Source organism: Embleya sp. NPDC008237 (genome assembly GCF_042956465.1).
Classification (GTDB): domain Bacteria; phylum Actinomycetota; class Actinomycetes; order Streptomycetales; family Streptomycetaceae; genus Embleya.
This window is the reverse complement of record NZ_JBIBGL010000003.1, coordinates 112,877-170,547: the sequence shown is the minus strand read 5'-3', so window position 1 is coordinate 170,547 and position 57,671 is coordinate 112,877. Positions and strand designations below refer to the sequence as shown.

The 57,671-nt window shown below is 69.8% G+C and carries 50 protein-coding genes and 1 tRNA gene (2 of these 51 running past the window's edge); 42 read left to right on the top strand and 9 right to left on the bottom strand.

Translation table 11 applies throughout. The features are described 5' to 3' along the window. Window positions 1-801, top strand: the 3' portion of a protein-coding gene (gene pyk, locus ACFZBU_RS07715) for a pyruvate kinase (protein ID WP_391583064.1). 624 nt of this gene lie to the left of the window's left edge; the window shows 801 of its 1,425 coding nt (coding positions 625-1,425); its start codon lies off the left edge, out of view; its stop codon occupies window positions 799-801. 51 nt (window positions 802-852) lie between these two features. Here the strand turns inward: pyk and ACFZBU_RS07710 are convergent, their stop codons facing one another. Further along, entirely contained in the window at window positions 853-1,617 is a 765-nt protein-coding gene (locus tag ACFZBU_RS07710; protein WP_391582585.1) for a helix-turn-helix domain-containing protein, read from the bottom strand. A 69-nt stretch (window positions 1,618-1,686) separates the two neighbouring features. Next, window positions 1,687-1,764: transfer RNA gene (locus ACFZBU_RS07705), tRNA-Leu, on the bottom strand. A 112-nt stretch (window positions 1,765-1,876) separates the two neighbouring features. On the opposite strand from ACFZBU_RS07705, the gene ACFZBU_RS07700 reads away from it, so the two are divergent. From ACFZBU_RS07700 to ACFZBU_RS07675, 6 genes are all read left to right on the top strand, one after another. Continuing rightward, window positions 1,877-2,497, top strand: a complete 621-nt coding sequence (locus ACFZBU_RS07700; protein ID WP_391582584.1) for an ANTAR domain-containing response regulator — start codon at window positions 1,877-1,879, stop codon at window positions 2,495-2,497. A gap of 87 nt (window positions 2,498-2,584) precedes the next feature. Further along, entirely contained in the window at window positions 2,585-4,000 is a 1,416-nt protein-coding gene (locus tag ACFZBU_RS07695) for a branched-chain amino acid ABC transporter substrate-binding protein (RefSeq protein WP_391582583.1), read from the top strand. A 101-nt stretch (window positions 4,001-4,101) separates the two neighbouring features. After that, window positions 4,102-5,025, top strand: a complete 924-nt coding sequence (locus ACFZBU_RS07690; protein ID WP_391582582.1) for a branched-chain amino acid ABC transporter permease — start codon at window positions 4,102-4,104, stop codon at window positions 5,023-5,025. Beyond that, on the top strand, window positions 5,022-6,443 hold the full coding sequence (locus ACFZBU_RS07685; RefSeq protein ID WP_391582581.1) for a branched-chain amino acid ABC transporter permease: 1,422 nt from the start codon (window positions 5,022-5,024) through the stop codon (window positions 6,441-6,443). The genes ACFZBU_RS07690 and ACFZBU_RS07685 overlap by 4 nt, the downstream gene beginning before the upstream one ends. After that, the gene (locus ACFZBU_RS07680) at window positions 6,440-7,360 is read left to right on the top strand and encodes an ABC transporter ATP-binding protein (protein WP_391582580.1); all 921 of its coding nucleotides are present in this window, start codon (window positions 6,440-6,442) and stop codon (window positions 7,358-7,360) included. The genes ACFZBU_RS07685 and ACFZBU_RS07680 overlap by 4 nt, the downstream gene beginning before the upstream one ends. Window positions 7,361-7,437: 77 nt before the next feature. Then, on the top strand, window positions 7,438-8,142 hold the full coding sequence (locus ACFZBU_RS07675) for an ABC transporter ATP-binding protein (protein WP_391583063.1): 705 nt from the start codon (window positions 7,438-7,440) through the stop codon (window positions 8,140-8,142). A gap of 64 nt (window positions 8,143-8,206) precedes the next feature. Here the strand turns inward: ACFZBU_RS07675 and ACFZBU_RS07670 are convergent, their stop codons facing one another. Next, the gene (locus tag ACFZBU_RS07670) at window positions 8,207-8,635 is read right to left on the bottom strand and encodes a hotdog fold thioesterase (protein WP_391582579.1); all 429 of its coding nucleotides are present in this window, start codon (window positions 8,633-8,635) and stop codon (window positions 8,207-8,209) included. Window positions 8,636-8,690: 55 nt separating this feature from the next. Between ACFZBU_RS07670 and polA the strand changes: the two genes are divergently transcribed. From polA to ACFZBU_RS07650, 4 genes are all read left to right on the top strand, one after another. Beyond that, window positions 8,691-11,429, top strand: coding sequence for a DNA polymerase I (polA, locus tag ACFZBU_RS07665; protein ID WP_391582578.1), 2,739 nt, complete (start codon window positions 8,691-8,693; stop codon window positions 11,427-11,429). A 119-nt stretch (window positions 11,430-11,548) separates the two neighbouring features. Continuing rightward, window positions 11,549-12,763, top strand: coding sequence for a lytic transglycosylase domain-containing protein (locus tag ACFZBU_RS07660; protein WP_391582577.1), 1,215 nt, complete (start codon window positions 11,549-11,551; stop codon window positions 12,761-12,763). A 126-nt stretch (window positions 12,764-12,889) separates the two neighbouring features. Next, window positions 12,890-13,027 (top strand): hypothetical protein, encoded by a 138-nt coding sequence (locus tag ACFZBU_RS07655; RefSeq protein WP_391582576.1) that lies wholly within the window; start codon window positions 12,890-12,892, stop codon window positions 13,025-13,027. A gap of 69 nt (window positions 13,028-13,096) precedes the next feature. Next, the gene (locus ACFZBU_RS07650; protein WP_391582575.1) at window positions 13,097-14,125 is read left to right on the top strand and encodes a DUF3068 domain-containing protein; all 1,029 of its coding nucleotides are present in this window, start codon (window positions 13,097-13,099) and stop codon (window positions 14,123-14,125) included. A 3-nt stretch (window positions 14,126-14,128) separates the two neighbouring features. On the opposite strand, the gene ACFZBU_RS07645 is transcribed toward ACFZBU_RS07650, so the two are convergent. Next, the gene (locus tag ACFZBU_RS07645) at window positions 14,129-14,995 is read right to left on the bottom strand and encodes a class I SAM-dependent methyltransferase (RefSeq protein ID WP_391582574.1); all 867 of its coding nucleotides are present in this window, start codon (window positions 14,993-14,995) and stop codon (window positions 14,129-14,131) included. 279 nt (window positions 14,996-15,274) lie between these two features. On the opposite strand from ACFZBU_RS07645, the gene rpsA reads away from it, so the two are divergent. The 13 genes from rpsA (at window position 15,275) to ACFZBU_RS07580 (ending at window position 31,477) form a co-directional block, all read left to right on the top strand. Continuing rightward, window positions 15,275-16,762 (top strand): 30S ribosomal protein S1, encoded by a 1,488-nt coding sequence (rpsA, locus tag ACFZBU_RS07640; protein WP_391582573.1) that lies wholly within the window; start codon window positions 15,275-15,277, stop codon window positions 16,760-16,762. 232 nt (window positions 16,763-16,994) lie between these two features. Next, window positions 16,995-18,275, top strand: coding sequence for an MFS transporter (locus tag ACFZBU_RS07635; protein ID WP_391582572.1), 1,281 nt, complete (start codon window positions 16,995-16,997; stop codon window positions 18,273-18,275). Further along, entirely contained in the window at window positions 18,265-19,314 is a 1,050-nt protein-coding gene (locus ACFZBU_RS07630) for a hypothetical protein (protein ID WP_391582571.1), read from the top strand. Before ACFZBU_RS07635 ends, ACFZBU_RS07630 begins: the two co-directional genes overlap by 11 nt. A gap of 376 nt (window positions 19,315-19,690) precedes the next feature. After that, complete coding sequence (locus ACFZBU_RS07625) at window positions 19,691-20,254, top strand: phosphatase PAP2 family protein (protein WP_391582570.1); 564 nt, start codon at window positions 19,691-19,693, stop codon at window positions 20,252-20,254. Between the two features lie 3 nt (window positions 20,255-20,257). Next, complete coding sequence (locus ACFZBU_RS07620; protein ID WP_391582569.1) at window positions 20,258-21,232, top strand: decaprenyl-phosphate phosphoribosyltransferase; 975 nt, start codon at window positions 20,258-20,260, stop codon at window positions 21,230-21,232. Further along, window positions 21,225-22,610, top strand: a complete 1,386-nt coding sequence (locus tag ACFZBU_RS07615; protein ID WP_391582568.1) for an FAD-binding protein — start codon at window positions 21,225-21,227, stop codon at window positions 22,608-22,610. The genes ACFZBU_RS07620 and ACFZBU_RS07615 overlap by 8 nt, the downstream gene beginning before the upstream one ends. A gap of 47 nt (window positions 22,611-22,657) precedes the next feature. Further along, entirely contained in the window at window positions 22,658-23,413 is a 756-nt protein-coding gene (locus tag ACFZBU_RS07610; protein WP_391582567.1) for a decaprenylphospho-beta-D-erythro-pentofuranosid-2-ulose 2-reductase, read from the top strand. A gap of 163 nt (window positions 23,414-23,576) precedes the next feature. Continuing rightward, window positions 23,577-24,176: a dephospho-CoA kinase gene (gene coaE / locus ACFZBU_RS07605; protein WP_391582566.1), complete on the top strand. Its 600-nt coding sequence runs from the start codon at window positions 23,577-23,579 to the stop codon at window positions 24,174-24,176. 218 nt (window positions 24,177-24,394) lie between these two features. Then, a complete protein-coding gene (uvrB, locus tag ACFZBU_RS07600) occupies window positions 24,395-26,473 on the top strand; it encodes an excinuclease ABC subunit UvrB (RefSeq protein WP_391582565.1) in 2,079 nt (692 codons plus the stop codon). A gap of 213 nt (window positions 26,474-26,686) precedes the next feature. Further along, window positions 26,687-27,259: a TerD family protein gene (locus ACFZBU_RS07595; RefSeq protein ID WP_391582564.1), complete on the top strand. Its 573-nt coding sequence runs from the start codon at window positions 26,687-26,689 to the stop codon at window positions 27,257-27,259. Window positions 27,260-27,363: 104 nt separating this feature from the next. Further along, window positions 27,364-29,118 (top strand): TerD family protein, encoded by a 1,755-nt coding sequence (locus ACFZBU_RS07590; RefSeq protein WP_391582563.1) that lies wholly within the window; start codon window positions 27,364-27,366, stop codon window positions 29,116-29,118. A gap of 536 nt (window positions 29,119-29,654) precedes the next feature. Then, entirely contained in the window at window positions 29,655-30,311 is a 657-nt protein-coding gene (locus ACFZBU_RS07585; RefSeq protein WP_391582562.1) for an exonuclease domain-containing protein, read from the top strand. Between the two features lie 176 nt (window positions 30,312-30,487). Beyond that, on the top strand, window positions 30,488-31,477 hold the full coding sequence (locus tag ACFZBU_RS07580) for a TerC family protein (RefSeq protein WP_391582561.1): 990 nt from the start codon (window positions 30,488-30,490) through the stop codon (window positions 31,475-31,477). On the opposite strand, the gene ACFZBU_RS07575 is transcribed toward ACFZBU_RS07580, so the two are convergent. Next, entirely contained in the window at window positions 31,474-31,635 is a 162-nt protein-coding gene (locus ACFZBU_RS07575) for a hypothetical protein (protein WP_391582560.1), read from the bottom strand. The two genes, ACFZBU_RS07580 and ACFZBU_RS07575, sit on opposite strands and share 4 nt — an antisense overlap. 125 nt (window positions 31,636-31,760) lie before the next feature. On the opposite strand from ACFZBU_RS07575, the gene ACFZBU_RS07570 reads away from it, so the two are divergent. Then, window positions 31,761-32,318 carry a CGNR zinc finger domain-containing protein gene (locus tag ACFZBU_RS07570; RefSeq protein ID WP_391582559.1) on the top strand — a complete coding sequence of 186 codons (558 nt, stop codon included), beginning with the start codon at window positions 31,761-31,763 and terminating at the stop codon, window positions 32,316-32,318. A 31-nt stretch (window positions 32,319-32,349) separates the two neighbouring features. Here ACFZBU_RS07570 and ACFZBU_RS07565 read toward each other — a convergent pair whose 3' ends face one another. Together ACFZBU_RS07565 and ACFZBU_RS07560 are read right to left on the bottom strand one after the other, a co-directional pair. Next, a complete protein-coding gene (locus ACFZBU_RS07565; RefSeq protein WP_391582558.1) occupies window positions 32,350-33,006 on the bottom strand; it encodes an MBL fold metallo-hydrolase in 657 nt (218 codons plus the stop codon). Window positions 33,007-33,076: 70 nt separating this feature from the next. Continuing rightward, window positions 33,077-33,811 (bottom strand): maleylpyruvate isomerase family mycothiol-dependent enzyme, encoded by a 735-nt coding sequence (locus ACFZBU_RS07560; protein ID WP_391582557.1) that lies wholly within the window; start codon window positions 33,809-33,811, stop codon window positions 33,077-33,079. Between the two features lie 355 nt (window positions 33,812-34,166). Here ACFZBU_RS07560 and uvrA point away from each other — a divergent pair, with 355 nt between their 5' ends. The 16 genes from uvrA (at window position 34,167) to ACFZBU_RS07480 (ending at window position 54,503) form a co-directional block, all read left to right on the top strand. Beyond that, window positions 34,167-37,013 (top strand): excinuclease ABC subunit UvrA, encoded by a 2,847-nt coding sequence (uvrA, locus tag ACFZBU_RS07555; RefSeq protein WP_391582556.1) that lies wholly within the window; start codon window positions 34,167-34,169, stop codon window positions 37,011-37,013. Window positions 37,014-37,115: 102 nt separating this feature from the next. Then, on the top strand, window positions 37,116-37,592 hold the full coding sequence (locus ACFZBU_RS07550) for a Rieske (2Fe-2S) protein (protein ID WP_391582555.1): 477 nt from the start codon (window positions 37,116-37,118) through the stop codon (window positions 37,590-37,592). A 39-nt stretch (window positions 37,593-37,631) separates the two neighbouring features. Continuing rightward, a complete protein-coding gene (gene uvrC, locus ACFZBU_RS07545; RefSeq protein ID WP_391582554.1) occupies window positions 37,632-39,728 on the top strand; it encodes an excinuclease ABC subunit UvrC in 2,097 nt (698 codons plus the stop codon). A gap of 24 nt (window positions 39,729-39,752) precedes the next feature. Beyond that, the gene (rapZ, locus tag ACFZBU_RS07540) at window positions 39,753-40,646 is read left to right on the top strand and encodes an RNase adapter RapZ (RefSeq protein ID WP_391582553.1); all 894 of its coding nucleotides are present in this window, start codon (window positions 39,753-39,755) and stop codon (window positions 40,644-40,646) included. Next, window positions 40,643-41,608 carry a uridine diphosphate-N-acetylglucosamine-binding protein YvcK gene (gene yvcK, locus ACFZBU_RS07535; protein WP_391582552.1) on the top strand — a complete coding sequence of 322 codons (966 nt, stop codon included), beginning with the start codon at window positions 40,643-40,645 and terminating at the stop codon, window positions 41,606-41,608. The genes rapZ and yvcK overlap by 4 nt, the downstream gene beginning before the upstream one ends. Next, the gene (gene whiA, locus ACFZBU_RS07530) at window positions 41,599-42,579 is read left to right on the top strand and encodes a DNA-binding protein WhiA (protein WP_020553580.1); all 981 of its coding nucleotides are present in this window, start codon (window positions 41,599-41,601) and stop codon (window positions 42,577-42,579) included. Before yvcK ends, whiA begins: the two co-directional genes overlap by 10 nt. A 131-nt stretch (window positions 42,580-42,710) precedes the next feature. Further along, entirely contained in the window at window positions 42,711-43,955 is a 1,245-nt protein-coding gene (locus ACFZBU_RS07525; protein WP_391582551.1) for a GNAT family N-acetyltransferase, read from the top strand. A 179-nt stretch (window positions 43,956-44,134) separates the two neighbouring features. Next, complete coding sequence (locus tag ACFZBU_RS07520; RefSeq protein ID WP_391582550.1) at window positions 44,135-47,359, top strand: M14 family zinc carboxypeptidase; 3,225 nt, start codon at window positions 44,135-44,137, stop codon at window positions 47,357-47,359. Window positions 47,360-47,503: 144 nt separating this feature from the next. After that, entirely contained in the window at window positions 47,504-48,049 is a 546-nt protein-coding gene (locus ACFZBU_RS07515; protein ID WP_391582549.1) for a hypothetical protein, read from the top strand. Window positions 48,050-48,247: 198 nt separating this feature from the next. Next, the gene (gene gap, locus ACFZBU_RS07510; protein WP_020553576.1) at window positions 48,248-49,252 is read left to right on the top strand and encodes a type I glyceraldehyde-3-phosphate dehydrogenase; all 1,005 of its coding nucleotides are present in this window, start codon (window positions 48,248-48,250) and stop codon (window positions 49,250-49,252) included. A gap of 123 nt (window positions 49,253-49,375) precedes the next feature. After that, window positions 49,376-50,563 (top strand): phosphoglycerate kinase, encoded by a 1,188-nt coding sequence (locus ACFZBU_RS07505; protein WP_391582548.1) that lies wholly within the window; start codon window positions 49,376-49,378, stop codon window positions 50,561-50,563. A 5-nt stretch (window positions 50,564-50,568) separates the two neighbouring features. Then, window positions 50,569-51,369, top strand: coding sequence for a triose-phosphate isomerase (gene tpiA / locus ACFZBU_RS07500; protein WP_391582547.1), 801 nt, complete (start codon window positions 50,569-50,571; stop codon window positions 51,367-51,369). A 265-nt stretch (window positions 51,370-51,634) separates the two neighbouring features. Then, complete coding sequence (locus tag ACFZBU_RS07495) at window positions 51,635-53,299, top strand: hypothetical protein (protein ID WP_391582546.1); 1,665 nt, start codon at window positions 51,635-51,637, stop codon at window positions 53,297-53,299. Next, window positions 53,296-53,643 carry a hypothetical protein gene (locus tag ACFZBU_RS07490; RefSeq protein WP_391582545.1) on the top strand — a complete coding sequence of 116 codons (348 nt, stop codon included), beginning with the start codon at window positions 53,296-53,298 and terminating at the stop codon, window positions 53,641-53,643. Before ACFZBU_RS07495 ends, ACFZBU_RS07490 begins: the two co-directional genes overlap by 4 nt. 126 nt (window positions 53,644-53,769) lie before the next feature. Next, window positions 53,770-54,006, top strand: a complete 237-nt coding sequence (secG, locus tag ACFZBU_RS07485; RefSeq protein WP_026218871.1) for a preprotein translocase subunit SecG — start codon at window positions 53,770-53,772, stop codon at window positions 54,004-54,006. Window positions 54,007-54,215: 209 nt separating this feature from the next. Continuing rightward, entirely contained in the window at window positions 54,216-54,503 is a 288-nt protein-coding gene (locus ACFZBU_RS07480; protein WP_020553570.1) for an RNA polymerase-binding protein RbpA, read from the top strand. Window positions 54,504-54,670: 167 nt separating this feature from the next. Here the strand turns inward: ACFZBU_RS07480 and ACFZBU_RS07475 are convergent, their stop codons facing one another. Next, window positions 54,671-56,032: a hypothetical protein gene (locus ACFZBU_RS07475; protein WP_391582544.1), complete on the bottom strand. Its 1,362-nt coding sequence runs from the start codon at window positions 56,030-56,032 to the stop codon at window positions 54,671-54,673. Window positions 56,033-56,307: 275 nt separating this feature from the next. On the opposite strand from ACFZBU_RS07475, the gene ACFZBU_RS07470 reads away from it, so the two are divergent. Next, window positions 56,308-56,916 (top strand): hypothetical protein, encoded by a 609-nt coding sequence (locus ACFZBU_RS07470; RefSeq protein WP_391582543.1) that lies wholly within the window; start codon window positions 56,308-56,310, stop codon window positions 56,914-56,916. A gap of 98 nt (window positions 56,917-57,014) precedes the next feature. Here ACFZBU_RS07470 and pgl read toward each other — a convergent pair whose 3' ends face one another. Further along, window positions 57,015-57,671, bottom strand: partial view of a 6-phosphogluconolactonase gene (gene pgl, locus ACFZBU_RS07465; RefSeq protein ID WP_391582542.1) — the 3' portion only. The gene runs 99 nt beyond the window's last position; 657 of the gene's 756 nt are visible here — the last part of the coding sequence; the start codon falls outside the window, past its right edge; the stop codon is at window positions 57,015-57,017.

The following is a 57,671-nucleotide window of genomic DNA, read 5'->3' as shown; positions in this document are numbered from 1 at the left end:
GGCGTCCGACTCCCGGTGATCGCGAAGATCGAGAAGCCGCAGGCGGTGGACAACCTCGAGGAGATCGTCCACGCCTTCGACGCCATCATGGTCGCCCGCGGCGACCTGGGCGTCGAGATGCCGCTGGAGGCCGTGCCGATCGTGCAGAAGCGCGCGATCACACTGGCCCGGGCCAACGCCAAGCCCGTCATCGTCGCCACCCAGATGCTCGACTCGATGATCAGCGCCTCGCGCCCCACCCGGGCGGAGGCGTCCGACGTCGCCAACGCCGTCCTGGACGGCGCGGACGCGGTCATGTTGTCGGGCGAGACCTCGGTCGGCAAGTACCCGATCGAGACCGTCAAGACCATGGCACGGATCGTGGTCGCGGCGGAGGACTCCACCGCGATGCGGGAGGAGATCCGCAGCATCGCCGGCCCGCGCACGCAGGGCGGGGTGATCGCGAAGGCCGCGATCGAGATCGCCGAGCGCCTGGACGCCAAATATCTGGTCGCGTTCACCCAGAGCGGTGACACGGGCCGCCGGTTGTCCCGGTACCGCTCGATGATCCCGATGCTGGCCTTCACCCCCGAACCCGCCGTGCGCAGCCGCCTGGCGCTCACGTGGGGCCTGGAGACCTTCCTCGGCCCGCTGTGCAGCCACACCGACGAGATGGTTCGTCAGGTCGACGCGGCGCTCCTGGCCATCGGCCGCTGCAAGAAGGGCGACCTGGTCGTGATCACGGCCGGCTCCCCGCCCGGTGTTCCCGGCTCCACCAACCTGATCCGCCTGCACCACATAGGGGATCTGCCGACCGAGTGACACTCGGCCGCGACACCGACGGCCCGTCACCCTTCCGAGGGCGGCGGGCCGTCAGTATTTGGGGCCGATATGCCGGTCCATGAGGGCGACGGAGGCCCGGCGGGCGACCGAGAGGTTGTTGCGGCGGGCGAATTTCCACTCCACACCGAGTTCGTCCAGCGTGGTCGTGAGGATCCGCATGATGTCCATGGACTCGTTGGTGAACAGGTAGCGCGGGTATTCGTAGCGCCTGCGCTCACCCGCGACCATGCGGGTGGTCCGGTTCGTGATCCGGCATCCGTCGGAGTGGATCAGCCCGCGTACGAGGGCCCAGGGCTCGGCCCGGACGATGTCCTGTTGCCAGGATTCGAGGACGATCGACCGCTCGTGCTTACGGCCGGGGCTGTGTTGGGGAAACAGACATGGCCAGTGTTGCGAGTAGCGCTTGACGTCTGTACACCCTTGGCGGGATACGAAGTTCGACGCGGAGCCCGGGAGGACGCGTGTGATGGCATCGGCGCATCCTTGCATCAGTCCCGGCCACGCATTGGCGCAGGAGATGCTGAGACTGTAGGCGCGGGGGTGCGCCACGATATGGCCGTCGCCGAGATAGAGGCCGAGCAGGTAGGCGTATGCCTCACGATCGACGTCGAGACCCAGACAACGGAAACAGGGGGCACGCTGTCGTCCGGGGAGGTCACCGCGACGGAAACGTTCCTTGTGTAGCCAAGAGCCCACGGTCCCTGGAGGGATGCGCAGTCTGCGAGCCACATCGGCGTTGGAGATGCCTGCTTGCAGCAGAGTGATTGCCTGGCGGCGAAGATCGGGATCGTGCATGGATCCACGATGCGCCGCGAGCACCCACTGATTCAGGTGTTCGAGTCCGACTCACTCGATCGGACTAGTTGGTGCCCCGGGTCGGACTCGAACCGACACTGTATGGGTTTTGAATCCATTGCCTCATGCCAATTGGGCTACCGGGGCGGCTGAGCTGGGTACTTCGCCTGTTTGCGGGAGACCCAACACCTGCACGACGAACACCATACCGTGTCTCGGTACCCTCGTGTCCGCACCATTTCCCTGATCGAGGAGCGACGTGACCGCCGCCACGCAGCCGCCCGCCGCATCGCAGGACAGCCGCCGCGCCCGTGTCGTCATTGCCGAGGACGAGGCGCTGATCCGGCTCGATCTGAAAGAGATGTTGGAGGAAGAGGGGTATCACGTCGTCGGGGAGGCCGGGGACGGGCAGCGCGCCGTGGAGTTGGTCCACGAGTGTCGGCCCGACCTGGTCATCCTCGATGTGAAGATGCCGATACTGGACGGGATTTCGGCCGCCGAGCAGATTGCCCAGGCGCGACTGGCGCCGGTGTTGATGCTGACCGCCTTCTCCCAGCGCGAGTTGGTCGAGCGGGCCCGGGACGCCGGTGCGATGGCGTATCTGGTGAAGCCGTTCACCAAGGGTGATCTCGTCCCGGCGATCGAGATGGCCGTCTCGCGGTACACCGAATTGGCCGCCCTGGAGCGTGAGGTCGGCGACCTCACCCAGCGGCTGGAGACACGCAAGCTGGTGGACCGGGCCAAGAGCGTGCTCCAGGAGAAGTACGGAATGTCCGAGCCCGAGGCGTTCCGCTGGATCCAGAAGGCCTCGATGGATCGCCGGATGTCGATGCGCACCGTGGCCGAGGTCGTCGTGTCCGGAGGCGACGTCGCCGACTGACCCAGCCGTACCCATACCCCAACGAACCCGTCCGGTTGCTGGCAAACCGGACGGGTTCGTTGTTTTTCCGGCACCCGATGATCATATTTGATCACTTTGGACCGTAAGAATTCGTTCACTGTTTCTTTTGGATTACATCTGGTTACGGGCGCATCACATCTCAGTCGGCGGACTGCCGCTGCCCTTCCGGCCGGACTACATTCCGGGCACCGCATGTTCATCGCGGTTTGTGAAGGCGCCCCGATGCGGGCTCCGAACTTTTTCTACAAGGGGTTGGGGTTTGCTGTGCTCAAGCGACGCGTGATCAAAATCGCGCTGCCCATCGCGGCAGCGGCACTCGTGCTTTCCGCGTGCGGCAGTGACGATGACGACGACAAGAAGAAGGACGGTGGCAGCACCGCTCCCGGCAACAGCGGCGGCGGTAACAAGCCGACCTGGACGATAGGTTTCCAAGCGGGGCTCTCGGGGGAGAATGCCCAGCTTGGCATCAACGAAGAGAACGGCGCTCGGCTTGCCGTCGAGCAGGCCAACGCGAAGGGCGATCTTCCCTTCACGCTCAAGTTCAAGACCTCGGACGACGAGGCGTCGGAGACCAAATCGGTCTCCGCGGCGCAGAAGCTGATCGACGACAACAACGTTGTTGCCGTCATCGGCCCCGCCTTCTCCGGCCCCACCAAGGCCGCGTCGCCGAACTACGCCAAGGCGAAGCTCGCCACGGTGTCTCCGTCGGCGACCAACCCTTCCCTGACGAACGCGGAGAACAATTTCACCGCGTTCCTGCGCGGCGCGCCGAACGACAACGCGCAGGGCGGCGGGATGGCGAAGTACCTGTCGAAGAAGCTTCAGGTCAAGAAGGTCTTCGTCGTCGACGACAAGACCGAGTACGGCGTGGGTCTGTCGAAGGTCGCCAAGGACGAGCTGACCAAGGCCGGTGTCCAGGTCGTCTCGGACAGCGTGCCGAAGGCGACCCCGGACTACGGTCCGATCTCCACGAAGATCAAGAACTCCGGCGCGGACGCCATGATCTACGCGGGCTACTACCAGGACGGCGCGCCGTTCGCGAAGAAGCTCAAGGAGGCCGGGTTCACCGGTCCCAAGTTCTCCGGTGACGGCACCAACGACTCGCAGTTCGTCTCGCTCGCCGGGGACGCCGCGAACGACTGGTTCCTGACCTGCCCGTGCGCCGACGCGAACGTCGAGGCGGCCACGAAGCAGTTCACCGAGGACTACAAGAAGCGCTTCAACACGAACCCGAGCACCTACTCGGCGGAGTCGTTCGACATCGCCAACCTGGTGATCGACCAGATGAAGTCGTTCGGCGCGGAGAAGATCACCCGCGAGGCGATGCTCACCAAGCTCAAGGGTGCGTCGTACAAGGGTCTGACCAAGACCTTCAAGTTCAAGCCGAACGGTGAATTCGACGGCGCGACCACCTTCATCTACCAGGTGAAGGGCGGCAAGATCGGCTACATGGGCGACATCGACCAGCTCGTGGGCGGCTGACCCGTCAATCGGGGCGGCGCTACCTGACGATCGGGCCCGGGTCTTCCCGGAGTTTTCGGGAAGACCCGGGCCCGTCCGGTTTTCTTGAGGAAGCTTTCCTTATGCAACCTGATGAAATCCTGGATTACCTTATTCCAGGGATCATGCTCGGTGCGTTGTACGCGGTGATCGCCATCGGCTATACCCTGGTCTATGGCGTTCTGCAACTCATCAACTTCGCGCACAGCGAAGTCTTCATGGTGGGCGCCTATTCGGCGTTGCTCGCCTTGACCTGGATCGACCCGAGCAGCAATCCGACGACGTTCATGTCGGTGTTGTTGGTCGCGGCCGGTCTGGCCGTTTCCGGTACCGCCGGCGCGGCCACGGCCTTTACGCTCGAAAAAGTCGCGTACAGACCACTCAGACGCAGGAACGCGCCTCGTCTTGCGTTCCTGATCAGTGCGATCGGGGCGTCCTACTTCCTGCAGAACCTGGCAGGGAAGTTGTTCGGTCGCGACTCGCGCGCACTGCCGACGGTGTTCGAGAACAAGAAGGTCTTCTCGGTCTTCGGCACCCAGGTCACCATCCTGCAGCTGCTCATCGTTTGTGCGGCCGTGCTGATGATGGTCGGCCTGGACTACCTGGTGAACCGCACCAAGCTGGGCTCGGGTATCCGGGCGGTGGCGCAGGACGCCGAGACGGCGGGCCTGATGGGTGTGGACATCGACAAGGTGATCTCGCGGACGTTCATCATCGGCGGGTTCATGGGCGGTATCGCCGGCTTCCTGTTCGGCCTGCATCTGCAGCTGTCGTTCACGATGGGCTTCCTGCCCGGCATCACCGCGTTCGCGGCGGCCGTGGTCGGCGGGGTCGGCAACATTCGCGGCGCGATGATGGGCGGCATGCTGCTCGGCATCGTCGAGAGCTTCTCGTCGCCCATCTTCGGTGAGTCGTGGCGGTACGTCAGTGCCTTCGCGGTGCTGGTCCTGGTGCTGATGTTCCGGCCGACCGGCATCCTGGGCGAGCGCTTGGGGAGGTCGGCGTGACCACGACGACGAAGGAACGCGATCTCGCGCCGACCGGGTCGGCGCTGGCCAAGCTGCGGCGCAAGCGTTGGTATCAGCAGCCGATGTTCGGCCGACTGGTCGGGACCGTCGCCGCGGCCGTGCTGCTGGACGTGATGAGCGGTCCGCAGGGCAGCCGCGAGGACGTGTTCTTCTCGCTGGACAAGACCCTCGGGTCGATGCGTCTGGTGTGGTGGGTCCTCGGCGCGGTGGTGTTGTGGGCGGTCCTGGAGTTCGCCAAGCCGCTGTACAACCGTCATCTGGCGACGAGCGTGGGCCCGCTGGAGCGTTTCCACGCGCCGGTGACCGGTCCGGTGAAGGGGCTGATCGCGCAGACCCGGGCGACCTCGGCGAATCTGCGTCGGATCATCTGGGTCCGGATCGGCTTCTCGGTCGTGGTGATCGGCCTGCTGATCCTGCTGCCGAACGTGCTGTCCACCTTCTGGAACCAGGTTCTGGTCAACGAGGTGGCGATCTACGTCCTGCTCGCGATCGGTCTGAACGTGGTGATCGGCTGGGCGGGTCTGCTGGACCTGGGCTTCATCGCGTTCTTCGCGATCGGCGCGTACAGCACGGCGTACTGGACCGGCGCGATGCCGGTGGATCCGCCGTTCACGCTGAACGCGTTCCTGGTGATCCCGGTCGCGGTGGCCACGTGTCTGCTGGCCGGGCTGTTGCTCGGCGCGCCGACGCTGCGGCTGCGCGGTGACTACCTGGCGATCGTGACGCTGGGCTTCCACGAGATCATCTACCTGATCGCCAAGAACGCGGACGGGTTCACCAACGGTCCGCGTGGGGTCCAGGGCATCTCGAACTTCGGGGTGCACGTCGGTCCGATCGACTACGACTGGGAACTGGATCCGGTGCCTTACTGGTACCTGCTGATCGGTATTGCGACGGTCCTGATCATTGCGTTCCTGCGGTTGGAGCACTCCCGGGTCGGTCGGGCCTGGACCGCGATCCGTGAGGACGAGGTGGCCGCGTCGGCCACCGGTGTGCCGACGGTGAAGTTCAAGTTGATGGCGTTCGCGATCGGCGCGTCCACGTCCGGCATCGCCGGTGTGGCGTACGCGAGCAAGGCCCGGTTCATCAGTCCGGAGAGCTTCCTGCTGCTGTTCTCGGTGCTGGTGGTGGCGTACGTCATCTTCGGCGGCATGGGTTCGCTGTGGGGCGTCATCATCGGCACGGCGTTCCTGGCCTGGCTGCCGCAGTACATGAAGGACTGGGTCAACCCGAACGACCGATTCATGTACCTGGGCGCGTTGTTGATCATCATGATGATCTACCGCCCGCAGGGCCTGATTCCCTCGGTTCGGCGCAAGCGCGAGTTGAGCATGGCCAAGGCGGGTCTCGGCGACGCGGATGCGATGTCGGAGCCGGCCGGCGGGAGGATGACGTGAGCATCACCACGACGAAGGCGGACGACCGGCCGCGGGTGGACCCCGAGGACCAGGTCATGCGGGTGCGCGGGGTCACGCTGCGCTTCGGCGGCCTGGTGGGTCTGTCCGACGTGGCGTTGGACCTGCACCGGGGCGAGATCCTCGCGGTGATCGGCCCCAACGGTGCGGGCAAGACGTCGTTGTTCAACTCGTTGACCGGGATGTACGTCCCGCAGGAAGGCAGCATCGTGCTGCGCGACCGGGCGGGTGGCGAGCATTCGCTCAAGGGCCGCAAGCCGCACCTGGTGAACCGGCTGGGCGTGGCCCGTACGTTCCAGAACATTCGCCTGTTCGGCGCGCTCACCGCGCTGGAGAACGTGAAGATCGCGGCGGAGACCCGGCAGAAGGCCGGGCCGGTGTCGATCATGTTGGGCCTGCCGAACGCGCGTCGCGAGGATCGCGAGAGCGACCAGCGGGCGCTGGAGCTGCTGCACTTCGTGGGCCTGGACGGGCTGCTCAACGAGTTGGCCGCGTCGCTGTCGTACGGCCAGCAGCGCAGCCTGGAGATCGCCCGCGCGCTGGCCACCGATCCGCAGGTGCTGCTCCTGGACGAGCCGGCGGCGGGCACCAACCCGACCGAGAAGCTCGACCTGGAGGTGTTGATCCGTCGGATCAACCGCGAGCTGGGCATCAGCGTGCTGCTGATCGAGCACGACATGCGTTTGGTGATGTCGGTTGCGGACCGGGTCACGGTGCTCAACTTCGGCAAGGTGATCGCGTCCGGCTCGCCGGCCGAGGTGCAGCGCAATCCCGAGGTCGTCGCGGCCTATCTGGGGGCCGAGATGGCCGCCGAGATGGTCGCGGCCTCGGACGCCGAGGCGGCGAACGGGTCGGACGGTACGGTCCCCGCGCAGCGGGACGGGGAGGAGCAGCGATGAGCGCCGCCGAGTCCAAGGGCGCGGATGCGGTCGGGCTGACCAAGCCGGCCGCGAGCGCGACGACGCCGCGGAAGAAGATGCTGGAGCTGGACGATCTGCACGTGTTCTACGGCGCCATCCAGGCGTTGAAGGGCGTGCACATCGAGGTGAACGAGGGCGAGATCGTGGCTCTGCTCGGTGCCAACGGCGCGGGTAAGACCACGACGCTGCGCACCATCTCGGGGTTGCTGACGCCGCGCGAGGGCGAGGTGCGCTGGCGGGGCGAGCGGATCGACGGGGTGCCCGCCCACCATGTGGTGGGGCTGGGCATCGGGCACTCTCCGGAGGGTCGTCGGGTGTTCCCGGCGATGACCGTCACGGAGAACCTGAACATGGGTGCCTACCGGTTCAAGTCGGTGCCCAGGGCCGAGCTGGATCGGGTGTTCGAGTTGTTCCCGCGGTTGGCCGAGCGGCGTACCCAGCTCGCGGGCACGCTGTCGGGTGGCGAGCAGCAGATGCTGGCGATCGGGCGGGCGTTGATGGGGCAGCCGAAGCTGCTGCTCCTGGACGAGCCGTCGATGGGTCTGGCGCCGCTGATCGTGGCGCAGATCTTCGACATCATCCGGGAGATCAACGAGCAGGGCACCACGGTGTTGCTGGTCGAGCAGAACGCGGCGCAGGCGTTGCGCCTGGCCCATCGCGGCTATGCGCTGGAGACCGGTTCGGTGGTGTTGTCCGGTCCGGCCGATCAGCTGTTGTCGGATCCGAAGGTGCGCGAGGCGTATCTGGGCGAGGGCGCTTAGCCCGGTGCCGCGCGGCGGAGGGGTCGGCCCCTTCGCCGCGCGGTGTCGCGCGCGGGGTGGGGATTCAGGCGCGCTTGATCATGCAGCTCAGTCGTGCGGTGCAGACCCGCTTGTCGTCCTCGTCGGTGATCACGATCTCGTAGGTGGCCAGCGACCGGCCCAGGTGTACGGGGGTTGCCACGCCGGTGACCAGGCCGGACTTGGCCGAGCGGTGGTGGGTGGCGTTGATCTCGATGCCCAGGGTGATCGCGTCCTTGCCGGCGTGCAGCGCGGAGCCCACCGAACCGAGGGTCTCGGCCAGGACGCAGGATGCGCCGCCGTGCAGCAGGCCGTAGGGCTGGGTGTTGCCCTTGACCGGCATGGTGGCGACCAGCCGCTGGGCGGAGGCTTCGACGAATTCGATCCCCATGCGGTCGGAGAGGGTCTCCCGGGTGCCGATGTTCATGAACGCCAGGACCTCGTCGAGGTTGGGCTGCGGGGTCTGGTCGGGCATGGGGTGCTCCTCCGGATACATGGTTGTGTCGGCCTGACAGCCTAGGATCGCGGTCGTGGCAGCGACTCAGACCCCCCAGACCTCCGTTCCCGCCGGTTCCCGGCCGCGACTTCTGCTCCTCGACGGGCATTCGTTGGCATACCGGGCGTTCTATGCGCTCAAGGAAGCGTCGATGAGTACCGCGACGGGCCAGCCGACCCAGGCGGTCTACGGGTTCACGTCGATGCTGGTGAACGTGCTGCGCGACGAGGCGCCGACCCACCTGGGTGTGGCGTTCGACGTGTCCCGGCAGTCGTTTCGCACCGAGGAGTTCCCGGACTACAAGGCGAACCGGTCGGAGACTCCGGAGGAGTTCAAGGGCCAGGTCGAGCTGATCGTCGAGGAGCTGCACGCGATGGGCGTGCCCACCTTGCGGGTGGCGGGCTTCGAGGCGGACGACGTGATCGCCACGCTGGCGACCCGGGCCGCGGCCGAGGGCTTCGAGGTGTTGATCCTCACCGGTGACCGGGACGCGTTGCAGTTGGTCACGCCGGATGTCACGGTGCTGTATCCGATGATGGGTGTGAGCAAGCTGCACCGGTTCACCCCGGAGGCGGTCGAGGAGAAGTACGGGTTGACCCCGGCGCAGTATCCCGACTTCGCGGCGCTGCGCGGCGACCCGAGCGACAACCTGCCGGGTATTCCGGGGGTGGGTGAGAAGACGGCCGCGAAGTGGATTCGCGAGTTCGGTTCGTTCGCCGATCTGATGGAGCGCGCGGACGAGGTCAAGGGCAAGGCCGGGCAGAACCTGCGCGACCACCTGGACAACGTGAAGTTGAACCGGCGGCTGACCGAGCTGGTGCGCGAGGTGGAGCTGGAGGTGACGCCGGCCGATCTGGAGCGCAAGCCGTTCGACCGGGCGGCGATCGAGGTGGTGTTGGACACGCTGGAGTTCCGCAACGCCAACTTCCGGGATCGGCTGTGGGCGGTGGATCCGGGTCTGGTGCCCGAGGTGATCGAGGCGGAGCCGGGTTTCGAGCTGGACACCACGGTGGTCGAGCCGGGCGGGCTGACCGCGTGGCTGGAGGAGCACGCGTCGGGTGCGGGGCGGACCGGGCTCGCGGTGGAGGGTTCGTGGGGGCGCGGGACGGGCGAGGTCAAGGGCTTGGCGTTCGCGGCGGCGGACGGCGCGGCGGCGTTCATGGACCCGCTGGGCATGGACGAGAACGACGACGCGGCGTTGGCGGCCTGGTTGGCGGATCCGCAGCGGACCAAGGCGGTGCACGACGCGAAGGGTCCGATCCTGGCGTTGGCCGCGCACGGCTGGGCGCTGTGGGGGGTGACCAGCGACACCGCGCTGGGCGCGTATCTGGTGTTGCCCGGTCAGCGCTCGTTCGCCCTGGAGACGCTGGTCGAGCGGTTCCTGGGCCGTGAGTTGAAGCTGGATCAGAGCGGCTCGGGGGACGGGCAGCTCGCGCTGGACATGTCGGATCAGGAGGACGCGGAGCCGGGTGCGGCGCTGATGTTGGCCGCGCGGGCCGTGGTGGATTTGGCCGCGGCGTTGGACGTCGAACTGGCCGCCAAGGGTGGCCTGGAACTGCTCCAGGACATGGAGTTGCCGCTGCTGCCGGTGCTCGCGCAGATGGAGCAGTTCGGCATCGCGGCCGATCTGCCCTACCTGGAGTCGCTCCAGGAGCAGTTCGCGGCGGCGGTGAAGCAGGCGACCGAAGAGGCGCATGCGGCGGTGGGCCACGAGTTCAATCTGGGTTCGCCCAAGCAGTTGCAGGAGATCCTGTTCAACGAGCTGGGCCTGCCCAAGACGAAGAAGATCAAGACCGGTTTCACCACCGACGCGGACGCGTTGACCTGGCTGGCCGCCCAGACCGACAACGAACTCCCGGTGATCCTGCTGCGGCACCGCGACCAGACGCGGCTGCGCACCACGGTCGAGGGTCTGATCAAGACGGTCGCGGACGACGCGCGCATCCACACCACGTTCAACCAGACGGTGGCGGCCACGGGCCGGTTGTCGTCGCAGGATCCGAACCTGCAGAACATTCCGATCCGGACCGAGGAGGGGCGGCTGATTCGGCGCTCGTTCGTGGTCGGCGCGGGCTTCGAGGGGCTGTTGACCGCGGACTACAGCCAGATCGAGCTGCGGATCATGGCCCACCTGTCCCAGGACGCGGCGCTGATCGAGGCGTTCACCTCGGGTGAGGACCTGCACTCGACGATGGCCGCGCAGGTGTTCTCGGTGGCCCCGGAGGCGGTGGACCACGCGCTGCGCAGCAAGATCAAGGCGATGTCGTACGGACTGGCGTACGGGCTCTCCGCGTTCGGCCTGTCCCAGCAGTTGGACATCGAACCGGCCGAGGCGCGCGGCCTGATGGAGACCTACTTCGAGCGTTTCGGCGGGGTGCGCGACTACCTGCACAAGGTGGTCGAGGAGGCCCGGCAGACCGGTTACACCGAGACCGTGTTCGGCCGCCGGCGTTACCTGCCGGACCTGACGAGCGACAACCGGCAGCGCCGCGAGATGGCCGAGCGGATGGCGCTGAACGCGCCGATCCAGGGTTCGGCGGCGGACATCGTCAAGGTCGCGATGCTCAAGGTGGATCGGGCCATGCGGGAGGAGAAGCTGGCCTCGCGGATACTGCTCCAGGTCCACGACGAACTGGTCCTGGAGGTGGCGCCGGGCGAGCGGGAGCGGTTGGAGGCGCTGGTGCGTCGGGAGATGGCCGGCGCGTATCCGCTGCGCACTCCGCTGGACGTCTCGGTCGGTTTCGGGCCGAACTGGGAGGACGCGGGTCACTGATCGTGAACCGGTGCGCCGTGGGGGTGGAGAGCCGGCCGAAGCCGGCATAGGTTCGCACGGGTCACCGGTGTACGACGCCGGCCGGCAGAGTCGAACTTGCGCACAGAGGGGGGAGCTTCGTGGAAGAGGCCGAGTCGGGGCCCGATCCGCAGAAGCCGGGCACGCCGGACGAGGTCGCGGTCGAGTCGGCGGCGGAGTCGATATCCGCCGCCGCTCCCGCGCCGAAGCCGGCGTCCGAGGTGCCGGCGACGGCAGGCGCGGCACAGGTGCCGGAGCGGCGCAGACGGATCCTGAATCCGTGGCTGGGCAGTGCGGCGGCGATCCTGGTGGTGCTGGCCTGCGGTGCGGCGGTGCAGTCCCCGTTCACCATGGTCACCGCGCACCGGGTGCCCACGTCGGACCTGCCGCGGTTGTCCGATCCGGCGCCGGCCGACGGCACGTCGGCGAACGGCGGCGGGCCGAGCCACTTCGAACTGCCGCCGCCGGTCGTGCCGGCCGCGTTGCCGGGCGCGCCGGCCACGTCCGCGCCGGCCACCGCTTCCGCTTCCGCTTCCGGGACGCCGACCGCGTCGGCGGGCACGCGGGGCACCTCCGCGACCGGCACCGGCGGCATCCCGCAGACGGTGCTGCTGGCCTATCAGCAGGCGGCCTCCAACCTGGCCCGGATGGATCCGGGCTGCAAGCTGCCGTGGACGCTGCTCGCGGGCATCGGCCGGGTCGAGTCGGAGCACGCGTACGGCGGCAACGTGACCGTGGACGGCACGGCGGTCACCCCGATCCTGGGCCCGCGGCTGGACGGCGGCCCGTGGGCGCGGATCACCGACACCGACGGCGGTCGCTACGACTTCGACACCGAGTTCGACCGCGCGGTGGGCCCGATGCAGTTCATTCCGTCCACGTGGAAGAGCTGGGGCATGGACGGCAACCGGGACGGCCAGATCAACCCGCAGAACGTTTTCGACGCGACCCTGACCGCGGGCCGCTACCTGTGCGCGGGCACCCGGGACCTGTCCACCGGCGCGGGACTGAACGCGGCGATCCTCTCGTACAACCATTCCACCGAGTACGTGCGCAACGTGATGTCCTGGATGACGTACTACGCGACCGGCGCGCGGTCCGTCCCGGACGCGCGGCAGCCCCCGGCGAAGCAGACTCCGACGCCGAAGCAGACCACCACCAAGCCGACGCCGAACAAGCCGGCGAGCAGCCCGGCGACGAGCCGGTCGGTGAGCGCGTCCGGTTCGGTGTCGCCCTCGACGTCGGCCGCGACACCCGACCCGGGGGATTCGGCGAACGCGTCGGCCACGACGTCGGAGACCGCTCCCGCGCGGTAGCCGCGCCCGGTGGTCGGAATCCATCGGGCAGGAAACGGGAACCTGTTCTCGTTATTTGCTACCGTGCCCCATCGTCGACCGTCCGGTGCGACGGCCGAGGCAGCAGCAGGAAGGTGGGACCGCCACATGCGTTCCTTCGCAGCGGTCGTGGTCGGGCTGCTCCTGGCGGTGGGAGCCGCGTTCGCGTTGAACGCGTGCGCCGTGGGTGATCCCGCGCCGGTGCACGAGCCGCTCCAGGTCACCAGCCCGCCCGCGCACCCCTGACCCGGATGCGGCGTTCCCGAGCGGCGGCGCGAATCCGTACCCGGTTCCATCGTCAAGGGGTCCACCTCGATGCGTCGTAAGTCCGGATTGATCCTGCTGGTCGCGGCAGTGTTCTGCGTGGCCATGGCGCCGCTGCTGCGCGAGTTCGTCTTCCCGAAACTGGTCGCCGAGGCGCTGGCGGGCGAGGACGCCTACCGGGTCGTGGTACTGGACGCGAACAACGCCACCCTCCTGGGCGCGCCCGAGGGGCCGGGCAAGGCCAAGGTCACCGCGATCCAGACGATCCGACCGGACGCGAAGGCGGCCGAGGGCGGCACCGTGGTGTGGGACCTGAACCTGGCCGTCCTGGACAGCACCGGCAAGGTGGTCACCCAACTTCCCGAACGCTACGCGTTCGAGGCGGCCGGCCAGATTCCGCGGAACTGCTGCGGCGAATCGGTCGACGGCGCCCCCGCCGCGCACACCGGGCTCGCCTACAAGTGGCCGTTCTTCACCGGCAAGCGCGACTACAACTACTACGACTCACAGGCGCACAGCGCGAACGTGATCTCGTACAAGGGCACCGAGAAGCGCAGTGGGCTGCGGACCTACCGCTTCGAGCAGGAGGTGCCGTGGATGAAGATCCCGATGCCCAAGCAGCTCCCGGGCGGCCTGGACCCGGTCGCGATCGAGAAGGAGGGCATGCAGCTCTGGTACACCGCGACCCGCAAGATGTGGGTCGAGCCGGTCACCGGCATCCCGGTGTACGTGGAGGAGACCCGCAAGGAGGAACTGCGTACCTCCCCGCCCGCCGACGACCCGAACGCCAAGCCGGTGGTCACCAAGGTCTTCGAGGGCACCTTCATCCCCCGCCCGGCGTGGTCGCAGAAGCTGATCGCCGACGCCAAGAGCCACAGCGAGAAGCTCCGCGCCATCCACGACACCATCCCCCTGGCCCTGCTGGTGCTCGGCGTCGTCCTCTTCCTGCTCGCCGTGGCGCTGCAATTCGTCGCCGACCACAAATCCCGCCCGAAGCCGTCCCCCGCCCGGCCGACCGAGGACACCATCGAGACCGACGCGGCCCGGGCCACGCCGGTGGCCGGCGAGGTCACCCGTTAGCGATCAGTCCTTGTCGCACACGAAGATCGCCGTGCCCGGCAACAGCCGGCCGCGCAGCGGGCTCCAGCCGCCCCAGACCGACTCCAGATCCTGCGGCCATTCCGGTTCCACGAGGTCGGTGAGGCGAAAGCCCGCGCCGACCACCTCGCGTACCCGGTCGCCCAGCGTGCGGTGCTGCTCGACGTAGGTCGCCCGTCCGGTGTGGTCCTGCTCCACGTACGGCGTCGTGTCGAAGTACGAGGTCACCGCGGTCAGCCCGGCCGGCCCCGGCTCGTCGGGGAAGGCCCAGCGCACCGGGTGGGTGATCGAGAAGACCCAGCGCCCGCCCGGCCGCAACACCCGGAACACCTCGCGCATGATGCCCGCGCCGTCCGGGCTGAACGGCAGTGCGCCGTACGCGGAGAACGCCAGGTCGAAGCTCGCGTCGGCGAACGGCAGTCGCGCCGCGTCGGCCTGCACCACCGGCACCCGGGTGCCGTGCTCGGCGTCCAGCCGCCGCGAATGCTGGAGCTGACGCAGGGACAGGTCCAGCGCGATCGGGAAGGCGCCGCGCGCGAGCAGCCGGCGCGAACACTGCGCCGCACCCGCGCCGACCTCCAGGACGGTGCGCCCCTGGACCGGGCCCAGCAGCTCGGCGCGGTCCTCGTCCAGCCCCTCCGGGCACCATGTGAAGCGCGCGTCGCCGAGGAAGTCGCCGTGCTCGACCTGGTACTCGTCGGCGTTCGCGTCCCACCACTGCCGGCCCGCCCGCACGCTCTCCACCAGGCCCACCTTGCGCCGCACCGCGTCGTCGCCGTCGTCGAGTTCGTCCGGGTCGACGTACCGCGCCGCGAGGGACGCGTGCGGGTCGTGGGAAGTGGGGCGGTTCACAGGGCTCCAGACACTGCGGGCGGGCACGGACGCGCGTAGGGTACTCCCTTCGGGACGTCCCGGTTGACCCCATGCATCCCGTGCGCGTTGACCGCACCCGGTCGGCCCCGTATGCTGCAAGTTGCGCCGCGGGCCTGCGTGAACTCAGACGGAGCAGGTCGCGCTCACCTTTGTCGATCCCACGCCATCCTCTTGCATGGTCGCGGGCGTCGGGGGCGAAACCGGGTCCACAAGCGTGTTTGAAAACGACTTCTGTCCGTACCCGGAGCCCTTACCCACATGACGAGCAGCACCGAGGCCACGCCCAGCACCACCCCGCAGGTGGCGGTCAACGACATCGGCTCCGAGGAAGACTTCCTCGCAGCGATCGATGAGACGATCAAGTACTTCAACGACGGCGACATCGTGGATGGCGTGATCGTCAAGGTCGACCGGGACGAGGTCCTGCTCGACATCGGTTACAAGACCGAAGGCGTCATCCCGTCCCGCGAGCTTTCCATCAAGCACGACGTGGACCCCCACGAGGTTGTCACTGTCGGTGACCACATCGAGGCCTTGGTTCTCCAGAAGGAGGACAAGGAAGGCCGCCTGATCCTCTCGAAGAAGCGGGCTCAGTACGAGCGCGCTTGGGGCACCATCGAGAAGATCAAGGAAGAAGACGGCATCGTCACCGGTACCGTCATCGAGGTCGTCAAGGGTGGTCTCATCCTGGACATCGGCCTCCGCGGCTTCCTCCCGGCCTCGCTGGTCGAGATGCGTCGTGTGCGTGACCTCCAGCCGTACGTGGGCAAGGAGCTCGAAGCCAAGATCATCGAGCTGGACAAGAACCGCAACAACGTGGTCCTGTCCCGCCGTGCCTGGCTCGAGCAGACCCAGTCCGAGGTGCGTCAGACCTTCCTCACGACCCTGCAGAAGGGTCAGGTCCGCACGGGCGTCGTGTCCTCGATCGTCAACTTCGGTGCGTTCGTGGACCTCGGCGGCGTCGACGGTCTCGTGCACGTCTCCGAGCTGTCCTGGAAGCACATCGACCACCCGTCCGAGGTTGTCGAGGTCGGCCAGGAAGTCACCGTCGAGGTCCTCGACGTGGACATGGACCGCGAGCGCGTCTCCCTGTCGCTGAAGGCGACCCAGGAAGACCCGTGGCAGCAGTTCGCCCGGACGCACCAGATCGGTCAGGTCGTTCCCGGCAAGGTCACCAAGCTCGTTCCGTTCGGTGCGTTCGTCCGCGTGGACGAGGGCATCGAGGGCCTGGTGCACATCTCCGAGCTGGCCGAGCGCCACGTGGAGATCCCGGAGCAGGTCGTCCAGGTCGGCGACGAGATCTTCGTCAAGGTCATCGACATCGACCTCGAGCGTCGCCGCATCAGCCTCTCGCTGAAGCAGGCCAACGAGGCGTTCGGCGCGGACCCGGCCACGGCCGAGTTCGACCCGACCCTCTACGGCATGGCCGCGACGTACGACGACTCGGGCAACTACATCTACCCCGAGGGCTTCGACCCGGAGACCAACGACTGGCTCGAGGGCTTCGACAAGCAGCGCGAGGAGTGGGAGAAGCAGTACGCCGACGCCCAGGCGCGCTTCGAGTCGCACCAGCAGCAGGTCGTCAAGGCTCGCGAGGCCGAGGCGGAGGCCGTGGCCGGCGAAGCCGCGGGCGCGTACTCCTCGGGCGGTGACGACGAGGTCGAGGCCGACACCACCGGTGGCGCCCTGGCCTCCGACGAGGCGCTCGCCGCGCTCCGCGAGAAGCTGGCCGGCGGCCAGAGCTGACCTCGGTCGGCCCCGCCGAAGCAGTGCTCGATGTGATCCGCCGGTAGCGATACCGGTGGATGGAAGGCCCCACCTCCCTTCGGGGAGGTGGGGCCTTTCGGCTTTCCCGGTGCGAGAGTGCGAACGGGACTAGGGTCTGTCTTCGATCCCGCGTCGTGGTGCTCGGCGGGGGATCGAAGACGGGCCCCGGGGGTCGGGGGCGGTTGCACGGCAGCCTGGGGAGGGTGCGGGGGTGTACCTCTCGTCGGGTCGTCCGGAAGCGGCGAGCGAGGCGGTTTCCGCGCGGCCCGTGTCGGGAGCCGGTGCGGTGGTCACCGGCAACGTGATCGCGCTCGGCATGGTCAGCCTGGTCACCGACGTCTCCTCGGAGATGGTCACCGCGGTGATGCCGGTCTACCTGGTCACCGGCCTCGGCCTGACCATGCTGCAATTCGGCTTCCTGGACGGCCTGTACTCCGGCGTCACGGTCTTCCTGCGGCTGGTCGGCGGGCACCTCGCCGACCGGTTCGCCGCGCGCAAGCAGGTGGCCGTGGCCGGCTACGGGATGTCCGCGGTCGCCAAGCTCGGACTGCCGCTGGTCGGTGCCTCGGTGCCGGGCATCGGCGCGGTGCTCGCGGCCGACCGGGCGGGCAAGGGGCTGCGCACCGCGCCCCGGGACGCGCTCATCTCACTCTCCAGCAGCCCGCAGGCGCAGGGGCGTGCGTTCGGCGTGCACCGTGCGCTGGACACCGTCGGCGCGTTCACCGGGCCGCTCGTGGCGTTCGCCATCCTGGCCGCGGTGGGCACCGCCTACGACGCGGTGTTCGTGGTGAGCTTCTGCGTCGGCCTGGTCGGTGTCGCGATGCTGGTGCTGTTCGTGCGCGACCACCGCGACCCGATCGAGCAGCGGCCCGGATGGCGGGACGGGCTGCGGCTGTTGCGGGATCGGCCCTATCGCCGGTTGTGCGCCGTCGCGGCCGTGCTCGGCCTGGTCACGGTCAGCGACGCCTTCGTCTACCTGCTGCTCCAGCACCGACTGGAGATCGAGCCGCACTGGTTCCCGCTGCTTCCCCTGGGCACCGCCGGGGTCTACCTGGTGCTCGCGCTGCCGCTGGGCAGGCTCGCCGACCGGGTGGGCCGGCGGCGGGTGTTCCTGGCCGGGCACGGCGTGTTGCTCGCGGCGTACCTGCTGCTGGGCGGTCCGCTCGGCGGGGTCGGGTTGCTGATCTCGGTGCTCGCGCTGCACGGGGTGTTCTACGCGGCCACCGACGGCGTGCTCTCGGCGGCGGTGGGCGCGCGGTTGCCGGCGTCGGGCCGGGCGGGCGGGCTGGCGGTCGTGCAGACCGGGCAGGCCGCGGGGCGGTTCGCGTCCTCGATGATCTTCGGCGCGCTGTGGACCGGGTGGGGGCCGGCCGGCGCGATCCGGGTCCTGGCCGTCGCACTCGCGGTGGCCCTGCTCGGCTCCGCGGTCGCCCTCGCGGGCGGCCGGACGCGCGCGGCGGGCCGGGTCGAGGAGGTGCCCGATGTCCGTTGACGCACCGGTGAAACCGGCCCTGACCAGGGGGCGGATCCTGATCTTCGGGCTGGTTCTGATCCTGCTCGCGGGGATCGCGATCGGATACACGGTGTACGCGGTCAAGCGCGAGGACGACCGGCTGCACGGCGGCTCCGGCACCGCGCCGGGCGGGCCGCCGCTGACCCTGGTCGGGGCGCCGCGGCTGCTGTTCCGCAGCACCGAGTCGGGCCCGGGGTACGGCCGGCTGGCCACCGTCGCGGCCGGCGATCCCGGTGGGCCGCGCACGGTGGGCGAGCGCTCCTGCGATCGGGTCTACGCGGCCGGCGGCACCGCGGTCTGCCTGGCCACCGAGGGCGGGATCACCAGGACCAATGTGGCGCTGGTCCTGGACGCGAACCTGCGCCAGGTGCGCCGGGTCGAACTGGCGGGTACGCCCAACCGGGCGCGCGTGTCGGCCTCGGGTCGGATGGCCTCGTGGACGGTGTTCGTCTACGGCGACTCGTACGCCTCGATGACGTTCTCCACCCGGACCTCGATCCTGGACACGCACACCGGTGCCATGGCGGCGAACCTGGAGGACTTCACCACCACCCGGGACGGCAAGGAACTCAAGTCGCCCGATCGCAACTTCTGGGGCGTCACGTTCACCGCCGACGACAACACGTTCTACGCCACGCTGTCCACCAACACCTCCGGCCGCACCTACCTGGTCCGCGGCGACCTGCGGGCCCGCACCATGACGGTGCTGCGGGAGAACGTCGAGTGCCCCTCGTTGTCCCCGGACGGCACCCGCCTGGTGTTCAAGAAGAAGGTCTCGCAGAGCACCCGCAACCCGTGGCGCCTGCACGTGCTCGACCTGGCGACGATGCGCGAGACACCGCTCGCGGAGACCCGCAGCGTGGACGACCAGGCGGTCTGGCTGGACGAGCGCACGGTCGGCTACGCGCTGGCGACCGGGGCGGGCGCGGCCACCGACGTGTGGTCGGTGCCGGCCGACGGGGGCGGCGCGCCGGCGCGCATCGTGGTGGGCGGGTTCTCCCCGGCGCCGCTGCGCTGACCGTCCCCGTGTGCGTGCCGCGCCCGGTCCCAGGACGCGCTTGTGCATCGGCCCGGCATCGCGCAGGCTGCGGGTCTGCCACAGTTCCGTCACGAAAGGCCGCCCGGCGCACGGGCGCGGCCACCCGTTTGACAACGTCTGACCAGGAACGAAGAGGTATCGCGCGAGCGTGGTCAGCTCGCGCCGGGGGCGGTGGTCGCCGCGCCGGCTCGGCGAAGGGCCCATGCTCGGTTCGCGTACCCTGACTCATTGGTGCCATGCGCCGGGCTCGTATGGAAGTGGCCCGTGTGGCGGTCGGGACGACCGCCGAAGCACGCAGGCCCCCGGACTTCGGGGCAGGGCGCCCATTCGACGTGCAGCAGGAATGAGGATATCGATGGCCTTTGGTGGGGCGTTCGCCACCGGGCAGGTAGTCAAGACGGTCGGCGCGTCCGACGTCGCCCTGTACCGCGGAGTACGCGGACGCACCGGTCATCCGGTCGTCCAGCGCACGAGCAAGGCGCTGTCGTTCGCCGGCGAGCACGCGGGTGTCTGGCTTGCGGCCGGCCTGGTCGGCGCGGCCGTGGACCGCGATCGTCGACACGAGTGGCTGCGGGCCACCGCCACGGTCGCCGGCGCGCACGCGGCCAGCATGGTGGTCAAGCGCGTCGTGCGCCGTCCTCGGCCTGCCATACCGGGCCTGGAGCCGACGGTGCGCACCGCGGGCCGACACAGCTTCCCGTCCTCGCACTCGGTGTCCTCCGCCGCCGCCGCCGTGGCGTTCCACGGCCTGTTGCCCACCGCGGTCACGGGTACGGCCGCCGCTGCGACGTGTTTCTCGCGGCTCGTCGTGGGCGTCCACTATCCGTCCGACGTGGCCGCCGGCGCGACCATGGGTCTCGCCGCCGGCGGCTTGGGTCGAGCCTGGGCCCGTCGCGCACAGCGTCCGAAAGGGTTCTGAGTCTTGAGTACATCCGAAATCGAATCGCCGCTCGATGCGCGGGAGGCCGCGGTCGTCACCGCGACCGCGTCCGCGGTCGAGGCACCGACGCGGCCTCCGCGCGGTGGACTCGCGGGTGGCCTGCTGAAGTTGGCCCGGCCCAAGCAGTGGGTCAAGAACGTGCTCGTGTTCGCCGCGCCGCTCGCGGCCGGGCGGTTGGACGAGGGCTACGTCCTCGGCCACACCGCGATCATGTTCATGCTGTTCTGCCTGGCGGCTTCGGCGATCTACTACGTCAACGACGCGTTCGACGTCGAGGCCGACCGCGAGCACCCCACCAAGCGCAACCGCCCGATCGCCTCCGGCGTGGTGCCGGTCAAGCTGGCGTGGGTGCTGGGGCCGATCCTGGGCATCGCCGCGGTCGTACTCGGCGTGTTGCTCTGCAACCCCGGGACCGCGCTCGTGCTGGGCCTGTACGTGGTGCTCAACGTCGCGTACTGCTTCTCGTTCAAGCACGTGGTCGTGCTCGACCTGGCCATGGTCGCCTCGGGCTTCCTGTTCCGGGCGATGGCCGGCGGTACCGCGTCCGAACTGCCGCTGTCGCGCTGGTTCCTGCTGACGGCGGGCTTCGGGTCGTTGTTCATGGTCGCGGGCAAGCGCTACTCGGAGATGGTCCTGATGGGCGAGGAGGCGGCCAAGACGCGCGCCTCGCTGGCCAATTACTCGATCACCTACCTGCGCTTCGTATGGCAGATGGCGGTCTCGGTGACGCTGCTCACCTACTCCCTGTGGGCATTCCAGATCCCCGAGGGCGATTCCACGCTGGCCTGGCACCAGTTGTCGCTGATCCCGTTCGGATTCGCGTTCCTGCGCTACGCCGTCTACGTCGACGCCGGAACCGCGGGATCCCCCGAGGACGTTCTTCTCAGGGACAAGGTCCTCGTCGGCCTTGGCTTCGCCTGGCTTCTCACCTTTGTTCTGGGAGTTTTCCATGTCTGACGGCCCGTCGGCCGACGCACGCCCCACCGCTCGGCGGGTAAGCCTGAACGGTTGGGGACGCACCGCCCCCTCCTTCGCCGACGTCGTGCGCCCCACCACCCGCGACCAGGTCGCGACCGCCCTGGGGCAGCGCACCTCGCGCGGGGTGATCGCCCGCGGCCTGGGCCGCTCGTACGGCGACCCCGCACAGAACGCAGGCGGTACCGTCCTGGACATGACCGGCCTCGACCGCATCCTCGCGGTGGACCTGGAGCGCGGCCTGGTCACCTGCGAGGCCGGGGTGAGTCTGGACCGGCTGATCGAACTGTTCGTGCCGTTCGGCTTCTTCGTGCCGGTCACCCCGGGCACCCGGCAGGTCACCGTGGGCGGCGCGATCGGCGCGGACGTGCACGGGAAGAACCACCACGCGGACGGCAGCTTCTGCAACCACGTGTCGTCCATCGACATGTTGATGGCCGACGGCACCGAGCGCACGATCACCCCCGAGGGCGACCCGGAGCTGTTCTGGGCCACCGCCGGCGGCATGGGCCTGACCGGCCTGATCCTGTCCGCGACCATCCGGATGACGCCCATCGAGACCTCGCTCGCGTCGGTGGACACCGACCGGACGAAGAACCTCGACGAGGCCATGGCGCTGATGGCCGAGACGGACGAGAAGTACACCTACACCGTCGCGTGGCTGGACTGCCTGGCCAAGGGCCCCAACCTCGGCCGCTGCGTGCTCACCTGCGGCGAGTTCGCCGCGCTCGACGACCTGCCCGCGAAGAAGCGCCGGGACCCGCTGCGATTTCGCACCGGCTCGCTGCTGACCGTCCCGGACCTGGTGCCGGGTCGGCTGCCGAACAAGCTCACCATGGGCCTGTTCAACGAGCTGTGGTACCGCAAGGCGCCCAAGCACAAGGTCGGCCAACTGCAGTCGATCACCGGGTTCTTCCACCCGCTGGACCTGGTCCAGGAATGGAACCGGGTCTACGGGCGGACCGGCTTCCTCCAGTACCAGTTCGTGGTGCCGTTCGGGCGCGAGGACGGGCTGGTCAAGGCGGTCGAGACGATCAGTGCGCACGGCGCGCCCTCCTCGCTCACGGTGCTCAAGCGCTTCGGACCCGGCAACGAGGGGTTCCTGTCCTTCCCCAAGCCGGGGTGGACGCTGACCCTCGACTTCCCGACCAACACGCCCGGCCTGGCCCGGTTGCTCAAGCAGCTCGACGAGATCGTGCTGACCAACGAGGGCCGGTTCTACCTCGCCAAGGACTCGCGGATGGACCCGGCCGACCTGGCCCGGATGTACCCGCGCCTGGAGCGGTTCCGCGAGGTGCGGGCCAAGGTCGACCCGGACGGGATCTTCGTCTCCGATCAGGCCCGCCGACTCGGGCTCTGACCCACCCCCCTTTCGTCTTCTCGTGAACCACTTGTGAAGGACACACCGTGAAAGACGCCCTGGGCGCACCGCAGTCCCTGCTCGTTCTCGGCGGCACCTCCGAGATCGCGCTGACCACGGCTCGCGCGATGGTGGCCGAGCGGGTTCGGCGGGTCGTGCTCGCCGGCCGCCCCTCCGCCGCGCTGGACACGGCCGCCGAACAGCTGCGCGGCCTCGGTGCGACGGTCGAGGTGGTCGGCTTCGACGCGGCCGAGACCGACGACCACGAGAAGACCGTCGACGAGGTCTTCGCCGCCGGTGACATCGATGTCGTGCTGCTCGCCTTCGGCGTGCTGGGCGACCAGGACGCGGACGAGAAGTCCCCGGCCGCCGCCGCGCGCGTCGCGCAGGTCAACTACGTGGGCGGCGTCTCGGCCGGGCTGGCCGCGGCCAACGCGCTGTCCCGGCAGGGCCACGGCGCGCTCGCGGTGATCTCGTCGGTGGCCGGCGAGCGGGCCCGCAAGTCGAACTTCATCTACGGATCCACCAAGGCCGGCCTGGACGCGTTCGCCCAGGGCCTGGGCGACAAGCTGCACGGCACCGGCGTGCACGTGATGGTCGTGCGGCCGGGCTTCGTGCGGACCAAGATGACCGAGGGCCTGCCGGAGGCGCCGCTGGCCACCACGCCGGAGGCGGTCGCCGAGGCGATCGTCAAGGGCCTGCGCCGCAAGTCGTCCGTGGTCTGGGTCCCGGGCCAGTTCCGCTTCGTGATGTCCGCGCTGCGGCACGTGCCGCGGCCGATCTTCCGCAAGCTGAACATCTGACCCGCGTCCTTGTCTGCGACCCGCGCTTCGTCGCGGCCGAGCCCGTCCCGGTGTGTCCGGGGCGGGCTCCCGTGTGTGCGGGAGGCGTCCCCTTCTACCCTGGGGTCGCCTGGCCTACCGTGGCCCGGTTCTGGTCCACCCGAAGACGTACGAGGGGCGCGGCATGGGCAGCAGGGGCAACGTCGGGCTCACCGGTGGCATCGGCGCGGGCAAGAGCGAGGTGGCGCGGCGGCTCGCCGAGCTGGGCGCGGTGGTGATCGACTCGGACCGGATCGCCCGCGAGGTGGTGGCCCCGGACACGCCCGGGCTGGCGGCGGTGGTGGCGGAATTCGGCGAATCGGTGCTGCTGCCGGACGGCTCGCTGGACCGCCCGGGCCTGGGCCGGATCGTCTTCGGTTCGCCGGAGCGGTTGGCCGCGCTCAACGCGATCGTGCACCCCCTGGTCGGGGCCCGGGCCGCGGAGCTGACGGCGGCGGCCGGCGACGACGCGGTGCTGGTCAACGACGTGCCGCTGCTGGCCGAGAACGATCTGGCGAAGCTGTACGACCTGGTCGTGGTCGTGGACGCCTCCCCGGAGACCCAGCTCGACCGGCTGGTCCGCCTGCGGGGCATGCCGGAGGCCGACGCGCTCGCCCGCATGGGTGCGCAGGCCACTCGGGCCGAGCGGTTGGCGATCGCGGATGTGGTGATCGACAACGACGGGCCGCTTTCGGCATTGGAGCCGCAGGTGCTGGCGCTGTGGGAGCGGTTGACGGGTGACTGAGGGCGCGGCCGCGTCTCGGTCGGCCTTGGTTGGTGTGCCCACCCGCTCCACCCGTTGCGTTCGGTGCGGAGGCCGCGGGTTTTCCGGCGGGGGCGCGGCGCGATCGGGCCCCGCGGCCTGCGACGTGGCTGCACTCGACGGCCGCCGGCACCCTACGGGTCTCCACCGACACACGGCGTCCACGTCGTTTGTCGGTGGAGACCCGTAACGTGTATCCAGTGCGACCCATTACCGATCTCGAACGCAAAGTGGCGCCCTTCGAGGTCGTCAGTCCCTATCGGCCGTCCGGTGACCAGCCGCAGGCGATCGATCTTCTCGAACAGCGCGTCAATGCGGGCGACAAGAATGTGGTGTTGCTCGGTGCGACCGGCACCGGGAAGTCGGCGACGACCGCGTGGATGATCGAGCGGCTCCAGCGGCCGACCCTCGTCATGGCGCCCAACAAGACCCTCGCGGCCCAGCTCGCCAACGAGTTTCGTGAGCTGCTGCCCAACAACGCCGTCGAGTACTTCGTCTCGTACTACGACTACTACCAGCCCGAGGCGTACGTCCCGACCACGGACACCTACATCGAGAAGGACTCCTCGATCAACGAGGAGGTCGAGCGGCTGCGGCACTCGACCACCAACTCGCTGCTGACCCGCCGCGACGTGGTCGTGGTCGCCTCCGTGTCCTGCATCTACGGCCTCGGCACCCCGCAGGAGTACGTCGACCGGATGGTCCGGCTGCGAGTCGGCGAGGAGATCGAGCGCGACGCGCTGCTGCGCCGCTTCGTCGGCAACCAGTACACCCGCAACGACGTCGCGTTCACCCGCGGCACCTTCCGGGTGCGCGGCGACACGATCGAGATCTTCCCGGTGTACGAAGAGCTGGCCGTGCGGATCGAGATGTTCGGCGACGAGATCGAGTCGCTGATGACGCTGCACCCGCTCACCGGCGAGGTGGTCAGCGAGGACGACGAGCTCTACGTCTTCCCCGCCACCCACTACGTGGCCGGCCCCGAGCGCATGGAGCGGGCGGTCGCCGGGATCGAGCGGGAGCTGGAGGAGACGCTCGCCCGGATGGACAAGCAGGGCAAGGTGCTGGAGTCCCAGCGGCTGCGGATGCGGACCACGTACGACATCGAGATGCTCCGCCAGATCGGCACCTGCTCCGGCATCGAGAACTACTCGCGGCACATGGACGGCCGCGAGGCCGGCACCGCGCCGAACACACTCCTCGACTACTTCCCCGAGGACTTCCTGCTGGTACTGGACGAGTCGCACGTGACCGTGCCGCAGATCGGCGCGATGTACGAGGGCGACGCGTCGCGCAAGCGCACGCTGGTCGAGCACGGCTTCCGGCTGCCGTCCGCGATGGACAACCGCCCGCTCAAGTGGGAGGAGTTCCTGGAGCGGGTCGGCCAGACGGTGTATCTGTCCGCGACCCCCGGCAAGTACGAGCTGGCCAAGGCGGATGCGGTGGTCGAGCAGATCATCCGGCCGACCGGCCTGATCGACCCCGAGGTCGTGGTCAAGCCGACCGAGGGCCAGATCGACGACCTGCTGCACGAGATCCGCACCCGGGCCGAGAAGGACGAGCGGGTCCTGGTCACCACGCTCACCAAGAAGATGTCCGAGGACCTCACGGACTACTTCCTGGAGCAGGGTGTGCGGGTGCGCTACCTGCACAGCGACATCGACACGCTGCGCCGGGTCGAGTTGCTGCGCGAGCTGCGGCTGGGCGAGTACGACGTGCTGGTCGGCATCAACCTGCTGCGCGAGGGCCTGGACCTGCCCGAGGTCTCGCTCGTGTCCATCCTGGACGCGGACAAGGAGGGCTTCCTGCGCTCGGGCACGTCGCTGATCCAGACCATCGGCCGTGCGGCGCGCAACGTGTCCGGCCAGGTGCACATGTACGCGGACAAGATCACCCCGTCGATGGCCAAGGCGATCGACGAGACCAACCGTCGCCGGGCCAAGCAGATCGCGTACAACACCGAGCGCGGCATCGACCCGCAGCCGCTGCGCAAGAAGATCGTGGACATCCTGGACTCGATCTCGCGCGAGGACGCGGACACCGCCGATCTGCTGGCCGGCAACAAGGGTCGGCAGAAGGCGCCGGTGCCCTCGTTGGGCAAGAAGGCGGCGACGGACAATCTGCCCGCGGCCGATCTCGCGGACATGATCCGGGTGATGACCGAGCAGATGCACGCCGCGGCCTCCGAACTGCAATTCGAACTGGCCGCGCGGTTGCGCGACGAGGTCGGGGAGCTGAAGAAGGAGCTGCGCGGGATGAAGGCCGCGGGCATCGCGTAGCACGATGTCCGGGACGGATCACGGACATGAGGGAACGGCCTGCGAAGTCCGTACGTCTTGACCGGTAGGTTCGTGATCCTGAATGTCACCGAGGGGGCTCGCCGGGACACCGGCGACTCCCGAGGACTACTCTGCGGCCAGTGTGGGCCCGCCCCGACCACGGGGCGGCGTTCGCGAGCCGCGTGACCAAATCTGTGAGGGGAGACGTCGCCAGTGGCCGTCAACATGTCCAAGGGCCAGAGGATTTCACTCGACAAGCCGGGTGGTGGCGAGCTGACCATGGTCCGGATGGGCCTGGGATGGGACGCCATCAAGCGCCGCGGCCTGTTCGGCAGCCGGGAGAAGGAGGTCGACCTCGACGCGTCGTGTGTGCTCTTCGCCGAGAACCAGCCGGTCGACGTCTGCTACTTCGGCCAGCTCACCAGCAAGGACGGGTCCGTTCGCCACACCGGCGACAACCTGACCGGGCACGGTGACGGCGACGACGAGTCGATCCTCGTGGACCTGTCCCGCGTGCCGGTGCACGTGGACCAGATCATCTTCACGGTCAGCTCGTTCCAGGGGCAGACCTTCCAGGAGATCGAGAACGCGTTCTGCCGGATCGTGGACGAGACCACGAACACCGAGCTGGCGCGCTACACGCTCTCCGGCGGTGGCAACTACACCGGCCAGATCATGGCCAAGCTCTACCGGCACGGCACCGCCTGGAAGATGGCCGCGATCGGCGAGCCCGCGCACGGTCAGACCCTGCGCGACCTGCTCCCGGCTCTGATGGCGCACCTGTAGGACGCACAACCAAACATGGTGAGCGGGCCGGGACGGGCGGAGTACGCCTCCCGGCCCGCTCGCGCGGGGTCCGTCCCGGCGGGGCGGGGAGGGGACGAACGCACGTGAGCACCGAACTGGTACGGGGTCAGAACCTGGCGCTGCCCGACACCCGGGTGGAGGTCGAGATCGCGGCACAATGCCCGGTCGAGCTGGTGGTGACCCTGGTGGGCGCCGACGATCGGGTCCGCGGCGACGACGATGTGATCCAGCGCGGCGGTGTCGACACCGTCGGGGTGACCATTCGGCAGGCCGGTGCGACCTTCGAGCTGGACAGGCTGCCCGCCGAGATCGAGCGGGTGCTGGTCGGCGCCTCGCTGGAGGGCGGCGGCGTGGACCGGTTCGGCGTGGTCGCGGCGCCGGTGGTCACCGTGCGGGCCGGCGGCGAGGACCTGGCCACGTTCCGCATCACCGATCTGGGCAACGAGCGCGCGCTGCACACCGTCGAGCTGTATCGACGCCAGGGCGCGTGGAAGGTGCGCGCCGTCGGGCAGGGCTACGAGGCCGGCCTGGAGGCGCTGCTCAAGGACGTCGGCGTGCAGAACCGGGCGCGAGTGGTGGACCGGGCGCGCACCGCGCTCGGCGGACCCGCCGCCGCGCCGTTCAGCGCCGCGAACGCGCCCACCGAACCGCGCGAGCCGGGCACCCCGCCGCGGGTGGACCAGAGCGGCGGCATGGCGTGGGCCGCGGCTCCGCCGGACGTCGAGCGCGAGGCCGCGCAGCGGGCCGCGCGGCGCGAGGTGGAGAAGCTGTACGAACAGGTCTGGGGCGTGTTCGAGGACGCGGCGCGATCGGCCGCCGCCTACCGATCGGCGATCGAGTACGCCGACGGGCGGTTGGACAAGGAGCTGGAAGGCGTCCTGAACGACCCCGCCGCGCGCTTCTCGCCCGCGGGGCTCGCCGCGCAGGACACCGCGCGTGACCGGCACCGGGCGCTGGCCGAGCAGGCCAAGGCCGTACTCGACCGGGACACCACGCAGTTGGTCGGCGAGGTCGAGCAGCTGGAGCCGAACCTGCCGCCGGTGATGGCGCGTTGGGACAGCACGTCGTGGGCCGGTTGGCAGGCTCCCGAGGACGGGGCGCCGGCGATTCGGCTCGGCGACCTGCATCTGCCGGAGCGACCGGAGCTGCGTGTGCCGATGGTGTTGCGGCTGCCGATGGATCGCGGGTTGTGGATCGACACCGGTGCGACCGGCCTGGAGGGCGAGCGGGGCAACGGCGCGGAGCGGGCCGACGAGCTCGCGGTGTCGCTGACCGCGCGGATGTTCGCGGCGTTCCCGGTGGGCGAGTTCAAGGTGCACGTGATCGACCCGGCGGGCAAGGGCACGGCTGCCGCGCCGTTGCAGCCGCTGGCGTCGTCCGGGCTGCTGGTGGGGCCGGTGGCCACCGATGCGGCCGACGTGTCCGTGCTGCTCGGGCGGATCCTGGACCGGATCGAGCTGGTGCGGATGGCGGTGGCCAACGACGCGGTGGACTCGCTGCCGAGCGATCTGGATCTGGCCCGACAGTTGTTGCTCGTGCACGACTTCCCGTTCGGCTTCGACGATCGCAGTGCGGCGCAGTTGCGGCACATCGTCGAGGAGGGGCCCAGGGTCGGGGTGCACGTGATCGTGGTGGGTTCGCGGGGTGACGCCGAGTCGTTCGGGCCGCTGCTGGATCCGTTGTGGCGCTCGTTGTTGCGGCTCACCGCGATTCCGGAGGACCACATCATGGACCCGTGGATCGGGCTGCCCTGGGTGTACACGGCGGACCTGCCCTCGGGCGGCGCGGAGGCCACACGGCAGTTGTTGTCCTGGGTCGCCGGCACGAACGGGCGCTAGGCCGGGTCCGGCGGATCCTGGTGGGGCCGCGCCGCCTGGCATCCGCCCTTCGCGGGCTCCTCGCTGCGCTCGTCTCGCCGCACCGGAGAAACAGCCGAATGGAACCACCATGCGGCTGCTTCGCCGGCACGCCGAGCCACGGCACCGGACGACGCGACCTCATCCACCAGGATCCACCGGACACGGCCCAGGCGCGCGAGGTTCGGCCTTCGGCCGGGTGGCCTCGAACGCCGGCCGGGCTGAAGTGGGTTGGCTCGGCGGGGTGATGGCGCCGGGGTCGGGTGGGGCGTCGGCGTCCGGCCCGGTGGCCTCGAACCGCGGCCGGGCCGAGGTGGGTCGGCTCGGCCGGGTGGTGACGCCGGGGTTCGGTGCAGCGTTGGTCTTCGGCCGGGTGACGTCATGTGCCGGCCGGGCTGGGGCGGGGATTCGCTCGAAGCGGGCAGTTCGTGGCAATGCGGGGAAAGCGGCGGGGCGGGGGTCATAGACTCTCGCCCCGTCGGTCGTGACCGAGGCGGCCGGGGGAGAGGGACGTCGCCTTGTTCGCCTATGCCGATCCCGTGCGCATGCTCGGGGTGCCCGCCGAGGTCGCTCGGACCGAATTCGCGGTCGTGGACCTGGAGACCACGGGATTCTCGCCGGCCCGCGGGGATCGGATCGTGGAGGTCGGCGTGGTGCGCATCCGCGGCACCGGCGAGGTGCTGCGCGAATGGACCACGCTGCTGGATCCGGGCCGCTCGGTGGGCGCGAGCCACGTGCATCGGATCACCGCCGCCGACGTGCTGGGCGCGCCCCGATTCGCGCAGATCGCCGTCGAGTTGGCCGGGCTGCTCGCGGGCGCCGTGGTGGTCGCCCACAACGCGTCCTTCGAGCAGCGTTTCCTGGAGGCCGAGTTCGTCGCGGCCGGCCTGGCGCCGCCGACGTTGCCCGCGCTGTGCACGATGAAGCTGGCGAAGGCGTCCGGGCTGCCGCTGGCCGATCACAAGCTCGGGACGTGTTGTGCGCACTTCGGGCTGACCTTCCCCGACGCGCACGCGGCGCTGGCCGATGCCCGGGTGACCGCGCGCCTGCTGCCGCTGCTGCTGGCCGGCCTGGGGACCCGCAGTCTCGGGCTGCCGGTGCCGCCCGCCCGGGCCCCGGAGCGGGCCGCCGCGCCCGTGCTCAAGCCGCGCCGGGGGTTCGCCCCGGCGCGCTGACGGGTATCCGGGTGCTCCGAGCGAGCGGATCCGCACAGGTCTTCCGATGACCTGTCACCAGGGTTTGGTAAAGGATCGCTTGGTGTTTCCTTTACCTTCTGGCATCCTGGAGGCAATCGGAGGGGTACATCCCCCCTCCGGCGTTGACGCGACCCCCCACGTCTGCCGGAGGCGCAGTGGACGTTTCACCCGTTGCCTGGATCCTGACCATCGTCGTGCTGTTGGCGCTCGTGGCAGTCGATCTGTTCCTCAATCGCAAACCACACGAGGTCACCCTCAAGGAGGCGTCCCTCTGGGGCATCTTCTGGGTCGGTCTCGCCGTCCTGTTCGGAATCGGCCTGTGGGTCTTCTCCGGGTCGGCACCCGCCGGCGAGTTCTTCGCCGGCTTCATCACCGAGAAGTCGCTGAGCGTCGACAACCTGTTCGTGTTCGTACTGATCATGGGCAAGTTCGCGGTCCCGCCGCAGTACCAGCAGCGGGTGCTGCTGGTCGGCGTGCTGCTCGCGCTGGTGCTGCGCGGCATCTTCATCGCCGCGGGCGCCGCGGTCGTGGCCGCGTTCTCGTGGGTCTTCTTCATCTTCGGCGCGTTCCTGATCTGGACCGCGTGGAAGCTGATCAAGGAGGCCCGGTCGGACGAGGAGGAGGAGTTCGAGGAGAACGCCCTCCTGCGCAAGGTCGAGAAGGTGCTGCCGACCACCGACGGCTACCGCGACATGAAGCTCGTGGTGAAGGAGAACGGCAAGCGTTTCGTCACCCCGATGCTGATCGTGATGATCGCCGTCGGCACCACCGACGTGCTGTTCGCGCTGGACTCCATCCCGGCGATCTTCGGCCTCACCAAGGAGCCGTACATCGTCTTCACCGCGAACGCGTTCGCGTTGATGGGGCTGCGCCAGCTGTACTTCCTGATCGGCGGGCTGCTCAAGAAGCTCGTCTACCTGTCGTACGGCCTGTCGGTGATCCTCGGCTTCATCGGCGTCAAGCTGATCTTCGAGGCGCTGCACGGTCAGGGTGTGCACGTGCCGGAGATCGGCATCCCGCTCTCGCTCGGCGTGATCGTGGTGACCCTCGCGGTGACCACGGTGCTGAGCCTGCGCAAGACGAAGAAGGACGAGATCGCGGCGGCCGAGGAGGCCGCCGAGGCGGACCGGGACGCGAGCGTCTAACCCGGAAACGGTACGGCCGGCGGCCCCTGGGCGAGGAGCACCTCGTGCGGGGGCCGCTGTGTCGTGGTGGGCCGCAGTCGCACGCCGACGCTGCCGCACAGGCAGCGGGTGTAGACGATTTCGCCCTGGGATGTGGAGTGGCGGGACAGTACGGTCATCCGCGGATCCTCGATCCGGCCGCAGGCATCGCACCGGGAAGCCATCGCGTTGCCCCCAAATTGGCTAGGGTAATGAGTGTTCTGGTGTAGCTCCTTACATACCTCGCAGCCTAGGTAAGGGTTCAATGGAAGTCAACGGTTACCGTAGTGACGGCGTCGGCGCTGCCGTGGCGATGGTCAACGCGTGGACGGGCGCGGACGGCTCGGCGCCGGACCTGGAGTCCGCGCGGGATGTGCTGCGAGCGTTCTCGTTCCTGGTCGAGGACCTGGACCAGGAGGCGCTCGAACCCCTGCTGGAGTGGGCCGGCGAGTTGCGCGCGTTCTTCGTGATCACCGACCTGGAGGAGGCCGTCGAGCACGTCAACGGCCTGCTGGCGCGGGTCGAGGTGCGGCCGCGGCTGGTGGATCACGGCTACGGGCTGCACCTGCACCACGCGCCCTCGGGGGTGCCGTTCGTGCAGCGCATGCGGATCAACACGGCGATGGGGCTGGCCAACCTGGTGGCCGACTACGGCGTGGGCCGATCCGGTGTGTGCGCGGCGGCCGGTTGCGACCGGGCGTTCGCGGACACCTCCCGCAACGGCCGCAAACGCTACTGCTCGGACGCGTGCGCCAACCGTGCCAACGTGGCCGCGCACCGGGCCCGCCGCAGGGCCGCCGCGCCGAGCGCCGGTCGGCCCTGAGCGGGCCGGACCGACACTCGGCGCGCTCGGATCACCAGCGGCGTTCGCGCCACTCGGCCAGGGCGGGGCGCTCGGCGCCCAGGGTCGTGTCGTTGCCGTGGCCCGGGTAGACCCAGGTCTCGTCCGGGAGCAGGTCGAAGAGCTTGTGTTCGACGTCGTCGATCAGCCGATCGAAGGCGGCCGGGTCGCCGAAGGTGTTGCCCACCCCGCCGGGGAACAGGCAGTCGCCGGTGAACAGGTGCGGGTGGCCCTTGGGGTCGTCGTACAGCAGCGCGATGCTGCCCTCGGTGTGACCCACCAGGTGGATGGCCCGCAGTTCGATGGCGCCGAAGGCGATCGTGTCGCCGTCGTCCACGAGGACGTCGGTGGGCACCGGGATGGCCTCGGCGTCGGCGCGTCCGGCCAGGGTGGTCGCGCCGGTGTGCGCGACCACCTCGGCGAGCGCCTGCCAGTGGTCCTGGTGCCGATGGGTGGTGACCACCTTCGCGAGGCCGCCGTCGCCCACCAGGGTGATCAGCGTGCCCGCGTCGTTGGCCGCGTCGATCAGCAACTGTTGATCGGTGGCCCGACAGCGGAGCAGGTAGGCGTCGTTGTCGTAGGGCCCGACCGCCACCTTGCTGATCATCAGATTGGCCAGCTCGCGCACGGCCGGGGCGCCGCCGACCTTCACGGATCCGTGATACGTCATACGAGCCATCCTCCCCGTCCGCGACCCCTCCCGGCTACCGACCGGCGCCGGCGGCGGCCGCGTCCGCCCGCTACATCCACGCGGGCAGCGGTGGCAGGCGACCGAACGGCTCGACGATCAGGCCGTCGCCGTTGGTGCGGCCGATCAGCCACGCGAGCAGCGACTGACGGCGACCGGAGACGACCGCGGCGGGGGCCACGCCCTCCGGGCCGATCAACAACTCGCGGTGGGTGATGTCGTCGCGCAGCAGCAGCGGCGGGCAGTCCGGCCGGCCGCGGAAGGAGGCGGCGACCTCGTTCAGCTCGCGCTCGGTGTACTCGGTCGGCCAGTGCGCCGGCGTCCAGCCCGCGTCCAGGTCGACGTGGTGGATGTACAACTCGCGCAGTCGTTTGCCGGGCAGCGTCGTGGCGGCGATCTCGCCCGCGTTGCGCGCGGTGACCTTGGCGCCCCACGCGGTCGGCGTCATCGCGGTGAACGCCCGGGCGAACCGGCCGGACGCGTCGTACAGGTCGGTGAGCTGCTCCGGGAGCGGCCGACCGGCACCCTCCTCGATGGCCCGGTCGCGGGCGTCCCCCGGCGGGTACATCGGGGTCGGGATTCCGGTGCGGGCCCAGTTCAGCAGGTTGGTCAGGGCGTCCGCGTTGCGCGCGAGGTGGGTCAGTACATGGCCCCTGCTCCACCCGGGCAGCAACGACGGACCGGCCAGGTGCTCGGGCGTCAGCCGTTCCGCGGTCGCCAATACCTGCGCGGTCGCGTCGTTGATCTCCGCGAGCAGTGCGGCGGGGTCGAACCCGTCCGTGGTCACGCATACCTCCCCCGGATCGCCCCCGCCGCCGATTCGTGGGACGAGACGGGTCCCGGTGCGGCGAGGTCTTGGGGTTTCACCTTAGTGGCGCGCGCGGGCCGGAGCGCCGGGGCCGAAGCTTCACACGATCGAGTGAAGAAGGACCCGGAGAAGTTTTGTTCGAATGAATGTGCGATAGCCTGGCGGCTCAAAGGGGAACAAAAACCTGCCGTGGGCTGCTTACGATGGCGCGGGGCACGGATCCGACCGGCATCGTCCCGGCCGGCACTGCCTCGATCCGCACTGTCGACGCGTACCGATCAGCTCGACATCATTCAGCCGCAGCGGCATGTCGTCGAAGGGTTTCGATTCTCAAGTGGCCGACCGTCTCATCGTCCGTGGCGCGCGCGAGCACAACCTCAAGGACGTCTCCCTCGACCTACCGCGCGACGCGCTCATCGTCTTCACCGGCCTGTCCGGCTCCGGCAAGTCCTCGCTCGCGTTCGACACGATCTTCGCGGAGGGACAGCGCCGCTACGTCGAGTCGCTGTCGTCCTACGCGCGCCAGTTCCTCGGGCAGATGGACAAGCCCGACGTCGACTTCATCGAGGGCCTGTCGCCCGCGGTCTCGATCGACCAGAAGTCGACGAACCGCAACCCGCGCTCCACGGTCGGCACGATCACCGAGGTCTACGACTACCTGCGCCTGCTCTACGCCCGGATCGGCCACCCGCACTGCCCGCAGTGCGCCCGCCCGATCGCCCGGCAGAGCCCGCAGCAGGTGGTCGACCGGGTGCTGGAGCTGGAGGAGGGCACCCGCTTCCAGGTGCTCTCGCCGATCGTGCGCGAGCGCAAGGGCGAGTTCGTCGACCTGTTCGCCGAACTCCAGTCCAAGGGCTACAGCCGGGCCCGGGTGGACGGCGCGGTGATCCAGCTGACCGACCCGCCCAAGCTCAAGAAGCAGGAGAAGCACACCATCGAGGTGGTCATCGACCGCCTGACCGTCAAGGCCTCGGCCAAGCGCCGACTGACCGACTCGGTGGAGACCGCGCTCTCGCTCGGCTCCGGCATGGTGATCCTGGACTTCGTCGACCTGCCCGAGGACGACGCCAACCGCGAGCGGATGTTCTCCGAGCACCTCTACTGCCCCTACGACGACCTGTCGTTCGAGGAGCTGGAACCGCGCTCGTTCTCCTTCAACTCGCCGTTCGGCGCGTGCCCCGACTGCACCGGCATCGGCACCCGGATGGAGGTCGACCCGGAGCTGGTCGTGCCCGACGGGCAGAAGTCGCTGGACGAGGGCGCACTCGCGCCGTGGTCGAGCGGACACGCCTCGGAGTACTTCGGCCGGCTGGTCTCCGCGCTCGCGGACGAGATGGGCTTCCGTACCGACATCGCCTGGGACGGCCTGCCGCAGCGGGCCAGGAAGGCGCTGCTGAACGGCCACAAGACGCAGATCCACGTCAAGTACCGGAACCGCTACGGGCGCGAGCGCTCGTACTACACGTCCTTCGAGGGCGCGCTGCCGTACATCGTGCGCCGGCACTCCGAGGCCGAGACCGACACCAGTCGCGAGCGCTTCGAGGGCTACATGCGCGAGGTGCCGTGTCCCACGTGCCACGGCGCCCGGCTCAAGCCGATCGTGCTCGCGGTGACCATCGCGGACAAGTCGATCGCCGACGTCGCGTCGATGTCGATCAGCGACTGCGCCGAGTTCCTCGGCCGGATCAAGCTGGTGGCGCGGGAGAAGAAGATCGCCGAGCGGGTGCTCAAGGAGGTCAACGAGCGGCTGAAGTTCCTGGTCGACGTCGGCCTGGACTACCTCTCGCTCAGCCGCGCCGCGGGCACCCTGTCCGGCGGCGAGGCGCAGCGCATCCGGCTGGCCACCCAGATCGGCTCCGGCCTGGTCGGCGTGCTGTACGTGCTCGACGAGCCGTCCATCGGCCTGCACCAGCGGGACAACCACCGGCTGATCGAGACCCTGGTCCGCCTGCGGGACATGGGCAACACGCTGATCGTGGTCGAGCACGACGAGGACACCATCCGGATCGCCGACTGGGTCGTGGACATCGGTCCCGGCGCGGGCGAGCACGGCGGCGAGGTGGTGCACTCGGGCAGCTACAAGGAGCTGCTCAAGAACAAGCGCTCGGCGACCGGCGACTACCTCTCCGGCCGCAAGTCGATCCCCACGCCGACCGAGCGGCGGGTGCCGGACAAAAAGCGTCGCCTGGTCGTGCACGGCGCCCGGGAGAACAACCTCCGGGACGTCGGCGTGGCGTTCCCGCTGGGCGTGTTCACCGCGGTCACCGGCGTGTCCGGCTCGGGCAAGTCGACCCTGGTCAACGACATCCTGTACACGCACCTGGCCCGTGAACTCAACGGCGCGCGCCTGGTGCCCGGTCGGCACACCCGGATCACCGGGACCGAGCTGGTGGACAAGGTCGTGCACGTGGACCAGGGTCCGATCGGGCGCACCCCGCGCTCGAACCCGGCCACCTACACCGGCGTGTTCGACCACGTGCGCAAGCTGTTCGCGGAGACCACCGAGGCCAAGGTGCGCGGCTACCTGCCGGGCCGGTTCTCCTTCAACGTCAAGGGCGGCCGCTGCGAGAACTGCTCGGGCGACGGCACCATCAAGATCGAGATGAACTTCCTGCCGGACGTCTACGTGCCGTGCGAGGTCTGCCACGGTGCGCGGTACAACCGGGAGACCCTGGAAGTGCACTTCAAGGGCAAGAACATCTCCGAGGTGCTCGACATGCCGATCGAGGAGGGCCTGGCCTTCTTCGAGGCGGTCCCCGCGATCGCCCGGCACCTGCGCACGCTCAACGACGTCGGCTTGGGCTACGTGCGGCTCGGCCAGCCCGCGACCACGCTCTCCGGCGGCGAGGCGCAGCGCGTCAAGCTCGCCTCCGAGCTGCAGCGCCGCTCCACCGGCAAGACGGTCTACGTGCTCGACGAGCCGACCACGGGTCTGCACTTCGAGGACATCCGCCGGCTGCTCGGCGTGCTGACCAGCCTGGTCGACAAGGGCAACACGGTGATCGTGATCGAGCACAACCTCGACGTGATCAAGACCGCCGACTGGGTCGTCGACCTGGGCCCCGAGGGCGGCAGCGGCGGCGGTCTGGTCGTCGCCGAGGGCACTCCCGAGGAGGTCGCCGAGGTGGCCGGCAGCCACACCGGCAAGTTCCTCCAGAGCGTGCTGTACGACCGACGGTGACGTGAGCGCAGTCCGGGCCGGGTGCGAGGATTGACCGGCCGCACGGTGGCGTGGCCGGTCCGGGCCACGCCACCGGTGTCACCGTTCACGAGGAGATCCCGCATGACCCCGCAGCAGCAGCCCCGGCCCGAGACCGCGCGCGAAGGCGTCGCCGAGCACGGACCGGACCGGCGCACCCTGCTGCGCGGGGCCGCGGTGGTCGGCGCGGTCGGCGCCGCCGGACTCGGCCTGAGCGCGTGCACCACGGAGAACCAGCCCGCGTCGCCGCACGAGAAGAAGCTGCTCGACGGACCGGTCACGGTGGGTCGCTCCGAGGATGTGAAGGTCGGCAAGGGCAAGGTCTACACCGACACCTCGATCGTGGTGACCCAGCCCGCCAAGGACGATTACAAGGCGTTCGACGCCCGTTGTCCGCACCAGGGGTGTCTGGTCACCAAGGTCGACCAGGGTGTCATCCAGTGCCAGTGCCACGGCAGTCAGTTCTCGATGAACGACGGCTCCGTCGTACGCCGACCCGCGAAGCGCGGCCTGACGCCGCTGCCGGTCACGGTCGCGAACGGCGAGATCGTCGTGGGTTGACCGCAAAAATCTGTTGGAGCCAGCACATAGGGTGGAGAAATGGACCCGTCGTCGTACCGGCCCGCGCCCGGCCAGATCCCGACGTCGCCCGGTGTGTACCGGTTCAGCGACGAGCACGGGCGCGTCGTCTACGTCGGCAAGGCGAAGAACCTGCGCGCCCGGCTCTCGTCCTACTTCCAGGACCTGGCCCACCTGCACCCGCGCACCCAGACCATGGTCACCACCGCCGCGGCGGTGGACTGGACCGTGGTCGGCACCGAGGTCGAGGCGCTCCAGCTGGAGTACTCCTGGATCAAGGAGTTCGACCCGCGCTTCAACGTCAAATACCGCGACGACAAGAGCTATCCCTCGCTCGCGGTGACGCTCGACGAGGAATTCCCGCGTGCCCAGGTGATGCGCGGCCCGCACCGCAAGGGTGTGCGCTACTTCGGGCCGTACGGGCACGCGTGGGCCATCCGCGAGACGCTCGACCTGCTGCTGCGGGTGTTCCCGGTGCGCACGTGTTCGGCCGGCGTGTTCAAGAACGCCCGCCAGGTCGGCCGCCCGTGTCTGCTCGGCTACATCGGCAAATGCGCGGCGCCGTGCACCGGGAAGATCTCCGCCGAGGACCACCGCGCGCTCGCCGAGGACTTCTGCGAGTTCATGGCCGGCCGCACCGGGCCCTACATCAAGCGCGTCGAGCGGGAGATGAAGCAGGCCGCGCAGGCGATGGAGTACGAGAAGGCGGCCCGGCTGCGGGACGACATAACGGCGCTGACCCGGGCCCTGGAGAAGAACGCGATCGTCTTCGGCGACGGCACCGACGCGGACGTGATCGCGCTGGCCGAGGACGAACTGGAGGTCGCGGTCCAGATCTTCCACGTGCGCGGCGGCCGGGTGCGCGGACAGCGCGGCTGGGTCACCGAGCGGGTCGAGGACGTGGACACCGCCGACCTGGTCGAACACTTCCTCCAGCAGCTCTACGGCGAGCAGCGCGGCGAGGCCGTGCCGCGCGAGGTGCTCGTGCCCGCGCTGCCGGCGGACACCGCGGCGCTCGGCCAGTGGCTGTGCGAGCTGCGCGGCGCCAGGGTGGAACTGCGGGTGCCGCAGCGCGGCGACAAGAAGTCGCTCCAGGAGACCGTGCAACGCAACGCCGCACAGGCGCTGAACCTGCACAAGCTGCGCCGGGCCGGCGACCTGACCGCCCGCTCGCTCGCGCTCCAGCAACTGGCCGAGGCGCTGGACATGGACACCGCGCCGCTGCGCATCGAGTGCTTCGACATCTCGCATCTGCAGGGCACCGAGGTGGTCGCCTCGATGGTGGTCTTCGAGGACGGGCTGCCGCGCAAGAGCGAGTACCGGCGGTTCGCGATCAAGACCTTCGAGGGCCAGGACGACCCGAGGGCGATGCACGAGGTGCTGACCCGGCGGTTCAGGCGCTACAAGTCCGATCTCGCGCGCGACGCGGCCGCCGACGCGGCGGTGGCCGGTGCCGAGGACGCGGACGGCGCGGAGAACACCGGCCCGATCGACCCGGAGACCGGCCGGCCCAAGCGCTTTGCCTATCCGCCGCAGCTGATCGTGGTCGACGGCGGGCAACCCCAGGTCGCCGCCGCCGTGCGGGCCCTGGAGGAGGCCGGCGTGGTCGACGTCACCGTGTGCGGGCTGGCCAAGCGGCTCGAAGAGGTGTGGGTGCCCGGTGAGGACGACCCGGTCGTGCTCCCGCGCAGCAGCGGCGAGGCGCTGCTGATGCTCCAGCGGATCCGGGACGAGGCGCACCGCTTCGCGATCACCTACCACCGGTCCAAGCGGTCCAAGGCGATGACGGCCAGTGCGCTCGACGACGTTCCGGGGCTGGGCGCGACCCGCCGCAAGGCGGTGCTCGCCCACTTCGGCTCGCTCAAGCGACTGCGCGCGGCCGGCATCGAGCAGATCACCGAGGTGCCCGGCATCGGCCGCGCCACCGCGGCGGCGATCGTGGCGGCGCTCGCCACGCGGGCGCCCTCGGCACCGGCGGTGAACACCGCGACGGGCGAGATCATTGAAGACGACGCCGACGTTGTAGTCGACGAGGCCGTCGATGCCGACGAGGCGGTCCCGGTTGTACCCCCGAGGCAGGAACCAGCAGGAGGAAGCGTTGAACTCGCCCAGCCGTAGGTGCGGTACGCACCGGGGGGACGCATGAGTACCGAGGTCACGAGTACGGCGGTCGAGGGCACCCCGGAGTTGGTGATCATCTCCGGCATGTCCGGCGCCGGTCGCAGCACCGCCGCCAAGGGCATGGAGGACCTCGGCTGGTTCGTGGTGGACAATCTGCCGCCGTCGCTGATCCCGGCGATGGTCGACCTCGGCGCGCGGACCCAGGGCGCGGTCGCGCGGATAGCGGTCGTCGTCGACGTGCGCGGCCGGACTTTCTTCGACGACCTGCGCTCGGCGCTGAGCGAGCTGGACGCGGCCGGCGTGGTGCGTCGGATCGTCTTCCTGGAGGCCGCCGACGACGTCCTGGTGCGGCGCTTCGAGGGCGTGCGCCGGCCGCACCCGCTCCAGGGCGACGGGCGCATCCCGGACGGCATCGCCCGCGAGCGCGAACTGCTGCGCGAGCTGCGCGGCGAGGCCGACCTGGTGATCGACACGTCCGACATCAACGTGCACCAGCTGCGTGCGCGGATGGACGACCGGTTCGCCGGTTCCGGCGAGCCGCAGCTGCGCGCCACGGTGATGTCCTTCGGCTTCAAGTACGGCCTGCCGGTGGACGCCGACCTGGTCGTCGACTGCCGCTTCCTGCCCAACCCGCACTGGATCCCGGAGCTGCGCCCGCACACCGGCATGGACGAGGCGGTCAGCCGGTACGTGTTCGACCAGCCCGGCGCCAAGGAGTTCCTGGACCGGTACGCCGAGCTGCTGCACATCGTCACCGAGGGCTACCGTCGCGAGGGCAAGCGCTATGTGACGCTCGCGGTGGGCTGTACCGGTGGCAAGCACCGCAGTGTGGCGATGGCCGAACGACTGGCCCGCCGGCTCACCGAGGACGGCCTGGACACCGTGCTCGTGCACCGCGACATGGGCAGGGAATGAGCGGCCCCAAGGTGGTCGCCTTGGGCGGCGGACACGGGCTCTCGGCTTCGCTGGCGGCACTGCGCAGGCTCACCGACGAACTGACGGCGATCGTCACGGTCGCCGACGACGGCGGCTCCAGCGGGCGGTTGCGCAAGGACCTGGGCGTGCTGCCGCCCGGCGATCTGCGGATGGCGCTGGCCGCGCTGTGCGGCGACGACGAGTGGGGGGTGACCTGGAGCCGGGTCATCCAGCACCGGTTCCGCCGTGAGGGCGAGCTGAACGGGCACGCGGTCGGCAACCTGCTCCTGGTCGGCCTGTGGGAACTGATGGACGATCCGATCGCGGCCCTGGACTGGATGGGTCGCCTCCTCGGCGCGCACGGGCGGGTGCTGCCGATGTCGGCGGTCCCGTTGGACATCGAGGCGGACGTGGCCGGGCACGACCCGGCCCGGCCGAACGAGATGTCCGTCGTGCGCGGGCAGGCGCAGGTCGCGGTGACGCCGGGCGACGTGCGCGGAATCCGGCTGCTGCCCAGTGATCCGCCCGCCGTGCCGGAGGCGGTCGCGGCGGTTCGTGACGCCGATTGGGTGGTTGTCGGGCCCGGTTCGTGGTTCACCTCGGTGCTGCCCCACCTGCTCGTTCCCGAGTTGGCGACGGCCCTGGTGGAGACCAAGGCCAGGCGGCTGCTCGCGCTGAATCTGGCCCCGCAGCCGGGCGAGACGGCGGGTTTCTCGCCGCAGCAGCACCTGGAGGTGCTGGCCGCCCACGCTCCCGGACTGACCTTTGACATCGTCCTCGGCGACCGCGACCGTGTGGAGGACGTACCGGGCCTGGAACGGGCCACGGCGGCGCTCGGTGGACACGTCCACCTGGCCCCCGTTTCGGCGGTCGACGGCACCGCGCGACACGACCCCGAACGGTTGGCCGCAGCCTACGGCCGGATCTTCGTCGATCGTGAAAGGATCGCTCCATGGCGATGACGGCAGCAGTGAAGGACGAGCTCAGCCGCCTCCCGGTCACCCGGTCGTGCTGTCGCAAGGCGGAGGTCTCCGCGCTCTTGCGCTTCGCGGGCGGACTGCACATCGTGGGCGGGCGAATCGTCATCGAGGCGGAGTTGGACACGGCGATGGCCGCGCGCCGCCTGCGCAAGGACATCCTGGAGGTCTACGGGCACAGCTCGGACCTGGTCGTGGTGGCCCCCGGCGGCCTGCGGCGCGGCAGTCGGTACGTGGTGCGGGTCGCGGTCGGCGGCGACCAGCTGGCCAGGCAGACCGGGTTGCTGGATGCCCGCGGGCGTCCGGTGCGGGGCCTGCCGCCGCAGGTCGTCTCCGGTGCGACGTGTGACGCGGAGGCCGCCTGGCGCGGCGCGTTCCTGGCGCACGGCTCGCTCACCGAGCCCGGCCGCTCCTCGGCCCTGGAGGTGACCTGCCCCGGTTCGGAGGCGGCCCTCGCGCTGGTCGGCGCGGCCCGTCGGCTCGGTCTGGCGGCCAAGTCGCGCGAGGTGCGCGGCGTGGACCGGGTGGTGGTCCGCGACGGCGACGCGATCGGCGCGCTGCTCACCCGGCTCGGTGCGCACGAGAGCGTGCTGGCCTGGGAGGAGCGGCGGATGCGCCGCGAGGTGCGGGCGACCGCGAACCGGCTGGCCAACTTCGACGACGCGAACCTGCGCCGCTCGGCCCGCGCGGCCGTGGCGGCGGGCGCGCGGGTGCAGCGGGCCCTGGAGATCCTCGGCGAGGAGGTCCCGGAGCACCTGGCCGCGGCCGGCAAGCTGCGGCTCGACCACAAGCAGGCGTCCCTGGAGGAATTGGGCGGGCTGGCCGAGCCGCCGCTGACCAAGGACGCGGTCGCGGGTCGGATCCGCCGGCTGCTGGCGATGGCCGACAAGCGCGCGGGCGAACTGGGCATGCCCGGCACCGATGCCGGCCTGTCGGTGGACATACTCGTGTCCTGACCGGCCCAGGGGCCGGCGTGCGCCGGCGAAAACAATTCGAAGGCGTCGAACCGTGAGACATAGGGTCTCCGGGTCGGCGCCTTCGTCCGTTGTCGGGAGAAGGCCGCGCATGCGAGGAAGGAACCACCGCAGTGGAAATCCGCACGATCGGCGAAGAAGACATCATCCCCTGGACCGCCGCCGTCGGCATCGGTTTTCTCCGGGTGCCGGACGACACCAAGGAGAACCGGGAGAAGCGGATCGAGCACTGGCGCGAACGGGCCGACTTCGCCCGGACCCGCGGAGCCTTCGACGGCGGTCGCTGCGTCGGCACCTTCCGCAGCTTCGCCACCGGTCTGACCGTGCCCGGCGGGGCGATAGTCCCGGCGTCGGCGATCACCAACGTCACCGTCTCGCCGACGCACCGCCGGCAGGGCCTGCTCACGAAGATGATGGGCCTGGATCTGGCGGACGCCGCCGCGCGCGGCGAGTCGGTGGCCATCCTGATCGCCGCCGAGTACCGGATCTACGGTCGGTTCGGCTTCGGCGTGGCCACCGAGTACCAGAAGTTCACCCTGGACACGCTGCGCACCGACTTCGCGCCGGACGCGCCGGTCGAGGCCGGGGCCCGGATCGAGCTGGCCACCCCCGAGGAGGTGGCCGAGGTCGGGCCGCCGCTGCACGAGGAGTTCCGTCGACAGCGGGCCGGGGCGATCGAGCGCACCGCGATGTGGTGGCAGATGTACACCGGGCTGGAGCCCTCGCCGATGAGCCCGACCCCGCCGCGCTTCCACGCGGTGTACCGCGATCCGTCCGGCAAGGTCGCCGGCCTGGTCGGCTATCGCACCGACGACCACTGGGACGAGTTCGTGCCCAAGGTCACGCTGACCGTGGACTCGCTCATCGCGCTCACCCCGGCGGCCGAGATCGCGCTGTGGCGGTTCTGCGCGAACGTCGACTACGTCAACCGGGTCGAGGGTGCCGACCGCAGTCCCGACGAGTTGTTGCCGCTGCTCGTGCAGGATCCGCGGGCGATCACCACGCAGTCGCGTCGGGACTTCGTGTGGGCACGGATCCTGGACGCGCCCGCCGCGTTCTCGGCACGCACCTACGGCGCGCGCGATCGGATCGTGGTCGAGGTGCACGACGATCTGGGTTATGCGGCGGGACGGTTCGCGATCGACGGCGCGGCCGAGCAGGCGCGGTGTGTGCCGACCGGTGACCCCGCGGATCTGGTCCTGGACGCCTCGACGCTGGGGGCGCTGTACCTGGGTGCGGGCTCGCCGGTGCGGCTCGCGGTGACCGGCCGGATCTCCGAGCGCACACCCGGTGCGGCGGAGCGGGCCGAGGCGCTGCTGCGGACGCCGCGCGAACCGTGGTGTCCCGACTGGTTCTGATCACAATGCGGAATCTCTGCGCGTAGCGTTGACCGAATATGACCGTGCGTCAGGTCTCGTGTACCACACGGTAGTTGCCGTAGCATGCGCAACACCCGGGCGCAGGAGTCACGTTCCGTACCTTGAGGTCGTGGTTTTGCGCCGTCCCTATGCACGCCGAACCCACGACTGGGGGGTCGATGAGGCGTCATCGTTCCAGGGGCACCACCACACGAGTCCGGATCGGCACCACGGGGATCGCGGCGCTCTCACTGGCGCTCGGTCTGTTGACCGCAGCGCCGGCGAGCACCGCGGCACCCGCCGACAATCCGGTCTCGTACCCCGAAGTGACCAGCGCACCGCCGGAAGCGAAACTTCCTCCGGCGGGCGAAGCAGGTCCGCAGTCCTACACGATCACAGCCGACGCGGCACAGGTGAAGCAGATCTTCGACCTGGGCGTGGACCGGCACGAGACCCGGACCACCAAGTCCGCCGACGGCAAGGCCCGGCTGGAGGTGATCCTGAGCGATGCCCAGGCCGCCAAGCTGCGTGCCGCCGGCATCTCCGTGGAGGCCAAGTCCCGGGCGCAGAAGCGATCGGCCGCGGCCGACGCGGGCGTCTTCCGCAAGTACAGCGGCCCCAACGGCCTCGGCGCGGAGCTGGTCCAGCTCGCCAAGGACCACCCCGACATCGCCAAGACCGTCAGCATCGGCAAGACCGTGCTCGGTCAGGACATTCTCGCGGTCAAGGTGACCAAGAACGTCCGCACCAGTGCCGACGGCTCCAAGCCCGGCGTGTTGTACATGTCCAACCAGCACGCCCGTGAGTGGATCACGCCGGAGATGACCCGCCGGCTCGTGCACCACTACGTGGAGGGCTACGGCAAGGACGACGAGGCCACCAAGCTGGTCTCGGACAACGAGCTGTGGTTCGTGGTCTCGGCCAACCCCGACGGCTACGACTGGACCTTCGAGACGGACCAGCGGTTGTGGCGCAAGAACCTGCGCGACAACAACGGCGACGGTGTGATCACCGCCGGCGACGGTGTCGACCTCAACCGCAACTTCGACTACAAGTGGGGTTACGACAACGAGGGTTCCTCGCCCGACCCGCTGAACGAGACCTACCGGGGGCCCGCGCCCTCCTCCGAGCCGGAGACCCGGGCGATCGAGGGCTTCGCCAAGCACATCAAGGCGGAGTTCGTGGTCAACTACCACTCCGCCGCGCAGCTGATCCTGTACGGCGTCGGCTCGCAGGTGGCCACGCCCAGCCCCGACGACCAGATCATGATCGCGCTCGCGGGCGACGACGCGCACCCGGCGGTCCCGGACTACGACCCGGACCTGTCCGCCGAGCTGTACGTGACCAACGGTGACACCGACGGACAGATGAACGAGGCGTACAAGACGTTGTCGTTCACCCCGGAGATGTCCACGTGCGTGACGGCCGCCGGCTACCTGCCGGACGACCCGTACACGGAGGACAACTGCGGCAGCATCTTCGAATTCCCGAACGACGAGACGTTGGTCGGGATGGAGTACGCCAAGAACCGGGCGTTCGCGCTGTCGGTGGCCAAGTCGGCCAAGGACCCGGACGATCCGGTCTCCTCGGTCGGTCGCAAGGCCCCCGACCTGGTGGCCGACCGGTTCGAGCACTCCTATGCCGAGGACCACGACGATCAGACCGTCGCGGTGATCGCCAAGCGCTCGCTGACCAACCGCAAACTCAACTACCGCGTCAACGGTGGCCCGGCCAAGACCGCGGGCGTCAAGGAGTGGAAGGGCGGCGAGCGGTACGGCGAGCAGGGCTCGGCCTACTACGCCGAATACCGGGGCGACATCAAGAACGTGCGCACCGGTGACCGGATCGAGGTGTGGTTCACCGGCGACAAGGCCGGCACCGGCAAGGTTGCCAGTGACCGCTTCACCTTCACGGTGGAGAGCGGCATCGCCGAGAAGACCGAGACGCTGGTCCTGGCCAACGAGGACTACAAGGGTGTCAACCCGACCTACCCGCCGAACACGGTCGGCCCCAAGTACGCCCAGCAGTATGTGGACGCGTTGGCGGCCAATGGCATCAAGGCGGCCGTGTACGACGTGGACAGGCTCGGTACACCGCACCACCTCGGCGTGCTCTCGCACTTCAAGGGCGTGTTCTGGTACCTCGGCGACAACCGACTGACCCAGGACGCGGCCCGGGAGGTCACCGACTTCCGCGGCCGGCCGGTGCGGGACGCGCAGGTCACCCCCGCGGTCCAGGATCTGACCGTGAACGTGCGCGACTTCCTCAACGAGGGCGGCAAGCTGGCCTACCTCGGTGAGACCGCGGGCTACTACGGCCCCCTGCGCAGCGCGGCGGGCGGCGGCATCTACTACGGCCTCAACGGCCACCCGGACCAGCCCTGCAAGGTCACCGCCGACCCGGCGGGCGACTGCCTGATCGTCTCGGACGACTTCACCCAGTACTGGCTGGGCGCGTACGACCGGTCGGCGACCAACGGCGCCACCGGGGTGGTCGGCGCGGCCGCGCCGTTCGAGGGCATCGACAAGGCGTTGCCGGGCACCGCGTCCAACCCGCTGAACGAGGCGGGCGGGTTCCTGCCCACCAGCGCGATTCTCACGCCGGACCGGTTCCCGATGTTCGACAGCCGTTCGGTGGCGACCTACTCGGGCAACACGTCCGGGCCGTACTCGCCGGCCGAGGGTTCGTGGTACATCAACGGCCTGCACTCGGACAACGCGTACAAGCGACTGACCCGCACGATCGACCTCACCGCGGTGACGGCGGCGGATGCGGCGAAGCTGACCGCGCAGTTCTCGTACGACACCGAGGCCAACTGGGACCACGCGATCGTGGAGGCGCACACGGTCGGTGCCGAGGACTGGACGACGCTGCCCGACCTCAACGGTGGCACCGGCACCGAGCCGCCCACGTCCTGTGAGGGTGGCGACTTCGTCCGGACCCACACGCAGTTGCGGCACTACCTGACGGTGACCACTCCCACGTGCCTGAGCACCGGCACCACCGGCGCGTGGAACTCCTTCACCGGCAACTCGGGTGGCTGGAAGCCGGTCGCCTTCGACCTGTCCGCGTACGCGGGCAAGAAGATCGAGGTCTCGATCTCGTACGTGAGCGACGCGAACACCGGTGGCACCGGCCTGTTCGTGGACGACACCAAGGTCACCACCACGGCCGGCGTCCTGGACGCCGAGGGCTTCGAGACCGGTTTGGGCCCGTGGGCCCTGGCCGGCCCGCCGCCCGGTGACCGCTCGCTCGTCGGCTTCACGCGCAGCCAGGCCGCGTTCGGTTCGTCGGTGATCGCCACCGACGACACCATGCTCTTCGGCTTCGGCCTGGAGCAGCTGGCCACCGCGGACGACCGCAAGGTGGTCGTCGACCGGATCCTGCGGGAGCTGTACAAGTAGGCGCGCACGATCGTGACGCGCCGACGGTGAAAACCGATGGCGCAACGACGGCCCCCGGCGGAGACTCCTCCGTCGGGGGCCATTAACGTCTGTGCGCACACGCGAGTTCCGGCGTGTGCCACTTTTTTATCGGGGGGAATCGCCTTGAGCAACAACGCACCCGGTCCCTGGGGGCCGCCGCCGAGCCAACCCGGCCCCGGGCAGTGGGGACAACAACAGCCGGGTCCGCCCGGGCCGTTCGGCTCGGGGCCGTTCGGCGGGCCGCCGCCGCAGCCGCCGCGCCGCGTCGGCAACCCGGGTCTGGCCGTCGCGGCCGGGGTGGTGGCGATGCTGGTCGGCGGCGGTGTGTACGGCGTGATCGTCAAGGCGCTGGACACGCAGAGCACCTACTTCGGGCTCGGCATCGCGGCGCTGATCGCATTCGCGATGGGCAAAATCGGCGGTGCCAACCCGGCGCTGCCGGTGATCGCGGTGCCGCTCGCGCTGCTCGGTGTCCTGCTCGGGCAGCTCACGGCGATCGTGCTGTTCAACGCCGACGCCAGTGGCCTCTCGGCGATGGATCTCGTGACGGACTACACCAGCGAGATCTGGGACACCTGGAAGGACAACGTGGGCTTCTTCGACACCCTCGTGTTCGTCTTCGCGGGCGTCGCGGCCTTCGGCATCACCAAGTCCGTCGGCGAGAAGTAGCTCCGCCCGAGTTCGCCCGCCGCTCCGCTTTTGCGATCATCCGTCCCGTCCTGGGCATCTTGTGCAGCAAGCCTGCGTGAAGGTGCCCGGGGCGTCACGGTAGGGTCGGACATGGCCGGGGATATCGCAGATTCCACTGACCATCTCCTCGGCCATTCACCATCAGGGCATTCGGCGTTCGACAGAGGAGATCGGTTCGTGACGATCCGGGTAGGCATCAACGGATTCGGCCGTATCGGCCGCAACTTCTTCCGCGCGGCGCTGGCCTCGGGCGCGGACTTCGAGATCGTCGGGGTCAACGACCTCACGAACATCGCGACCCTGGCCCACCTGCTGAAGTACGACAGCATCCTCGGCCGCATCGGCCAGGAGGTCACCTACACCGACGACGCGATCACCGTCGGCGACAAGACCTTCAAGGTCATCGCCGAGCGTGACCCGGCCGCGCTGCCCTGGGGCGAGCTGGGTGCGGACATCGTGATCGAGTCCACCGGCATCTTCACGGACGCCGAGAAGGCCAAGAAGCACATCGAGGCCGGCGCCAAGAAGGTCATCATCTCGGCTCCGGCCAAGAATGAGGACGTCACGATCGTGATGGGCGTCAACCACGAGAAGTACGACGCCGCCGCGCACACGATCATCTCGAACGCCTCCTGCACGACCAACTGCGTCGCGCCGATGGCCAAGGTTCTCCTGGAGAACTTCGGCCTGGTCAAGGGCATGATGACCACGGTCCACGCGTACACGAACGACCAGGTCATCCTGGACTTCCCGCACTCGGACCTGCGCCGCGCGCGGGCCGCCGCGACCAACATCATCCCGACCTCGACGGGTGCCGCCAAGGCGACCGCGCTGGTCATCCCCGAACTCAAGGGCAAGCTGGACGGCATCGCCATGCGCGTCCCGGTCCCCACCGGCTCGGTCACCGACCTGGTCGTCGAGCTGGAGCGCGAGGTGACCCGCGACGAGGTCAACGCCGCCTTCCAGAAGGCCGCCGAGGGCTCGCTCAAGGGCTACCTGACCTACACCGAGGACCCGATCGTCTCCTCGGACATCGTCACCGACCCGTCCTCGTGCACCTTCGACTCGGGCCTGACCATGGCCCAGGGCAAGCAGGTCAAGGTCGTCGGCTGGTACGACAACGAGTGGGGCTACAGCAACCGTCTGGTCGACCTGGTCGGCTACATCGGTGGTCAGCTCTGACGGTGCGGCACAACGCACCGATGGACAACGCTTGACGATGCGGGCCCGGGTGACACGCCGTCACCCGGGCCCGTTTCTCGGCTACCCCCACCCGTTTCTTCGACATCCGAGGACGAGTCGAACTTGAAGACCATCGACGACATCGAGGTATCCGGTAAGCGCGTCCTGGTACGCGCCGACCTCAACGTCCCGCTCGACGGCGGGCGCATCACCGACGACGGCCGGATCCGGGCGAGCGTGCCGACCATCGAGGCCCTGGTCGCCCGCGGCGCCAAGGTGATCGTGTGCTCGCACCTGGGCCGGCCCAAGGGCGCTCCCGAGCCGCAGTTCTCGCTCGCGCCGGTTGCCGCGCGGCTGGGTGAACTGCTGGGCGCCGACGTGGCGTTCGCGACCGACACGGTCGGCGACAGCGCCCGGGAAACGGTCGGCGGACTCGCCGACGGCCGGGTCGCGCTGCTGGAGAACCTGCGCTTCAACCCGGGCGAGACGGCCAAGGACGACGCCGAGCGCGGCGCGTTCGCGGATCGCCTCGCCGAGCTCGCCGAGGTGTACGTGGGCGACGGCTTCGGCGCGGTGCACCGCAAGCACGCGTCGGTGTACGACGTGCCGGCCCGGCTGCCGCACGCGGTCGGCGGCCTGATCGCCACCGAGCTGGACGTGCTCAAGCGGCTCACCGAGGACGTGCAGCGTCCGTACGCGGTGATCCTGGGCGGGTCGAAGGTGTCCGACAAGCTCGGCGTCATCGACAGCCTGCTCGACAAGGCCGACCGGATCCTGGTCGGCGGCGGCATGGTGTTCACCTTCCTGGCCGCGCAGGGCCACGAGGTGGGCAAGTCGCTGCTGGAGAAGGACCAGCTCGACCGGGTCCGCGAGTACCTGGCCCGGGCCGAGGCGCGCGGCGTGGAGTTCGTGCTGCCGGTCGACGTGATCGCGGCCACCGCGTTCGCCGCCGACGCGGACCACGCGGTGGTCTCCACCGACGCGATCCCGGCCGACCGGCTCGGTCTGGACATCGGCCCGGCGTCCGGCGAACTGTTCGCGGACAAGCTCGCCGACGCCCAAACGGTCTTCTGGAACGGCCCGATGGGTGTGTTCGAGATGGAGCCGTACAGCCATGGCACCCGCGCGGTGGCGCAGGGCCTGATCGACTCCGACGCGTTCACCGTGGTCGGCGGCGGCGACTCGGCCGCGGCGGTGCGCACGCTCGGCTTCGACGAGAACGCCTTCGGTCACATCTCGACCGGCGGCGGCGCGAGCCTGGAGTACCTCGAAGGCAAGTCCCTGCCCGGTCTCGAAGCCCTGGAGGGCTGATCCCGATGTCTGCGCTCAACAACGGCACCGGCCGCATCCCGCTGATGGCGGGCAACTGGAAGATGAACCTCAACCACCTCGAGGCCATCTCCCTGGTGCAAAAGCTCGCGTTCACCCTGAACGACAAGGACTTCGACCGGGTCGAGGTCGCGGTGCTGCCGCCGTTCACCGATCTGCGCTCGGTGCAGACCATGGTCGACGCGGACAAGCTCCGCTTCAGCTACGGCGCGCAGGACATCTCACAGCACGCGGGCGGCGCCTACACCGGCGAGATCGCCGGGTCCATGCTCGCCAAGCTGAACTGCACCTATGCGCTGGTCGGCCACTCCGAGCGGCGGCAGTACCACGCCGAGGACGACACCGTGGTGAACGCGAAGGCGCACGCCGCCTATCGCAGCGGCCTGGTCCCGATCGTGTGCGTCGGCGAGGGCCTGGACGTGCGCAAGGCGGGCCGGCACGTGGCCCACACGCTCGCGCAGGTCGAGGGCGCGCTCAAGGGCATCACGGCCGAGCAGGCCGAGTCCGTGGTGATCGCGTACGAGCCGGTCTGGGCGATCGGCACCGGCGAGGTGGCCACGCCGGAGAACGCGCAGGAGGTGTGCTCGGCGATCCGGGCCAAGCTCGCCGAGCTGTACTCGCCGGAACTCGCGGACCGGGTGCGGGTGTTGTACGGCGGCTCGATGAAGGCCGGCAACGTGGCCGGGCTGATGGCGCAGCCGGACGTGGACGGCGGACTGGTCGGCGGTGCCTGCCTGGCCGCCGAGGAGTTCGCGCAGATCGTTCGCTACCACGAGAAGAAGGCCTGACGGTCGCGGTCGTCCGGTCGGGACGTGTGGCGAGGGCCCGGAGCGGGATGCCGCTCCGGGCCCTCGGCATGTCCGGGCCGGTCTTGTGCCCCGGCGTGCCGGCCGGAATCACTCGTTCCTCATAAACCCGTCGCAACTATTTCCATTCCGCTTGCCGCTCCCGTAACGGGTGACTGACCATAAGTCATCGCCAAGTGGCCGGTAGTCGCCCCTACAGGGTGGTTCGGCCGGTCGACCCCAGGGGGTCCGGGTGTCATTTCCAGACATGTCCACAACCGGGGATACCGGTGCCACGCGGTATCTGTGCACGGGCGCGGAGATCGACGAGCGGTTCGCCGCGCGGGTGATCGAGGAACTGTGGGAGAACGCGCACCGCGATCGGGCGCCGTCCTACGGGTACAACGAACAGGCGGTCCTGGAGCATGCGCTGGCCGCACGAAGGCGGCGCATCCTGCGCGACGTGATCGCGTTCCTGGTGCCGGCGGTGATGTTCCTGATCGGCTTCGGCTTCGCGCCCGGGTTGTTCTGGCTCGCGATCGTGGTCTTCGTCGGGCTGCTGACGGTGCGGGCCGGGGTCGCCGGCGGGGGCGGCGTGCGCGACTTCCGGACCCGGGCGGCGGCGCAGGTGTCCTGGGTGGCGGCGCTGCTGTTCGGGCTGATGTTGTACGTGGCGGGCGGGGACACCGGCTTCCCGGGAGCCGAGACCCTGGCGGTGACCGTGCTGCCGACCTACGCGGTCGTGGTCTTCGTGGTGTGGATCGAGCGCATGCAGCAGCGGGCCACCGTGGTCTCGGATCTGGGACCGGGGCGGACCCGGGTGCCGACCGGGCCGCCGGCGGACGGGACCGGAGACCCCTGGCCGGGGGGTTTGCAGAGTGCGTTGGCGCAGGTGCTGCCGCCGCGACCGACGCATGCGCCGGCCGTCCCGGAGGCGGTGTTCCCGCCCACGGTCCCGATTCCGTCCAGCGTGCGCTACAGCGGCTACCTGCCGTTCGTGGGCGCCGGCGAACTGGTGGAGAGCTGGACCTTCCCGGTCGAGCTGCGCGGGGCCGAGCCGTCCGTGCTGGACGCGCCGCGCGTGGGCAAGCAGCCGAAGAACGGGTTCACCCCGTTCACGGTCGACGAGCTCACCGGTGCGATCTGCTCGTCGTTCGAGGAACTGGCCCGGTCCGAGGAGGGCCGGCACCGGTTGGCCGGGTTGAGCGTACAGATGCACGAGTTCAGCAGCGGGGTGAGCGGGGGCCCGGTGCCGCCGCCGGCCGAGGCCACCCGGCGCTACCTGTGCGTGCGGGTGGGCACGTGGTCGCAGGAGGTGGTGGTGTCGGTGCTGATCCGCTTCACGATGGACGGCCGACTGCTGTACACCGAATTGCACGAGCTGGTGCTGCCGCCGATCCGACCCGAGTTCCACGTGGCGGACGAGTGGCTGCACACCGCGGACGCGGCGACGTTGTGGGGTGCGTTCGGCCGCTCGCTGCTGGAGGCGCCGGGCCTGATGATCTCCTCGGCCGGTCGACTGATGCGGGTGTGGGCGTCGTGGTGGCGCCGGGCGGGAAATCTGCGCGCGGCGGAGGAGCGCGCGGCGCGCAACCTCCCGGTGGACCGGGGGGCCCGGGCGTCGGTGCGCGAGCTGGGCGCGTCGGCCAACTACGCCACGTTCTTCCAGAACTCGGACGCGGAGAAGTACCTCAAGCTGATCGAGCGCAAGTTCACCGTCTTCGTGCTGGACTTCCTCCAGCGCCGGAACGTGGACGTGACCGAGTACCGCCAACGCAACGAACTGGTCCTGAACAACGGGATCATCCAGAACGTCGCCGGCGACCTGAACAACAGCGGTGCGATCGTCGCCGGCCGAGGCATCCAGGCGTCCGTGCGGGGTTCCGGCGGAGCCGGATCGGGCGCACGATCGACAGCGGGAGGTACCACGTGAACACCGCCGCATCGAACACCGACGAACCGGACGAGAGCGAGCCGCGCGGGAACGACGGGATCAGCCTGTCCGGCGGCCCGGTGAGCAATACCGGCGCGATCGTCGCGGGGGGCGACAACAAGGTGAGCGTTCGTCGTACGGGAACGGCGCGGGCGCCCCGGAGCGCGGGCCCCGGGCATCCGCTGACCAGCACGGGTGCGCTCGTCGGCGGCAGCGGCCACGAGGTGGACGTCGAGGACACCGGAGACGTGGAGCCGGCCGGCGCGGAGCCCGCCGACGAACCGGCCGAGGGGCCTCGTGGGCACGCGCCGGAGGGGGAGCGGCCCGAGCCGGGTGGGCCGTAATAGTATGATCCGCCGGATTAGCCGAAGGGCCGTACGGCTCCCACTTGCGGGGCGCGGCAGCGTACTCTGTCCGATGGCCGGGAATCCCCGGCCCCCGCGTTCCGCCAGAAGGAGTTGGGCCCGGCCGTGGTCACCGGTTTCTCGATCGCCCTGATCGTCTTCAGCCTGCTCATGGTGCTGTTGGTGCTGCTGCACAAGGGCAAGGGCGGCGGCCTGTCCGACCTGTTCGGCGGCGGCATGTCCTCCTCGCTCGGCGGTTCGTCCGTCGTCGAGAAGAACCTCGACCGCATGACCATCATCGTCGGTGTGTGCTGGTTCGTGACGATCGTCGTACTCGGTCTGCTGCTCAAGAACACGTACTGACAGCGCCGGTTCGGCCGCTGTTTCCACCCGCGCGGTGGCCTTTCTGACGGACTGTCGGAAAAGGCCCACCGCTCGGTTCAACCTTGCGCGAGGCGCACGTACACTGGACGCCAAGCCGCGCAACGGGGGCGCGACCTCAAGGACCAAGGGGAGTTTTTACCGTGGCAAGTGGCAACGCCATCCGTGGGAGTCGGGTCGGCGCCGGCCCGATGGGGGAGGCAGAGCGCGGCGAAGCAGCCCCACGTCTCCGTATTTCTTTCTGGTGCGCGAACAAGCACGAGACGCAGCCGAGCTTCGCGACCGACGCTCAGGTCCCCGAGACGTGGGACTGCCCCCGTTGCGGCCTGCCCGCCGGGCAGGACCAGCACAACCCGCCGGACGCCCCGCGTACCGAGCCCTACAAGACGCACCTCGCCTACGTGCGTGAGCGTCGCAGCGATGCCGACGGCGAGGCGATCCTCGCCGAGGCGCTGGCGAAGCTGCGCGGCGAGCTCTGAGTTCGCGAGTGCGTCCGTGAGTCTGTGAGTTTCGACCCACACGTGCGGCCGTGGGCCGCGATGGGAAGAGCCGTCGGGAGTCTCGACACACCCTCGGGTGTGTCGTCGCTTCCGGCGGCTCTTTCGTCGTGTGCCGGTACGCGCCGCCCCGGGCCCGCCACGCGCCGTCAGTCGCGGGCGGGCAGCGCCTCCTGGGGTTCGGGGCGGTGCACCTGTCGACGGTTGGCCTGCTGGGGGAGCGGGCGTTGGCCGCGTTCGATCCAGGCGGGCAGCTCCTCGCCGGTGGCCGCGATCCAGCGGCTGCGGACCGCGTCCGGGTCGGCGCGATGCGCCCGGACCAGGGTGTCCCCGGCCAGGTCGGAGACCCGGTCCAGGTTCAGCGCGGTGCCCACGCCCAGCGCCGCGGCCAGGGGCGGGACCGCGTCGGCGGGACGGCCCGCGGCGACCAGGACGATGCCGTACAGCGCGTAGGTGACCGGGACTTCGGGACGACGGGCCAACACCGGGTCGGCCCGCACCCGTCTCGCCCGCAGGCGGACCGCCTCCTCCAGCGCGTCCACCGCCTCGTCGTGCGCACCGCCGGCGCTGTGCAGCAGGCCCAGGCTCTGCAGCGACGCGGCGAGTTCGTCCTCACGACGGCCGGCGGGCGCGTGTTCCGCGCTCGCGTAGCCGCGGCGGACCTCGACCGCCTCGCCGGCCAGGGCGATCGCCTCGGGGCCTCGGCCCAGGCGGGCGAGCAGGGTCGCGTGTCGAAGCAGTACGGCGGCCTGATGGGCCTGCGGCGGGCCGATCCCGAGCAGGCGCTCGGCCTCGGTGAAGGCGGCGAGGGCGGCGTCGCCGGCTCCGGTGGCGGCCAGCCGGCCGGCGAGTTCGTCCAGGGACAGGGCGAGTTCGGCGCGATGTCGCTCGGGGGCCTGGGCGGCGAGCGTACGAAACACCTGTACCGACTCGCGCAGCGCGCCCAGCGCGGCCGACTCGTCGCCGTGGTCGCCGAGCCGGGCGCCGAGTTCGCGCAGCGCCACGGCGAGCAGCGGGCGGTGCGCGCGATGGTCGAGCGCGGCCAGCCTGCGTGCGTGTTCGGCGGCGCTCGCGGCGACCTTGACCGCGTCCTCGGCCCGGCCGTCCGCCGCCAGCACGGCCGCGAACGCGCGCAACCCGCCGACCAGCGCGGGTCCGTGCCGACGATGGTCCTTCGCGGCCAGCGCGCCCAGCATCCGGACCGCGGCGCGGGCGGGCGCCGCCGCATCCGCGTGCCGGCCGGCCCGAGTCAGTTGTTGTGCCTTCTCGGTGAGCATCCGCGCCCGGGTGGCCTCGGCGTCGTCGGACTCGGCCGGTGGGCCGGCGCTTCCCGGCGGATTCGATTCCGGTTCGGCCGGATTGTGTCCGTCCCGGCGCGCGAATTCGGCGAAGGACGGCGCGGCGGGCGGGGGTTCGGGCGTGGCTCGGCCCGGACACGGCGATTCCTGCTCGCGCCGGTGCCGGTATTCCTCCAGGTGACGCTCATGGCGCCGCAGCCATCCGAACCGCACGGGTTCCACCTCGCCTCTGGTCCCGAAGACCTCCGCGTGACGCTATCGCGCGCGGGCCGCCGACGGGGCCGAACGGGTACGGATCCGGCCACGGCCGGCGGGTCCGTTCGGTGAGGGGATATCCACCGAGCGCGATTTTGCCCGAACCGGCGCAGATCTTGGGGTTGCCTTCACCTTACGCGTGTTGGTTCTGCGTCGGCACGATCCCAAGATCGCTAATGTGTGCGAGTTCCATCGAAGTACGGGCGTTTGGCGCCCGGCGCACAGGGGGTTCGATGTATCCGACGACTCGCAGGATGTTGGGCGGGATCACCGCCGCGACAGTCGCCGCGCTCACGCTGGTCGCGTGCAACGCGGACGACAAGGACAAGAAGGACACGCCGAAGGCGGCCGACACACCGGTCGGCACGGCACCGGTCGTGGCACCCGCGTCGGGCGGCGGTCCCACCGCTTCCGGCCCGGCGGGCACCCGGGCACCGAAGTCGGCCAAGCCGTCGGCCGGCGGCGGGTCGGCCGAACCCGGTGGCGACTGTGCGCCGTACACGCCCAAGCCCGGCCACAAGGTCGTGCAACCGATCAAGCGGCCCACCAAGGACTCGCTGTACTACAAGAACACCAAGTTCGTCTGTGACCCCAATGACGGCCACTTCGAGGCGATCGGAGCCGAGCAGACGCCGCTGCTGTTCGCACCCAAGGCCACCGGCACCCTGGCCGGCCCGCCGCCGAAGAAGGCGGAGTCCCTCGGCCAGGTCTGGGATCACATCGACAAGTGCCTGACCCACCAGGACGACGGCGCGAACACGTGCTCCTCCTTCGGCGTGTACGACATCACCCTGAACGCGGCGAACGAGATCACCGACATCAGGGAGATCTGGCACTCCTGATCATCCGGAACCACCAACCTCGGCCGGCCCCTCCCACGAGGGGAGGGGCCGGCCCGGCGGCATGCGGGAAGAGGAACCGCCGACCGCGGGGCGTCGATTCAGTTCGGTAGTTTCGATGCCGCCGCTCGATCGAGGAGCCACAGCGTGGCGCCCGTGCCGTAGGCGCCGGCCGCCGGGGTTTTCGTCGCGTCGGACGAAGCCCGGGCCGTCGCGACCGCGTCGGCCTTGTCCTCGCCCGCGGCGAGCAACCACACCTCGTGCGCCGCTCGGATCGCCGGGAAGGTCAGGGTGATCCGGGTCGGCGGGGGCTTGGGGGCCTCCCGTACGGCGACCACCGTGCGGGTCGACTCCGCCGTGGCGGCGAAGCCCGGGAAGAGCGACGCCACGTGCGTGTCGGGGCCGACCCCGAACATGGCCAGCGTGAAGGCCGGCACGGCCGCGCCGTCCGATGCGGCGGCAGCCAGCTCCGCCGCATAGCGCCGCGCCGCCGCGTCCACGTCGTCGCCGTCCGGACCGTCACTGGCCGGCATCGCGTGCACCAGTTCGGGCAGCACCGGGACCGTGTCGAGCAGCGCCTCGCGCGCCTGCGTCTCGTTGCGGTCGGGGTGACCCGCCGGCAGGAAGCGCTCGTCGCCCCACCAGATGTGCAGCCGGTCGAAATCGATCGCGCCCAGTGTGGGCGTGAGCGACAACTCGTGCAGCAGCGCGTTGCCGTTGCGGCCACCGGTCAGCACGATGTGCGCCACGTCGAACTC

Coding starts and splice junctions, on each gene's coding strand:
- whiA (WP_020553580.1), top strand. CDS start 41,599: ATGGCGATGACGGCAGCAGTGAAGGACGAGCTCAGCCGCCTCCCGGTC.
- ACFZBU_RS07675 (WP_391583063.1), top strand. CDS start 7,438: ATGCTGGAGCTGGACGATCTGCACGTGTTCTACGGCGCCATCCAGGCG.
- rapZ (WP_391582553.1), top strand. CDS start 39,753: ATGAGTACCGAGGTCACGAGTACGGCGGTCGAGGGCACCCCGGAGTTG.
- ACFZBU_RS07480 (WP_020553570.1), top strand. CDS start 54,216: ATGGGGGAGGCAGAGCGCGGCGAAGCAGCCCCACGTCTCCGTATTTCT.
- ACFZBU_RS07655 (WP_391582576.1), top strand. CDS start 12,890: ATGCGTTCCTTCGCAGCGGTCGTGGTCGGGCTGCTCCTGGCGGTGGGA.
- ACFZBU_RS07630 (WP_391582571.1), top strand. CDS start 18,265: ATGTCCGTTGACGCACCGGTGAAACCGGCCCTGACCAGGGGGCGGATC.
- ACFZBU_RS07495 (WP_391582546.1), top strand. CDS start 51,635: ATGTCCACAACCGGGGATACCGGTGCCACGCGGTATCTGTGCACGGGC.
- ACFZBU_RS07570 (WP_391582559.1), top strand. CDS start 31,761: ATGGAAGTCAACGGTTACCGTAGTGACGGCGTCGGCGCTGCCGTGGCG.
- yvcK (WP_391582552.1), top strand. CDS start 40,643: ATGAGCGGCCCCAAGGTGGTCGCCTTGGGCGGCGGACACGGGCTCTCG.
- ACFZBU_RS07690 (WP_391582582.1), top strand. CDS start 4,102: ATGCAACCTGATGAAATCCTGGATTACCTTATTCCAGGGATCATGCTC.
- ACFZBU_RS07565 (WP_391582558.1), bottom strand. CDS start 33,006: ATGACGTATCACGGATCCGTGAAGGTCGGCGGCGCCCCGGCCGTGCGC.
- ACFZBU_RS07650 (WP_391582575.1), top strand. CDS start 13,097: ATGCGTCGTAAGTCCGGATTGATCCTGCTGGTCGCGGCAGTGTTCTGC.
- uvrC (WP_391582554.1), top strand. CDS start 37,632: ATGGACCCGTCGTCGTACCGGCCCGCGCCCGGCCAGATCCCGACGTCG.
- ACFZBU_RS07670 (WP_391582579.1), bottom strand. CDS start 8,635: ATGCCCGACCAGACCCCGCAGCCCAACCTCGACGAGGTCCTGGCGTTC.
- tpiA (WP_391582547.1), top strand. CDS start 50,569: ATGTCTGCGCTCAACAACGGCACCGGCCGCATCCCGCTGATGGCGGGC.
- rpsA (WP_391582573.1), top strand. CDS start 15,275: ATGACGAGCAGCACCGAGGCCACGCCCAGCACCACCCCGCAGGTGGCG.
- ACFZBU_RS07625 (WP_391582570.1), top strand. CDS start 19,691: ATGGCCTTTGGTGGGGCGTTCGCCACCGGGCAGGTAGTCAAGACGGTC.
- coaE (WP_391582566.1), top strand. CDS start 23,577: ATGGGCAGCAGGGGCAACGTCGGGCTCACCGGTGGCATCGGCGCGGGC.
- ACFZBU_RS07520 (WP_391582550.1), top strand. CDS start 44,135: ATGAGGCGTCATCGTTCCAGGGGCACCACCACACGAGTCCGGATCGGC.
- ACFZBU_RS07470 (WP_391582543.1), top strand. CDS start 56,308: ATGTATCCGACGACTCGCAGGATGTTGGGCGGGATCACCGCCGCGACA.
- ACFZBU_RS07710 (WP_391582585.1), bottom strand. CDS start 1,617: ATGCACGATCCCGATCTTCGCCGCCAGGCAATCACTCTGCTGCAAGCA.
- ACFZBU_RS07550 (WP_391582555.1), top strand. CDS start 37,116: ATGACCCCGCAGCAGCAGCCCCGGCCCGAGACCGCGCGCGAAGGCGTC.
- ACFZBU_RS07615 (WP_391582568.1), top strand. CDS start 21,225: ATGTCTGACGGCCCGTCGGCCGACGCACGCCCCACCGCTCGGCGGGTA.
- ACFZBU_RS07575 (WP_391582560.1), bottom strand. CDS start 31,635: ATGACCGTACTGTCCCGCCACTCCACATCCCAGGGCGAAATCGTCTAC.